Source organism: Marinomonas transparens (assembly GCF_016463975.1).
GTDB classification, from domain to species: domain Bacteria; phylum Pseudomonadota; class Gammaproteobacteria; order Pseudomonadales; family Marinomonadaceae; genus Marinomonas; species Marinomonas transparens.
In genome coordinates this window covers 1-55688 of the sequence record NZ_JAEMNX010000001.1, presented here as the reverse complement: position 1 = coordinate 55688, position 55688 = coordinate 1, and the positions used below count along the sequence as shown (strand labels likewise).

Here is a 55688-nt window from a genome sequence, read left to right as displayed (position 1 = left end):
AGATGTGGCTTGTTTAACCGGAAATGGTGAGTGTAGCAAAGGGCCAAGCCATAGTATGGCACTGGTTGAACCCAGTGATGCAGATCTGGCCCATGCTAAAAACATACTGACCTCCAAAGTCTTACCTGACTGGGCCGACCGTGCTGGTGATAGCTGGGTCAATGAGTGGAATGGTAGCGTAGGCAAGACGGTTGGTCTTCAAGTCTCTGCGACTGGAGGCTAGTCGCCATGATGCGCATTATTGATTACTTAAAGCGTATCAATAATGGAGTGGCGATTGCTGCAGGCCTAGTGTTATTGGCCTGCATTCTCCTCATTCTTGTTGATATCCTGTTGCGAGAATTTGGCATTAGCTTTGGGGGCTCTGAAGAAATTTCAGGTTATGTCATGGCATCTGTCTCTAGTTGGGGGATTTGCTATGCATTAACAGAAAAAGCGCATGTACGTATTGATATTCTAAGAAACAAAAGTAAGGCACCTGGACGCTCAATTGCAGATCTTATTGCGCTCAGTGCTACCTCATTTGTAGCCTTATATGCCGCTTATTATGTTGTTCCTGTTGTTGAAAAAAGCTTTCAGCGTCAGTCACTTGCTAATACTTCATTAGAGACACCACTGATTATTCCTCAATCTATCTGGATGGCTGGTTGGATATGGTTTGCTGTCACTTCATTGGCGTTGCTGGTTTGCGCTGTTTGCTTGGTCGTTCAGCATAAATATGACCAAGTCGATGACATCATTGGAACGGGGACTGAGTCATGATTCCTTTTACGTTTTTTGGTCTATTAGGGCTGCTCTCTTTATCTATCCCTGTTGGTATTGTGTTATTCCTATTGGCGTTTGGCATAGACGAGTTTTTTAGTCCATTTCCTTTAATGCGAGGGTTAGGTCAGGTTCTATGGTCTTTTTCTAATCACTCAACGCTTATTGCAGTGCCTTTGTTTGTGTTGATTGGTGAAATTTTATTGCGCAGTGGGGTTGCTCAGAAAACCTATGGTGCACTGAATGCTTGGGTTTCTTGGTTGCCGGGTGGTTTGATTCACGCCAACATTGCAACAGCGACCATGTTTTCGGCGACGTCGGGTTCTTCTGTTGCAACAGCGGCTACGGTAGCAACCGTTGCAACACCACAAGCGGAAAAACTAGGTTACGACCAACGTTTATTCACTGGCTCTATTGCCGCTGGTGGCACCTTGGGTATTTTAATCCCGCCTTCTATTAACCTGATCGTCTATGGTTTTTTGACTGAAAGTTCTATCCCCAAGCTTTTTCTTGCAGGCATTGCGCCTGGCATAGCTATGGCGCTGATGTTTATGATAGTTACTGTCATCATTTGCTCCCTTTGGCCTAGTTTAGGAGGGCCAAAGCAGCATAGTAGCTGGAAAGAAAAGTTTGTCGCGTTGAAGTCTCTTTTGCCCGTGCTTATTTTGTTGTTCAGCATAGTTGGTTCTATTTATCTTGGTTGGGCCACACCAACTGAGGCCGCTGCCATTGGTGTGTTAATTGCGCTTGTTCTTGCGTTGGCTTATAAGGCATTTTCGAAGCAAATGCTGCTCGACAGCTTATCAGGAACCATCCGTATTACAGCCATGATCATGTTAGTGGTATTAGGGGCTTATGTCCTTAATTTTGCTTTAACAGCGGCGGGTGTAGGTCGGACATTACAGCAAATGTTGGCAGGTCTTGGGCTAAGCGCGATAGCGACTCTATTGATCATTGTCTTAATGTACATAGTGTTGGGGTTCTTCATTGAAACCTTGTCGCTGATGGTGGCGACTATTCCTATTGTGGTTCCAATTATTGTTGAGCTGGGCTATGACAAAATTTGGTTTGGAATTTTAATGATCATTTTAGTTGAGATGGCATTGATTACCCCGCCTGTTGGTTTGAATTTGTACGTTGTGAATTCTGCTCGTAAGAACGGCAAGATTGCAGATGTTGTTATGGGGAGTTTGCCTTATGTTGGCGTGATGATCCTGATGATTATTCTATTGATTGCCTATCCAAGTATTTCTCTTTATTTACCTGATAATTTCTAAGGATTTTTATGTTTTTTAATGTTAATGGATCAACGAAACAGTTTGATATTAAGCATTTAGTGATTGCTGGGTGGACAGCGCGAGACATGGCATTTGTTCAAGAACATATCGACGAGTTAGCTGAAATTGGTGTGGCTCCACCGTCGACCGTGCCTTTGTTTTACCGTGCTTCTAACTTGTTAGTGACGCAGGAGTCGACAGTTGAAGTGTTAAGTGGTGATACGTCTGGGGAAGTTGAGCCATTAATTATTAAAGCGCAAGGAAAACTGTGGTTGGGTGTTGCTTCGGATCATACTGATAGAAAGCTAGAAGCCTATTCTGTTGCCCATTCAAAACAAGTATCGGCAAAGCCTGTTTCTTCCTCACTATGGGATTTTGAAGAAGTGGCTGATCATCTGGATGAATTACTTATCGAATCTTGGGTGGATGAAGGCGAAGGTTGGACACAATATCAAAAAGGTTCGTTGGCAAATATCCGCCCATTGATGGAATTGGTAGAGAAGGGGGAGTTGTCTGAAGGCAGTGCTATGTTGTGTGGAACTTGCCCAGCGATTGGCGGTGTGCGTCGCACAGAAAAATTTCGTATGAGTATTCATGACCCGATATTAAATCGTACTATTTCATGTGAATACATCACCAAAGAATTACCCGTAGTGAGCTAATGTATGACGAACCCAAATGGTCCTATTTTTATTTGGCAAGGTCGAGAACTAGAGTCAAAGTGGCAGAATGCTCTAGAGGTTCTTGATACCAAAGGGAAAGCTGTTTTCACTGAGCTTTTTGATTATGTTAAGCCGCAACAGGGGGCGCTTAACGGAGCGATTGTTTCGATTAAAGACCTGTTCCAAGTAGAAGGTTATAAGACGCGAGCTGGGTCGATTTTTATCGATCAACAGCGGGCTGACCAAGATGCTGCCGCTGTTGCATTATTGAGAAAGGCGGGTGCTAGTTTCTTGTGCCACACCAATATGACAGAGCTGGCGTATTCTGGATTAGGATTGAACCCGCATTATGGTACGCCAGATAACCCTATTAAGCCCGGTCGTATCACTGGAGGATCAACGAGTGGTGGAGCGGCGAGTGTTGCCTTAGGTGCTGCTGATGCTGCACTTGGCACTGATACTGGTGGCTCTTTGCGTATTCCTGCTGCATTTTGTGGTTTAACGGGTTTTAAGCCCTCTCAGGAAACGGTGTCGAGAGAAGGCTGTTTGCCATTGTCGGACTCGCTTGATTCGATAGGCCCTATTACAAAAACAGTCGATGAATGTGAATTACTGTGGCATATATTGTCGGCAACGGATAGCACAAAAACGTCTGCTATAAAGAGCGATACAGAGCTTTCTCAAGTGACGTTAGTTGTACCAAATAACTTCGGTATGAATGACTTAGACGCATTGATTGAAGAGGGTTTCAATCAGGTATTAACACGCCTTGAGAAGGCTGGCGTTGTGATTGAAAGGCGGTTTATTCCTGCATTAGAAACATACAAAACATTACCAGTATGGCAGTTTTCAGCGTATGAAAGTAAGGCTTATTATGGAAAATGTTATGCTATGGATAAAGAAGAAATTGACCCTAGAGTTGCTTCCCGCATAGCGCGTGCAAATACTATTAATGCGGAGGATTTTCTGCAGACTCAATACGCTCGAAATGACTTTATTCAGCAAATGGCACAGGAAGAGCCTAATACTGTTTTTGTGTTACCAACCGTGGCTGTTACGGCGCCTAGGTTGTCTGATTTAGAAAAAGATGCTGAATACGATCGTTTGAATTTGTTGTGCTTACGCAATACATCGTTAGCGAATGTGCTAAATGGCTGTAGTATTTCTTTGCCATTTAGCTTCCAGCAGGAACCCATGGGACTTATGCTAACAGCAAGTAATGGCATGGATCAGCTATTATTGAATTTGGCGAAGCAATTGGAACCTATTGTGATCGCCTCGCAGTCAGTTTGATTTTCTATCAATTTTGGAATGCTTACCTTGTTAAAAGGTGAGCTTTTTATTTAGGTGGCGCCATTGGAGTGTTGTGTTTTGTCGTATTCTTGGGCTGCGCTGCATGCGACATTCGTGGCCACTTCAGCCAATGGGTTAAAAGGCTCATCTGAATAAGAAGCGGTGAATTTGAGATCGTTGGGTGTCCAAACGGATCTGAGTTTACGCAAGTTTCCTGTTTCTAATTCCTTGGAAATCATTATGTTTGGCAGTGTGGCAATGCCAACGGCATCAATGGCTAAACTTCGGCAAGCCGCTAATGAGGTGGAGGCAAAAAAATGGGCAGGCGGGCCTTCTAACTCTCTAAATTTCTGGCTGATTTCTACATAGGGCTTGGTGGCTTTTGCGTAGGTAATAATTGGCCATTTTGTCAGTTCTTCTAAGTATAATAGGCGGTCAGGTAAGTCTAGCTTAGGGCTGGCTACCCAAGAGAGGGGAAACGTACAAAGTTCTCGATTAATGATGTTTGGTTCAGAAATCGGTCCCATTAATAAGCCTAAATCCAAGGAACGATCTTTTATGCCTATGGTGATGTTGGCAGTCACATCCACCGTCATTTCGACATCTAGGTTAGGCATCTCTTTATGTAATCTAGATAAAAAGTCAGGCAACCAAGTGTTTACTATTGTCTCTGATACCCCCAAACGCAGCACACCAGAATAAGCCGTAGAAATGGCTGCCCGTTTTCGTAATTGCTCGGTTTGATAAAGGATTTTTTCAATATAAGGGAGGAGTTCTTTGCCTTTGGAGGTGAGAACGATAGGACTAGAGCCACCTTCACGGGTGAATAACTTAACGCCAAGTTCTTCTTCTAGTCCGGCAATACGTGCTGAAATAGCCGGTTGTGTGGTATGGAGCCGTTCCGCTGCTTTGCGAAAATTGCCTAACGTGGCGACCCAGACAAAGGTTTCTAAGCGCTTGTAATTCAATTGTCACTCCAAGTTTTAAATATACGGTTTATTGATAAGAGAGTATAAGGGCTCTAGCGCATGAGCAATCTTTTTATAACAAGGATTTATGATCACTTGTATGGCGTAAAGCTTGTGTTAGTTTTAGACAAACTAAGAGGATTATGAACAGATGAATAAGCTGTTTTCGTTATTGTTGAAAGGCATTGTGGCGGTGTTGCCCATTGGTCTGACTGTTTATTTGATCTATTGGTTGTTGGCGACAGGTGAAGCCATTGTTAGACCTATTATTCTGTGGCTAATTCCTGATGGTTTTTATTTTATCGGCTTAGGTTGGGTTGCCAGTGTTGGCGCTTTAATTTTGATTGGCTTCCTAGTGAATCTCTACGGCATTCGCTATTTAGTGGCGCTAAGTCACAATGTTTTTGAGCGTATCCCCTTGGTGAAATCCATTTATGGTGCGATCAAGGACATGATGATGGTCTTTAACCTCGCCGAAAAGAAAGAAATGAAAAGCGTGGTATCACTCGAATGGAATGGTGCTCAAGTGATTGGTTTCATTACAGGGGAGCAAACTGGTAAACAGTTATTTGGGGATCAGAATTTAGTCGGAGTCTATGTACCGCTAAGCTATCAGATAGGTGGTATTACTTTGTATATTTCGCGTGATCGTTTAACCGAGCTTGATATAGGAGTAGAGGAAGCCATGCGATTGACGTTAACGGCAGGCGTTCAGAGTAAATCTGAGTCATAAATATGCGTAGCGCGTTTTATCACGGCTTGAATGGGCGAATCTCCTTACAAATTTACTTAGAGTCATTGGTGATAGGAGCAAATTTCTTTATCATGCACTTCTTTTTCCGTGATGTTGGTTGGTATGCAAGAAGTGGCGAAAATGCAAAAAACAGTCATTGTTGTTGGTGCTGGCCCTGCAGGGTTAATGGCGGCAGAAAGTATTTGTGCTGCAGGTCATCAAGTCCATGTTTATGATGCAAAACCTAGTGCTTGTCGTAAGTTCTTATTGGCGGGCGTTGGTGGCATGAACATCACCCATTCTGAAGCCTACCCTGATTTCATTTCTCGCTATTACGACAAAGCTGATTGGCTAGATGACGCCATACGTCAGTTTGATGCGGATGCCTTATGTGACTGGATTCATGGTTTGGACATTGAAACCTTTGTTGGTAGCTCTGGTCGAGTGTTTCCAAAAGACATGAAAGCCGCGCCCTTGTTACGCAACTGGTTAAAACGCCTACGTGAGTCTGGTGTGGAATTCCATATGCGACACAAGATGGTGGCGATGGAGAACAAGCAAATAACCTTTGATCACAATGATGAACAAGTTATTGCAAATGCTGATGCGGTTGTTTTAGCCATGGGCGGTGCAAGTTGGCCCAAGTTAGGGTCAGATGGCGCGTGGCAAGCTGTTTTGTCCCGCTCTGGTATTGCGATAGAGCCACTTCAAAGTGCTAACTGTGGGTTCTATAGTGAGTGGAGCGATCACTTAAAAACCAAGTTTGCTGGTTATCCACTCAAGGGCATTGCTTTCTCTTTTACCCTGAATGATGGAGGTGTTGTGTCAAAGAAGGGCGAGTGCATCCTTACTCAAGATGGCATGGAAGGCAGTTTGATCTATGCTTTTTCTAAGTACATAAGGGATGAAATTAATGAATCAGGCACCGCGTCACTCTTGATCGATTTTTTACCACTACAAAGCACAGAGCAACTTATCAAAAAACTGGGTAAGACCAAGCCGAAGGAATCCTTTAGTAAATACCTCAAGCGTACTCTCGGCATTAGTGGTGTTAAAAACGCCTTGTTGCATGAGACTTTTCAAAAAGAAGACATGCAAACACCCGAAAGCTTAGCTCGTTGTTTGAAAGCCGTCCCCGTTAGCTTTTATAAAACTAAACCGATTGAAGAAGTGATTTCCAGCGCGGGTGGTGTATGTCAAAACAGTGTTAATGATCAACTTATGTTGCAAACGATACCAGGTGTTTTCTGTGCCGGTGAAATGTTGGATTGGGAAGCGCCAACAGGAGGCTATTTGTTAACAGCTTGTTTTGCGACAGGGCGTTTAGCAGGACAGGGGGTGTGTCGTTGGTTAGCGGACACTAACTAACGCTCTATATTAGGGTTTTGTGTTGTACTATCATGACGGAGAGCTTACCTGAGAGGCACTTTTAACAGGTTGAGGCAGAAAGTAAGGTTAGAAATTAGCTAGGAAGGATAAAATTTATAACAGGAAATGTGCGCTTAAAAAGGCCGCAAAATGCTACTCATACCATTGTACGGCCTGCCTATTAGTTGTCTTGGATTAAGGCGCGATGGGCCCCGACTCCCGCCATAACACCAGCAGCAGATGCAAAAGTGGCATTTTGTATGGGATTAACGGTATCTCCTGCGGCGAATAACCCCGTGATATTAGTTTGTTTCATGTCATCGGTTTTGATCACCAGCCCTAACGGGCCTTCTTCAAATTCACAGCCAAGTTGCTCAGCGAATGAATTGGTCATATGGGTTTTAGGTGCCACGAAGATGCCAGCAATCTGAATGGTGCGACCATCAGCAAGGTAGAGGCTGGTTATTTTGGGCGGTCGACCAAGGACTTCAATCACTTCAGTACGTTCTATGGTAACGCCCCGTTTGAGTAAGAGTGTTAACTGCTCCTCATCCGGTTCAAATTTACCTTGGGTGAAATAGGTTGTCGGTCCCCAGTCTGGCAGCATAGCGGCTTGATGAATGGAATGAGGGCTGGTGGCAATGACCCCCAAGGACTGATTTCTTAACTCATAGCCGTGGCAATAAGGGCAATGAACAACGGAGGCTCCCCAACGTTCTCGTAAACCGGGAATATTGGGGATCTCATCTTTTAGACCGGTTGCCAGAATCAACTTCTTGCTGTTTATCGTCTGGTTATTACTTAAGGTGACATGAAATAGGTCATCTACTTTTAAGGCGGCCGTGGCGGTGTCTTCAATCATGGTAACTGTGGGGTATTTTAGCAATTGGCGCTGTGCTTCTTGTTGGATTTGATAAGGCGATATGCCATCCAGTCCAAAAAATCCGTGAGACTGGTGAGCGAAGCGATTACGTGGCTCGCCAGCATCAATGACGGTGACCTTTCTTTGTCCACGAGCCAGCTGCATCGCCGCTGATAAACCCGCAAAACTCCCCCCTATGATAATAACTTCTTCAGGCATATTTTTATCCTCAGTCAATGCAATTTAAGAAACATCATAAGTTACATGAAAGCGCAAAGTCAACACATGAAACTTTTATTGTTTCGTGAAATCTTGAGGTAGAATGCGTTACAGATTTTGTAGACAGAGGTAAGTCATGAGAAAAGACAGCCGTTTATCACGCATGTTGCATGTACTGATTCATATGGATCGTTTGGGAGGCCCTGCGACATCGGAACGCATTGCAAAGATGCTGAGCACGAACCCTGTTGTCGTAAGACGCACCATGGCGGGATTACGACAACAAGGCTATGTCACCTCTGTTAAAGGGCATGGTGGTGGTTGGTCCTTGGCGATGCCATTGAATAAGATTAGCTTGCTGGATATCCACAATGCACTAGGCGAAAGCTCTGTGTTTACTATTGGATTGTCTGATGAGTACACCCACTGTCCAATTGAGCAAGCCGTTAACAAAGCCATTAATGATGTTTTAATTGAGGCGGAGTCTCTGTTATTAGAACGCTTTGGTGAAGTCACGCTGGACGTTTTGGCTGAAGGGATTGCTGACTTTCTTTCCCCTTCTTTTACTAAGGATAAGGGCTGTTAAATGGCCCACTTTTTTGGCCTTACACCTGTATGTAATTGCGACCGTTATCCAGCGTGAGCCAGCTTAACGACTGCTGACATAAACTGACAGTTCTGCTATTTAGCATAAGGAATAACAGGTATAGGCTGTCGTCAATGTCTGTTTGAGTGTGATTTTTACTAAAGGGAATAGTATGGAGCTTTCAAATTTTCCGATTTTTTATGTAGATGATGTACAAGTAAGCGTGGATTTTTATCGTCCACTTTTCGAGCGAGACCCTGTAGATCAGCAAGGCAGTTTTGCGCTTTTTGTCAGTGAGTCAGGTAACAAGTTTGGTTTGTGGGCTTGGCAGGATGTGTTTCCTAAAGCTAATAAAGTGGCTCATGCCAGTATGGAAGTCGCCTTTGAAGTCAGTAATTTAATAACGCTACAAATTCATTATCGCAAATGGTCTGAGCTGGGCGTTGAGATGATTCAAGGCATGAGTGTTACGGACTTTGGCACAAGCTTTATGGCATTAGACCCTGATGGCCACAGATTAAGAGTCTTCTGCTACGAGAAATAACGAATGAAGCAGTCCGCCTAAATGTAGTTTTTTTGTACTTAAATGAAATGTCAGCTAATTTTTCAATTCAATTATTTCGTATTTGGAAATTATGGATTAACTGAACGTATATTGATCAGCTTGGTTCCTAAGCCTAGACTGTGTGCAATTCCATTGGTGCTCAGTAAATCAATTTGAACCAATTAAACTAATTTACGAGGTGTTGCTTATGCTCCCAACTTATTTTATTTCCCATGGTGGTGGCCCTTGGCCTTATGTGGAAGAAATGCGCGCTATGTTGGCGACTCTTGAAGTGGCCTTGGCTGACATGCCCAATCAGATAAAAGAAAAACCAAAAGCTATCTTGATGATTTCTGGTCACTGGGAGCGTAACACCTTTGGTGTTCAATCTAATCCAGCTCCCGGTATGGAATACGACTATTACGGTTTTCCTCCACATACTTACGATGTTAAATACGCGGCACCGGGTTCGCCAGAAGTCGCTTCAAGAGTGGCTGAGTTAATTAAAGGCGCGGGCTTTTCCGTAGAGCTTGATGACAAAAAGGGCTTCGATCATGGTGCTTTTACGCCCATGGAAATCATGTACCCAGAGGCTGATATGCCGCTAGTGCAATTGTCTTTGCAGTCTAACTTAGACCCAGAAGAGCATTTAGCATTAGGTCGAGCGCTTAAGCCATTGCGTGATGAAGGTGTGTTGATTATTGGCAGTGGCTTGAGCTACCACAACTTAAGACAGTTTGGTGTTCAAGGCAAAGTGCCATCCGCAGCATTTGATGCATGGCTTCAAAAAGCCGTGATGGAATCAACGCCAGAACAAAGAACACAAGCGTTAACTGATTGGGAAAAAGACGCGCCTTTTGCACGGGTTTGCCACCCAAGAGAAGATCACTTTATTCCGCTTATGGTAGCGGTTGGGGCTGCAGAAAGCGCCAAAGCGACCTGTGTTTATCATGACGCCAATGTATTTGGAGGCGTGACAGCCTCCAGTTTTCGATTTGATTAACCTTTTAGCGATGTCGCTCTGATCTTATCGTCAGGCCTTTATTGAGTTTCCCTTTTTTCCAGCCCTTGTTATGCAAGGGCTGGTTTTTTTTATAGCGCGCTTGTTGCTTCCCTACCAACTTCGGCTTCATCGATAATTTCTTTTTCCTCTCTTGAGCCTTTTAACCACTCCTGCATTGCTGGGTGAGCCAGCATGGTATTGATATAAGCTTTTGAGGCGTCTGACATTTCTACGCCGTAGGTCGCAAAGCGAAACGCGACTGGGGCGAAGAAAACATCCGCTAAGCTGAATGTGCCGAACAGGTAGTCGCCATTTTGGGTGTTTTCAGAACGTAAGCGAGACCAAGTTTTATCTAAGCTTGCGATTTCTTTTTTGGCTACGCCTGTTAATTCAATACTGCGTTTTGCGCGGCAGTTCATTGGCATTTCATTACGAATTGCAAATAATCCCGAATGCATATCGGCGACGATTGAGCGTGCCACCGCACGTTTGTTTTTGTCCTCAGGCCAACCTTTTCCGTTTAGGTAGTTTTCGTTTAGGTATTCACAAATGGCGAGGGAGTCCCAGACACTCAAGTCGCCATCGACTAATACAGGTACTTTACCAACTGGAGAGTGCTTGGCCAGCTCCGTATAAAACTCGTCGCTAAATAGTGTTAAGTTGATTTCTTCAAAAGGAATATTGAAGGCTTTTAACGCCAACCAACCCCGTAAAGACCAAGATGAATAATTTTTGTTGCCTATGATGAGTTTCATGTGGCTGCCTTCCTTTCTGATACTTGTTGTTAATGAAATATATTGTTGCAGCTTGTTTTCTTAACGACTAACGAATAGTTTTGATAGTTCCTATTTCAAACCTTGATAGATGATTCATTATGGATATTGATTCCCTTCGTAGCTTCATTGCTTTTGTCGATACTGGCAGTTTTACCCGTGCGGCTAAGCAGACTTTTCGTACTCAAAGTGCCATCAGTATGCAGATGAAAAAGCTAGAAGAAGAAACAGGGCATGTATTGTTTGTTAAAGAAGGCCGAAACCTTGGCCTGACGGAGCAAGGGCAGCAATTGGTGAGTTATGCGAGAAGGCTTGTTTCCTTACACGATGAAGCGTTAGGGCACTTTTCATCTCATCTTCAACATCCTCCATTGACGATTGGCTGTCCTGACGATTATGCCGAATCTATTTTGCCTTCTATTGTGGTATTGATTCGTAAATTCTTACCTCAGCAGAGTATACGAGTCGTGTGTGATAGCAGTACGCAGCTACGTTTGATGTTAGACCAAGGTAAGGTGGATTTGGCTATTTTGACCCGTTCACCAGACGCTGAGGAAGGCTATTTGCTAAAACACGATTCAGGCGTCTGGGTGAAAGGAGAGAAGGCTTTTGTGGAAGGCAGAATTGAACACCAAGACCCCTTGCCTTTAGTGTTATATGAGCCAGATTGTAAGTTCCATAGCGCAGCGATTGATGGCTTAGAAAAACAAGAGCGAAATTACCGATTATTGTGTAGCAGCTCCAGTGCAACAGCCATTAAAAGCTTGTTGAGAAAAGGACAAGGGATCAGTGTAATGGCACGATCAAGTGTGTCTTATGGCATAGAAATCATTCAAAGTAACCGTTTGCCAGCGTTGCCTTCCGTCGATATTGTACTGGCCGTCGCACCTGTCCCTCACCCTTTGTTTGCTTCCCATTTAGCGGCGGATATTAGTCAGCGCTTTTTCAAACAGAATGAAGTCATTGCATGACCTTCATTTTATGGGCTCAGATAAAGCATTTTAGAAAGGTTTAATCAAAATTAAGCACCAGCGAAAGCGCTTCCCAAATGCTGGTTGTGGCACGGCTACGGTAGTTTCGTCCCAAGCAGACGAGGTTGATTGGATAGGTATCTGGGTTACTCCAATCTGTTAATACTGGAATAAGTGTTTTTGCTTCGACTTCCTTCTGAACATAAAGTGGGTCGATCATAATAATACCTAAGCCTAAACGGGCCATTTCGACTAAGGCTTGGCCGTTATCTGTGTTGATTTGGCTGGCTACTTTAATACTTTTAGTATCGCCATTAGCTTGTTTAAAGAACCAATGATCTAACGTAATACTATTGTTTTTAAATAGCATGCATTGATGGTCTTTTAATTCATCTGGATGAATTGGCGCATTGCGTTCCTGTAAATAGGTTGGGCTTGCGTACCAACCCCAGCGGTGTTCACCAATTTTTCTTGCGACGAGTGATGAACTCGGTAAATCGCCTATTCTGATGGCGATGTCTACTTGCTCTTCGATCAGGTCGACATACGTATCACTCAAGCTCAATTCCAACGAAATATTAGGGTATTGCTTTCGAAGTTGTTCAAATAAAGGCAATAAGTAGTTTTGACCTATCAGTGATGAGCTACTTATTTTTACCTTTCCCGATGGCGTTAAATCCAAATCTTCCATGACGCGCTGAGAGTCTTCTATCATTTTTTTTAGCGGTTGGCTGGCTTGTAATAGTGACATGCCCGCCTCCGTTAAACTTAATTTACGTGTACTGCGCTGGATGAGTCTTTGTCCTATGTGTTCTTCGAGCTGCTGGATTTTTTTACTGACTGAAGATCGTGGTAAGTCGCATTGGGTGGCGGCCGCTTGGAAGCTTCCTAGGCGGATAACTTCTTGAAATAGATACAGGTGGGAAAGGTGGTTCAGTAGGCTTTTCATGGGTGTACCTTATCAGGCGAAGCGGCAGAGTAAATAGGCAGAATAGTCAAAGTGAACAGGAATAAAAGTTCTAAAATGGAAACTTTAAGTTTCTATATTGGTGTCTAATGAGAAACTAATGTCTCCTATAACATGTCTTTTTCTTATTTAGTTAGGGTAAATAGCATGACTCAAAAAACATTTTTAATCACAGGGGCGACTTCGGGCATTGGTTTCGCATTGGCGCAACATTGTATTGATGCAGGACATAGGGTGATTATCACGGGAAGGGATCAAGTTAAATTGGGCCGAGTCTCTAAAGAGCTTGGTGTCACGGCTTACTTTGTAGACAACGCTAATCTGGAGCAGATTCGTCAATTGGGTGAAAGCTTAGTTGCTGAGGGTGTCATGTTAGATGGTGTCGTACTCAATGCTGGTATTTTTTATCCTGATGCTTTTGTTGAAACCACGCCAGACGCTTTTGATGCCACGATGGCGATTAACACCAAAGGGCCCTTTTTTACACTACAGACATTGTTGCCAAGTCTTAAAAATCCAGCGAGTGTGGTTTTTATTTCTAGTATTGCTGTGACAAAAGGCTTTGAAGGCTGTGCCGTTTATGCGGCAAGCAAAGCCGCGTTTGAAGCGGTAGTGCGTGTGGCGAATATGGAATTGGCTGGTCGAGGCATTCGTATTAACTCTGTGCGACCGGGTGTAACGGCAACAGAAATCCAAGCTAAAGCAGGAATGACGAAAGAGCAGGAAGCATTGTTGTTTGATAGCCTGCGAGAGACCCCATTAGGGCGTGAATTAATGGCAGAAGATCATTTAGAAGCGATTATGTATTTATTAGGTGATGGTTCTAATGCATTACGTAATGCGGTTATTGAGGTAGAAGGCGGTTATCTTCTTTAAGCTGCATTCTTTAAACAAAAAAGCGAAACCATGGCTGGTTTCGCTTTTTATTAATTTCTATTTCTTACTCTTTATTTCTTAAGAACGAGGACTAAGAATTATAGAATTTCAGCAACCTCATCAAATGCTAGGCGAGGTCCACGTGGGTGGAAACCTTCAGGTTTACCATAACCTATATTGATGATGAAGTTTGTTTTGTATTGACCATCAGCAAAGAAGGCTTCATCAACCGCAACAGGGTTGAAGCCACTCATTGCACCAACGCTCAAGCCTAATGCACGAGCCGCTAACATGACGTAAGCGCCTTGTAAGCTGCTGTTACGGAATGCAGTAGAGTCCGTAAGAGCTTGGTTGCTTTCAAACATAGGTTTTGCATCGTATGCTTTGAATTGTGTTGGCAAATGATTGTAGAACTTAGAATCAAACGCAACGATAAGTGTTAGAGGAGCGTTACGAGTTTTATCTGCGTTGCCTGGAGCCATTGCTGGTAAAAGCTTTTCTTTGCTTTCTGGGCTGTTCAAGAAGACAAAGCGCGCTGGCTGAGTGTTCATGGACGTTGGGCCCCATTTGCATAGGTCATAAAGCTCTTTGATCGTCTCTTCACTAATTGGTGTGTCTAGAAACTCGTTGTAGCTTCTTGCTTCCAGAAATAATTGATCCAATGCGTTTTTGTCTAGTGGTGTGCTCATAATATCTCCGTTATTCACTGGTGATGAATATTAAAATTATTAAATCTGCTTGATTGATCACTTTTAATAGAAAGAGTATACAGCTCAAAACCACACTCATTTAGATTAAAATAAGAACATATTTGTTTCAATATCTGAACAATTCAGCGTCGAGAGTATTACTTAAATAGATGTTTTATGTAAGAGATACTGACGGAACTTTAGCGCTAACCAGTCGCCATACTAACCTTTTTGTACGTACTTACGTTTAGTCGGTTCAGTGTTATATTCACTATTATCAATACATATCGGAGATAAATTATGACTGTTGCAATCACCGCCGCAAGTGGACAATTGGGTCGTCTTGCCATTGAAAACCTTAAGACTCGTATCGGAGCGGAGAAGATTGTTGCCTTAGTGCGAAGCCCAGAAAAAGCCGCAGATTTAGGTGTTGAGGTGCGGGCGTTTGATTTTACCAAACCCGAAAATCAAGTATCAAGGTTAGAGGGCATTGAAACGCTTGTGCTGATCTCAATAGGCCCGTCACCTGAGCGTGTGAAGTGGCACACAAATGTGATCCATTCCGCTAAAACAGCCGGGGTGAAACGCATCATTTATACCTCGATGTTAAAATGCGATATTTCCCCGATTTCTATCATGCCGGATCACAAAAATACAGAGGCAGCGATTGTTGCATCTGGCTTGGCTTATACTCTGTTACGTAACCCATGGTACTTTGAAATCTGGACTCGTACTCTGGGGGCGGCCATTGAGGCCGGTGCTCTGATCAGCACCATTGGCGATGGCAAGGTTACTCCCGCTGCTCGCCATGATCTGGCTGAAGCCATAGCCTCGGTGGCGGCTGGCGATGGCCATGAAAATCAGATTTATGAGTTGGGTGGGGATGAGGCGTTTACCTTTGCTGATTTTGCGGCAGAGTTGTCTCGACAGATTGGCAAGGATATCCCTTATAAAAACCTTTCTCAGGCAGCCTATGAAGAGGTACTTAATGCATCTGGAATGCCTGCGCTCCACGCTAAGATCATTGCCGACGCAGAGCATAATGCAGGGCAAGGCTGGTTGTTTGATGGCAGTAAAACCTTGTCGCGCCTGATTGGGCGTCCAACAACATCACTTAAGCAGGCTGTGGCGGCTGCGTTAGCCTAAGGGGGTTAACAGGGTGATTGACTCCCTCGCTCATTTCATACTATGACGAATATGGGCGAGGGATTGGTATTCTTATTCAGATCTTCCTTAACGTAGGCTAATAATTTGCCAGTTTCTTTCTTTCGCCGTTTTTTCCAAAATAGGGTCTGGATCAACGGCAATAGGATAGTGGGCTTTTTCAAGCAGTGGCAAGTCGTTGTGGGAGTCGCTGTAGAAGTAAGTATCTTCCATTGGGAAACCATGTTCTTTAGCCCACTGCTCGGCGCGAATCACTTTTCCCTCTCTAAAGGTCGGTGTGCCGACGAGTTCGCCTGTGATGTGGCCGTCTTTTATTTCTATATCGATGCCAAGGGCATGTTTGACGCCTAAATGATGGGCGATAGGTGCGACAAGGTGTATCCCTGTGGCGGAAATAATCACCACTTCATCACCAGCATCATGATGCTTTTTAAGTAAAGCATTGGCTTTTGGCAGTGTCATATCAACAATCACATCAGATATAAATGTTTTGATAAAGGCATCAAGTTCGTCAGAGTTGAGGTGAAACAGTGGTGATAAGGTATAGCGCATGTATTTGTCTAAATCTAAAACGCCATTATCGTAATCTTCCATGTACGCAAGATTGACCTCAAGGAAGTCATCTGGAGTGGATAACTGGCTTGCTGTCATGTATTCAGAGAATGCTTGTGCAGTATCACCTGCCACTAATGTGTTATCTAGATCAAAAAACGCCAATGCCATGTCGGCTCCTTGTATAAAAAATGTGTGTTATACACGTAAAAATAATTAAGCATCTCTTTTTATGAGGAAGAAATGCTTTATCCGAGTGCGACCGCTATCAATCCAATAAAAGTGATGGAAACACCAATGATTTTTGGAAGTTTTAATGACTCTTTAAAACCAATAACCGCGAATAATACACCCAAAGGGATGCTGAATTGTCGGAAGGCAACCACATAGCTCACGTTATCGACAAACGCCATGCTGAGTATGACAAGCGCATAAGTGCCTAGCATTAGGCCACCTGTGAGTAAGGCGGCTTGCCACTGGTTTTTGATTAAGAGGTTAATTTCTGTGCGTTGTTTTTTCGTAATGATGACAAACCAGAGCATCCAGAAAACCGCAAAAGTACTTTGTAAAGTGACATAGACCAAAGCCACTTCGCTTGCACTGGCAATGGCTTCTCCTGCGTCATTGGTTAAACCTCGCATTAACTGAGTTGCTTGGTTGTCCACTAAGGAATAACCCGCCGTAGCAAAGGCGGCAACGATAGCAAATGCGGTGGTTCGGTTCTGATAGTTTGCAAACTTAAATTCATTAAAGCTTTGTAGGGGAATAAATAAACAGCCAAAGAGAATCAATACAATGCCAACCACTGCCTGAACAGATACATTGTCTTGTTGCCCTAAAAAAAAGCTAGTGATGCAGACAATAATAAGAGGAGATGAACGGGCGATAGGGTAAGCAATCGACATATCTCCAGCTTTATATGCTTCCGCTAATCCCCATAAATAGAACGACTGGAAGAGCCCTGTCATAAACAACAAAATGATGATGTTTTTATCAAAAGCTTGAACCAGCTCCCAATGGATAAACACCATAGGAGAAAAGATCAACGCGCCTGCCACCATGGTTAGGAAGAAAAAACCTAATGTCGGGCTGCTTTTTTTGCCAAAAAAGTTCCAGCCCGCATGCATGAAGGTAGAGATAAGCACCAAAATAATGGCGGTGATCGTCATCTAATGTGAGTTCCTAATGAGAGTGATTTAGCGTTTACGCCAGTGTTGCGTATGCTGCAAAATCACGTTGCCTAATAGCCAGTGAACAAGACGAGCTAGCATACAAGTGAGCATAATCATGACCGCCATGGCGGCCGCTGGGGCAATGTCCCCTGCATCATCCATGTTCAACACAGCAACTGATGCCAAGCTAGTATTATAAGAATATAAGAAGACCACGGCCGAGACAGTGGTCATGGCATTCACAAACAAATAACTGGCAATGTCTAAAACAGCAGGCATACAAACCGGTAAAGAAACGCGCCAAAAGGTGATGATCTGCGGTACTTTTAACGAGGCAGAGACAGATTCAAATTCCGGGTCAATTTGCTTTAGCGCCGTGGTTGCAGTGAGATGGCAGACAGTATAAAAGTGGCTAATAGTACAAACCACTAAAATCGCCATGGTGCCATAAATACCATTTAAGGGATTATTAGGCGCATTGAAAAAGAAAATATAGGCCAAGCCCAATACTAATCCCGGAACCGCTAATGGCAAGATGGCAAACAAATGAAAGAAAAACTTCAGTAATTTAAATCCGGCTAACTTTGCGACCAAATAGGACTGGAAAAAAATAAAGCCTGTGCCAATCAGTGCCGTATAAGCGGCCATTTGAATGGAATTCCAATAGGAATCCCAGCCACCGCCGTCCATCAGATCAAAATTATAATTCTTGAAAGATAAAGAGAGATTATAAGGCCAAAAGGTCACCAAAGAAGCGTACACCGCCATGGCAATGACCCCAAGAATGATCGCAGAAACTAACATCATTAAAGCGAAAAAAGCTTTATCTATCATGTTACGAACGGGTGGTGTCCAAGGCACCGCTTTTGACGTGAGTAAGGCGGACTGACGACGCTGTAGCCAACGATCAGTAATAAACGTCAGGATCGCAGGTAATAATAAAATGACACTAACGGTAGCACCCATTTCAAAGTTTTGTTGACCAATGACCTGCTTATAAATATCCGTGGCTAAGACATTGAATTGACCGCCGATGACTTTAGGTACGCCAAAGTCAGTAATGACCAAGGTAAAGACCACAAACGCCACACTGATGATGCCGTATTTGGCTGCGGGTAGGGTCACGGTAAAAAAGGTTCGCATGGGCGAAGCGCCTAGTACCTCTGCTGACTCGTACAGACGAGCATCGGTATTCGCCAGAGCCGTTAGCATGATCATCAAGGCGTGTGGAAAGGTCCAAAAGCACGATCCTATAACAATACCAATAGGGCCATAAATGCTTTCGCCCATTAGTACTTCTTTTAAAATGCCTTGGTTACCAAATAAATACACCAAGCTGATAGCAGGTAATAAAGAGGGCGCTAAGATCGGCAATACTAGGACAATGCGGAAAAAACCCTTTAGAGGAATACGAGTCCGGCTAATGGCATAAGCCGTTAAAAAGGATAATCCCGTGACAATCACAGTAGAAAGCAAAGCGATAAAGAGAGAGTTACTAATTGAGCTAAATAAACTGGGCGTTTCAATAAATTTGGCAAAGTTCGCTAGGCCAATAAATTGCCCGTCTTTGTTTTCTACACTCTTTGAAAGCAAGGTATAGATGGGCATGACGACGCAAATTAATAGGCCTAATACGCCGACAATTAAAATACCGCCTAACGACCATTCATCCAGACTACGTCGTCCATACCAAGGGCGCTTAGTAATGGTTGGAGCTGGGCGAGTTAGAACTAATTCACTCATGCGGCACCTCCAAATACATGCAAACGATCATGGGGTAGCTGACAGGTAATCGTTTGGCCTTGGGATAAGTTGAGGCGTGACATTTCATTCATGGAAATATCTGCCAAAATGGGGCGTTCATGGTTTTCCAAGTGCAGTAAAGAGCGCACCCGGGAGCCGAGAAATTCAAGGTGTAGAACTTTTGCATTGAGCAGGTTGTCTTTTTCTCCAGCGATATGGAAACGCACGTCTTCTGGTCGAATAGCCAGTTGTGCCGCGTCGCCAAACATCAAGTGGGAAGATTGGTCACAACGTAGAGTCAAACCACCAGATTGCATTTGGCCTGTGCCGCTGACTTTAGCGCTTAGAAAATTCATTTCGCCCACAAATTCAGCCACAAAAGGAGACTGAGGGTGAGCATAGACGTCTTGTGGAGAACCAATTTGCTCAATAACCCCTTGGTTCATCACCACAATTTTATCCGCCATAGTGAGGGCTTCTTCTTGGTCATGGGTAACCATGATGGTGGTCACGCCAAGCTTTTCTTGCAGTTGCTTGATTTCTTGGCGTAAGTGAGCACGAACACGGGCATCAAGAGCAGAAAGTGGCTCGTCTAATAATAGCAAACCGGGAGACGTAGCAAGGGCGCGAGCAAGGGCAACGCGTTGCTGTTGACCACCAGAGAGTTGCGCTGGGTATTTTGCTTCACTGCCTGACATGCCAACGGTAGCAAGTAATTCTGTTACGCGAGCTCGTCGGTCGTTAGCGGAAAACTTTTTTGATACCAGACCGTAGGCAATATTGTCGGCTACACTTAAGTTAGGAAATAAAGCATAAGATTGAAAAACGATGCCAAAATCTCGCTGGCTAATAGGGCTGTGAGTAATATTTTTTTCAGCTTGTAAAATGGCGCCGGAAGTGGGGGTGTCTAGTCCCGCAATAATGCGCAGTAGACTCGTTTTGCCACACCCCGAAGGGCCTAAAAAACAAACAAACTCGCCCTCATCAACATTGAGTGAAACGTCTTTTAATGCTTGGTGTGTGCCAAACATTTGATGGATATTGTGGAGTTCTAAATAGGTTTGCTTGGACATGGGGAGGTCCTCCTTGAATTGGGGCTTTTTTTGTCATGAATACGGTTACGATAATGGTGCTCAGATTGGTATTTATGACAAAAAAAGCCGGGTGGTTTTACTGTGTTTCAAATCGCAACAATGGGAATAAAGCGTTGCTTTATTCCCATTGTTTGGGTGATGTCTTATTTTGATTCGCTTTTGCTGTCGTAGCGCTTTTGCCACTTCGCTAGGATTTCTGTACGGTTTGCCGCTGACCATTCAAAGTCATTATCAATCATTAACGATTCCGCATTTTCTGGGAAGAACTCAACCGGCTTAGCAATACCAGGCATGGCCACTACAGCGTAACCTTCGTTGTACATTTCATTAGCTGTTTTAGAAATTGTCCAATCTACCAGCGTTTTTGCTGCGTCTAATTTCTTAGTGCCCTTAACAATTGAGGTCGCTTCCATGTCCCAACCTAGACCCTCTGTTGGGAATACTATGTCTAATGGTGCGCCAGACTTTTTCGATTTTGCGGCACGGAAGGCGAAGGATATCCCAATTGGAATTTCACCTGCTGCCGCTAATTTACAAGGCTTAGAGCCAGAGTGAGTATAACGGCTGATGTTTTTGTGTAGGCCATCCATATAGTCCCAGCCACCGTCTTCACCAAAGATTTGCAACCAACTACTGACGTCTAAGAAACCTGTACCAGAAGAATTCGGGTTAGGCATAATAATGTGGTCTTTGTAGACTGGATTTGTTAGGTCTGCCCATGATGTTGGTTTTGGTAGGCCAAGCTTTCCTGCTTCGATAGTGTTGTAGCAAATGGCGGCAATCCAAGCATCCATACCAGTCCAAACTGGTTCTTTATATAAGTCTTTGAATTTTGGGGAAAGTGCGTCATAACCTTTAGGCTTATAGCTCTGCAGCATGCCTTCATTTTTTAACAGCATTAGGCTGGTGGCTGCTAGCCCCCATACGACATCCGCTTGAGGGTTGCTTTTCTCCGCAAGTAATTTGGCTGTAACGATACCGGTAGAATCGCGTACCCAGTTAATCTTGATTTCTGGATGTTCTTGGTTAAAACGAGCCGCATACTTTTTCAGGTCTTCTGCTTCAATTGCCGTATAAACAGTCAATTCGGTCTTTGCAGCCTGCGCCGCGATAGATACGGTTGCGATGCCGGCCAAAACAGCCAGACGTTTGATTAGGGTCTTCTGTGTCATCTTTACTTCTCCATGCATCAAGTTGTCAACTGGTATATACCAGATTGTATTATGCAAGATAACAGCCAAACATGACACTTATGTGACGATAAGAGCGCATTCCTGTGGAAATAGAAGGTGCTGAATGTAAAAAATGCGTGGATAAAAAGGTAAAAAAGAGATTTAGGAGGAGGTGTGTTTTTTGTTATTAATCGCGAATAGCTATGTTAATGGTGACGGCATCATGACGCCAAAACTCGTAGTCAATCTCGAGGACTTTTTTATCACTGGTGTAGTTGATCCTTTCTACCTGTAAACCCGCTTGTCCTGTAGAGATACCAAGGTCATTAGCAGCATGGGAAGGCAGAGCTGTGGACTTAAAAGAGAGATCCATATCACGGTATTCACGTTGGTATTTTTGCTGTAATAATTGGCTTAAAGACTGGCTTAAATCTTCATTTTCTAACCCGGGTAATAGGTCGAGGTTAATGTACATTTTTTCAATCAAAATAGGACGTAGATTGATGTAACGACGGCGATGCAAAAAAAGCACGGGAGTGCCTTCCGTTATGCACATTAATTGAGCGATTTTTGCATTGGCTGGTTCAACTTGTTGCGCCAGCTTTTCCGTATGAGGTGTACTGCCCTGCTCGGCCACGTATCGATTAAAGCTTAAATGGCTAGCTGGGTCATAAACGACTGCCGGTGGGGTGACGAACCAACCACGGCGATTTTGACGATAGATTAGTCCTTCTGCTTCTAGGTTTTGTAGTGCTTGGCGTACGGTGACGCGAGTGACTTTAAACGCTTCACCAATTTCTCGCTCAGATGGCAGTTTGGTACCTGATTTTAGCTTGTTGTCCCGGATAAGGTCGCTAAAGTGTCTCTGTAAATAACGATATTGGCTATTAGGCATGTCTATTCCTAATGAAAGTTTAGCTTCAAGGGCGATCTGAAATTGATTGATCCATATTTTACATGGAAGTGTCATTTTACGTTACTAGGGAGTGAGAAAAGTAACCTGTAAAAATGTGTGTTTTCGCTGTATTTGAACATTTATTTTGCTATGGAAGCGTCAGTTGTTTACAAAAAATTGCCGATCTCTCAAAGCGTGTCTGAAAAAATTCAGCTATCGTTAAGAAATGAATGTTCAGGGAGAATCAACATGAAGAAAAAGGAGAATCAAATGCAGCATTTTAGTCAATTGCTTGAAGACTTAGAAAAAATATCGTTAGAAGATATTTCGCAAATACCCCAGCCCCAACAGCATATTTTGGCAGAAAAGATCGAAAGTTTGCAGGACGAACTAAAGACCTTGATAGAAAAGGATAAGAATCAGACTCATTGATCTTGCCCTCTTTGTTTACTGCCGCGCCAGCACTCAAATTACCTTAGTTAACGTACTTTCTTTTTCTGTTCCAGCCAAAAAAAGACCGGCCTAAGCCGGTCAAACGTTCAGCGCAATGATGGTTTTATTCCCAAGAACGAAGTAGCTCATCATAGGAAACAGTAACGCCTTGTGGTTTTTCGTTGGCTAATTTTGCTTTTGGCGAACCCGGTTGAGACAACCAGTAGGCTTCGTCACGAGGTGTATTCAACTTAGGACCGCAGTTATCTTGTACCTTAGCTCGCTCAAGACGGTTCATTACCTTGTCTTGTGCTTCCGCTAGACCATTAAGCGCTTCTTGTGGTGTGGCTTCACCGCTTGCGGCTTGCGAGATGTATTGCCACCAAAGTTGCGCTAGTTTTGGGTAATCCGGTACGTTCGTTCCTGTTGGCGACCATTCTTTACGAGCAGGCCCTTTATAGAATTCAACTAACCCACCCAGTTTAGGTGCTGCAGCTGCCATTTCTGGAGAATCGATATCAGATTCACGAATCGGTGTTAAGCCAACCAGTGTTTTTTTCAAGGAGACGGTTTTCGCCGTAGTGAACTGAGCGTATAACCAAGCGGCTAGACGACGGTCGTCTGGGGTAGAGTTCATGAAGGTCCAAGCGCCAACGTCTTGATAACCTTTTTTCATGCCTTCTTCCCAGTATGGCCCAACCGGAGAAGGTGCCATACGCCATTTTGGTGTGCCGTCTGCATTTACCACAGGAAGACCTTGTTTGGTCATGTCTGCGGTGAAGGCGGTGTACCAGAAGATTTGCTGAGCCACGCCACCTTGAGATGGCACTGGGCCAGATTCAGAGAAGGTCATGCCTTGGGCTTCTGGTGGCGCATACTTACGTAACCAATCGACGTATTTAGTCGTAGCGTAAACGGCAGCTGGGCCGTTGGTGGCGCCACCACGGGATACGCTAGAACCAACAGGGTGGCAATTCTCAACACGAATGCCCCATTCGTCTACTGGTAAACCGTTTGGAATGCCTTTGTCGCCCGCTCCGGCCATGGAGAACCAGGCATCGGTGAAACGCCAGCCTAAAGATGGGTCTTTCTTACCGTAATCCATATGGCCATAAACACGCTCACCATCGACGGTTTTCACTTTGTCCGTGAAGAATTCTGCGATGTCTTCATAGGCAGACCAGTTGACTGGAACCCCTAGATCGTAGCCGTAAATGGATTTGAATTGTGCTTTTAGGTCAGCGCGAGCAAACCAGTCAGCCCGGAACCAATAAAGGTTAGCGAATTGCTGCGTGGGCAGTTGGTAAAGTTTACCGCTTGGACCTGTAGTGAAAGACAAACCGATGAAATCATCAAGATCTAGGGTTGGTGAGGTATAAGCCTTACCATCGCCTTTCATCATGTCAGAGATAGGCACCACTTTACCGTAGCGGAAATGGGTACCGATCAAGTCGGAATCGTTCACGTAAGCATCGTAGATGTTACGGCCAGATTGCATTTGTGTTTGCAGTTTTTCGACCACGTCACCTTCTTGGATCAGGTCATGGTTGACCTTGATGCCAGTGATTTCTTCAAAGGCTTTCGCCAGTACTTGAGACTCGTATTTATGGGTTGTTAGGGTTTCTGACGCGACATTGATTTCCATACCGCGAAACTTTTTTGCGGCTTCGGTGAACCAGTGCATTTCGTCAAGCTGTTGCTGTTTGGTTAGCGTCGAGACGGTGAATTCGTTATTTACCCATTTATCCGCTGCGTCAGAATAGCTGTCAGCCCATAGGCTGACTGAGTGCAGCATAACAGCAAGGGGTAAGGCGGCCAGTGCAATTTTTTTCTTATTGTAGTGCATGTTTTACCTCAACAAAGTTTAGTTTTTGAGTTTCCATACCAGATATTCCATCGTTCCTACTGATAAGGGACGCTGACTAGCCCCAACGCATTAGGATGATCATCCAGACTGCGCAGAGGACGGTTGCCACCGCGATATTCACATCCGTTAAGGCAACGAATGCGAGGTGGATAAAGGCGCTGCTAAGCAGGCCAATAAAGAGCCGATCACCACGGGTGGTCGCCAGTGGCAAAAAGCCACGACGTTCCACACAGGGTGAGATAATTTGCCATGTGGTCATGCCGACCAAGATGGCAGCGATGCCGATAAAGAACAGGGCAGTGGGTAATGTCCAAGACATCCAAGCCATAGGAACTCTCCTTACACTCGACCAAGGGCAAAGCCCTTCGCCACATGGTTACGAACAAAATAAATGACCAGCATTCCCGGAATGATCGTGAGAACCCCCGCTGCCGCGAGTAGTCCCCAATCCATGCCTGAAGCAGAGACCGTTCGGGTCATGATGGCAGCGATGGGTTTGGCTTCGACCGAGGTCAAGGTACGGGCCAGTAATAGCTCTACCCAAGAGAACATAAAGCAGAAAAAAGCCGTTACACCGATACCAGAGCGAATCAAGGGAATGAAGATTCGCACAAAGAATTTCGGAAAGGTGTAACCATCGATATAGGCCGTTTCGTCTATTTCCCGGGGCACACCGCTCATGAAACCTTCCAGTATCCATACCGCTAGGGGGACAGTGAAAATACAGTGGGCTAGCGCCACTGCGATGTGTGTATCGAATAAGCCCACTGAGGAATACAGTTGAAAGAAAGGCAGTAAGAACACAGCAGGTGGGGCCATGCGATTTGACAGTAGCCAGAAGAACATATGCTTGTCGCCAATGAACTTATAGCGGCTAAAAGCATAAGCAGCTGGTAAGGCTACCGATAGGCTAATCACCATGTTCATGGAAACGTAAAAAATTGAGTTCACATAGCCCATGTACCAGGTTGAATCGCTAAAAATCTTGGCGTAGTTTTGCAGGGTGAAATTGTCAGGGAAGAAGGACAATCCACTGAGAATTTCAGTGTTGGTTTTAAACGACATGTTAACGAGCCAATAAATAGGCAGTAACAACAACACGACATACAGCACCAAGCCAAAACGACCACGTAGATTGGCATTACGGGCTTTGCGTTCGGCACGGCTATAAACCGGTGCTTGTGCTTTTGATGATGGCATTTTATCTGCTCCTACTTGTCTTTTTGCATGTTCATGATGGTGGTGTAGAACACCCAACACACCAACAAGATGATTAAGAAGTACACCAAGGAGAACGCCGCCGCTGGGCCAAGATCAAACTGGCCTATGGCTTGCTGTACTAAAGATTGGCTCAAGAAAGTGGTCGAGCTACCTGGGCCTCCACCGGTTAGGACGAAGGGCTCGGTATAGATCATGAAGGAATCCATAAAGCGCAATAACACTCCAATAATCAGTACATTAGTGAGTTTAGGTAGCTGGATATAACGGAATACGGCCCAGCGCGACGCTTGGTCGATGCGCGCGGCTTGATAGTAAACTTCTGGAATGGCGCGTAAGCCTGAATAGCATAATAGAGCGACCAAGGGCGTCCAATGCCAAACGTCCATTAACACCACGGTCAACCAAGCGTCGATTGGATTGGAAGCGTAGTTATATTCGACCCCGATATAACTCATAAAAGCACCGAATAAGCCGATGTCCGCTCGACCAAAAATTTGCCAAATGGTGCCGACCACGTTCCATGGAATGAGCAAAGGAATCGCCACTAGAATCAGTGCCAAAGAAGCACCTCGACCTTTGGTTGGCATCATTAGGGCGACGCAAATACCAAGCGGCACTTCGATGATAAGGATAGTGAATGAATAGATAAACTGACGCAGCAAGGCATCGTGTAGGCGGCTATCGAGTATGACTTGCTTGAACCATTCGGTACCAACGAAGTAGCGAGTATAGGGGTCAAATATATCCTGAACGGAATAGTTTACTACCGTCATCAAAGGAATGATGGCAGAGAAGGCAACGATCAGGAAAACCGGCATGACAAGGAACCATGCCTTGTTGTTTTCGACTTTAGTTTGCATGATCTGTCTCCTTATCAATAGCGCTAACGCTTAAGTCAACGAGATAGTCGTCTACATAGACCTTGGTCCATTGCTCTGGAAAACTCACATACACTTGCCCAGAAGGGATTTGTTGGTCTTCACTGAGGCGAGCTTTCATGACTTGACCATGGAATAGGAAGGACAAGATCTTGTAGGTGCCTAGATCTTCTACGTAATCTACTTCCACTGGGAAAGCGTCGTCGTTTTTACCGTCCCACACATGCACAAACTCAGGACGAATACCCAAGGTCACCTTGCTGGCTCCCATGGCTTTTAAACGGTTTAGCATGGCATCGTTGGTGGCAATCACATGTTCACCAAAAACGATCTGGCCATTTGCGCCATTGTTTAATTCAGTTTGCAGCTTTGCTTCAAAGAAATTCATTCCCGGGCTACCAATAAAGTAGCCAACAAAGGTGTGGGCTGGGTTTTCGAATAACTCTCGTGGTGTGCCGAACTGGACAATTTGTCCGTTGTACATGACCGCAATTTTATCGGCGAAGGTGGACGCTTCTAGTTGATCATGGGTCACATACACCATGGTGATATTGAATTGCTCATGAATCTGCTTGAGCTTACGACGCAGCTTCCATTTCAGTTGTGGGTCAATCACCGTAAGGGGTTCATCAAACAAGATGGCTGATACATTGTCTCGCACTAGGCCGCGCCCCATGGAAACCTTTTGCTTTTGGTCCGCAGACAGGCCTTTGGCTTTGCGTTTTAATTGGTCTGATAACTCTAGAATTTCCGCGACTTCGTGTACTTTTGATTTCACCTTATATTCTGGGACACCAATATTACGTAGCGGAAACGCCAAGTTGTCATATACCGTCATGGTGTCGTATACCACGGGAAATTGAAAAACCTGTGCTATGTTGCGTTCTTCCGGCTTTAATTCGTTTACTCGTTTGCCATCAAACAGCACTTCGCCTTTGGACGGCTCTAATAGGCCTGAGATGATATTGAGCAAGGTTGATTTGCCACACCCGGATGGGCCAAGCAGAGCAAAAGCGCCACCCTGCTCCCAAACATGGGTCATTTCACGAATAGCATAATCTTCTGGTGACGTTGGGTTTTCTGTATAGGTGTGAGCTAGGGCGTTTAACGTAATGGATGCCATGGTTATTGATCCCTCATTCGTGCTGGGGAATGCACCATCTTGCCTTGATCGTCAAAGGCATAAAGCTTGTGCGTTGGAAAGTAGACTTTAATCTCTTCATCCACCTGATAGGCATGTACCCCAGAGAGGTGTAATACCAAATCAAAGTGAGGATTGTGTACATGTAAGAAGGTTTCCGAACCGCTGATTTCGGCGAGATCAACTCGTACTGGCAGTTCTAAGTCATCGTCGGAATGGGGCACTAAACCGATATGGGAAGCACGTACTCCAAATTGATAATCGCCGGGTGTTAAGCGACGCAAGTCACTGTTCAAACGAAAATGTACGGTATCATCGAAGGTGACTTCTTCTTCATTTACTCGACCGGGTACCACATTGATGGGGGGCTCAGAAAACATTTCCGCGGTAATGATGTCTTTGGGCTGATGATAAACCTCAGCGGTTGGCCCCATTTGCAACAGTCTACCTTCGTTCAACACCGCTGTGTTACCACCTAATGCCAGTGCTTCGTTCGGTTCTGTGGTGGCGTAAATAGCAATGCAATTACGGGCTTTAAATAGGGCGCGTAATTCTTGGCGTAATTCTTCTCTTAGCTTGTAATCTAGGTTAACCAGAGGTTCATCAAAGAGGATAATTTGTGAGTCTTTGACCAGTGCTCGGGCCATTGCCGTACGTTGTTGCTGACCACCAGAGAGCTGTAATGGTAGACGCTCAAGGAAAGGGTCAATGCGCAGCATTTCAGCGGTTTCTCGTACGCGACGGTCGACTTCTCTTTCATCCATCTTGGCGAGGCGTAACGGCGAGGCAATGTTTTCGTAGACGGAGAGGTTCGGGTAGTTGATGAATTGTTGGTACACCATGGAAATGTTGCGTTCACGCACGGCTACACCGGTCACGTCCACCCCATTCATGAGGATTTTTCCTTTGGTTGGTCTATCGAGACCCGCCATGAGTCGCATTAGCGTGGTTTTACCAGACAAGGTGCGGCCTAGTAAGACGTTGAAAGAGCCCGGTTCTAGGGTCAGGTTGACCTCATCGATCCAAGTTTCGCCTTCAACAACGCGCGATACATTCTGCAGCGTCAGAGACATTGTAGGTACCCTTTTTGTTGTTATTATTTTTTATGTAGTGTGTTTATTCACAAAAATTACCTAAGCGTAAAAACGAACACACTTTGTTTCCTAGTACACTACAAATGCCATGCCAAAAATATTTTTAGGCTAAAATGTCTATTTATCTTTTTGATAAATAAGAGTTTTATTGTGTTTATTCGATATTGATCATTATTTTCCTTTTCGAAAAGGGACTGTTCACGACTGTTCACGACTGTTCAAAGTGTTTACAGTCCACATAATAATGAACACTTGATGCACAGTTGCGTTCTCTTGCAGTTGCTTATACAGGTGTCGATAAATACTGGTGTATGGATTGACGTTCCTACGCCCCAGTGACTTTGGAGCTGGATATGCAAGACGAAGAACAACAAGAAAGTGCAGCAGACAGCATGGATGAAGGCGCGAGCCTTAAGCAGAGCCATAAGGATCGTATTCAGGCTTCTTGGTACCGTTGTGAGCAATTCGGGTTGGAGCATGGTAGTCGCCCAGATTTTGCTACCTTGCCGGCAGGCACTTTGAATGATCTGGTTGATCAGCATCGCAGCCTATTAGAAACCACCGAAAATGAAGTGCTTCCCTATTACGAAAATATCTTGAGTAATTCTGCCTGCATGATTGTTTTGGCTGATCGCCAAGGCCATGTATTAAATACATGGGGGCAACCGCGTTTTGGCAGTGCGGCTGAGCACGGTTTAGTTGGTGGTAATCAGTGGAGCGAAATGGGCGCAGGAACTAACGCCATTGGTACTGCGCTGATCACAGGGGAAGCCATACAAGTTGGTCGAGACGAGCATTTCTTGCGGGCGAATCGTTTTATGGTGGGCTCGGCTTCACCTATCTATAACACCAAAAATGACTTAGTGGGTGTGTTGGATATTTCATCAGACGCTTACCTGCCGCAGGATCATACCTTTGGTATGGTCAAACTTATGTCCTTGAGTGTGGAGAATCGACTGATTTTTTCCGCCTTTCAACAGGAACATTTCATTCTTAGTTTTAATACCAATGTGGTGAGTTTGGACAGTCATTGGTCGGGCATATTAGTGCTGGATGAAAATGGCACTATTGTGTCAGCCAATCGCCGCGCCGAAGTGGTGTTAGCGCGAGACCTGGCACTACTTAATATTAATCAGGTCTTTGATATTGAGATGCGGGAAATTAAGCATCACCCTTCCAGTTTACCGATGAAATTACTTGCCATGGGACGCTATCAGTTTTATGTAAAAGTGATTCCTCCTGTGCAGCAAATTATGCGCGTACCGGACTTTCGGCAAAGAGCGGGCTATGTGGCGCCATCACAGCTGGAGGACTTTGTTGCTAGTAAAAAAGAGCCCTCTCGTGCTCAGCGCGATGAGTCAGCAAAAGCAATACTTTCATCCATACCTGATAACGTGATTCCGTTGGCGGAATTACAGCATGGAGATGAGCGAGTAGCGCGTTTAGTGCGTCAAGCTCATAAGATCATGGAGAAAGATATTCCTATTTTGATCCATGGAGAAACAGGTGCGGGTAAAGAGATTTTTGTGCGCAGTTTGCACTACCACAGTTCCCGCTCTAAAGAGATGTTGGTGGCGGTAAACTGTGCGGCTATTCCCGCCGAACTGGTTGAATCTGAGCTGTTTGGTTATGAAAAAGGGGCTTTTACTGGGGCGCAAAGCAAAGGCTCAATTGGGCTTATTCGTCGTGCTCATCGTGGTACTTTATTTCTTGATGAAATTGGTGAAATGCCAATGGCGGTTCAGTCCCGTTTACTGCGAGTTTTGCAGGAGAGAGTAGTAACACCTTTGGGTTCAACTGAAGTCTATCCTGTTGATATCAAACTGATTTCAGCGACTAATCGGGCGCTAAAAGCAGAAGTAAAAGAAGGTCGCTTTCGACAAGATTTGTACTATCGAATTTCTGGTTTAAACATCGAGCTTCCTGCCTTGCGAGAGCGCAATGATAAGGCAGCTTTGATCCAATACCTACATAATCGTTTGCGCCAAGAGGAGCCCGGTCCGGCGCTGTCTCAAGCAATGCTTAATTTGTTAATGAAGCACCCTTGGCCCGGTAACATGCGACAGCTCGCCCATGTACTCAAAGTTGGTATGGCGATGGCGGATGAAGAGGTGTTGGAAGACTGGCATTTGCCTGACGATTTTTTTGAAGACCTCGATGCAATGGTGCAATCTACTTTAGAGCAAGCTAACTTAGAAAAATCAGGTTTGTCGTCGGCAGAAGATAACAAGCCAGAGCACGAAGAACCGTTGGATAAACTGATTCCTCGACTACTACAGGAGTCCAAAGGCAACATATCACAAACCGCGAAAGCCGCAGGGGTCAGCCGCAATACGGTTTACAAATACGCTAAATTAAAACTCGAAAGCGAATAAGATGTTGTAAATTGTAATCTTGTTTTTTTGTGATATTTTTATTGTGCTAGCTAGATTTTTCAAAAAAGACTTATATATCAGCTATTTAATTTATTTTCCAAATGCAGCAAGCATTTTTTTGAAGATTCTTTTGTCATTTGCCAGTTTCTATTCACTAAAGTTTACAATTTTTACTTATATCGTGGTTATTTAATTGCTATAGATACATCTCTTCATTAGTAAGAATTATTGGATATTTCATGTCCCCAAAATCAAGGATGCTACTTGCTATCCTTATTAATTTTTCTTTGGTAGTAATTTTAGCTGTTTCTTTATGTCTGCTTGAAAGAACATGGCAACACAGCAGAGACGCGGCGATTAAAGAAAAAATAAGACAAAGCTATGTTTCAAAAGTAGAAAAGCATCTTGATGAAGTCACCTCTTTTATTGCCTCTATAGCAAAAGAATATTCAGGAAGTTGTGACCGGCAGCTGGTATTGCATATGCGTAAACAGCTGTTCAATATTCCCGGTGCAATCGAACTTGGAGTGATTGAAAAAGAAGGTGACCATGGTGTTGTTGTATGCAACTCATGGGGTGAAAATGAAAGGGTCGAGGTTAGGCAACCGATTCCTCATAAGGGCTTCTTAATCACTGGCCCCCATACGATCAATTCATTAGAAAAGCCTATTTTTGTTATCAAGCAGACAACCGGTAATTTTGAATACAATATTATTATTAAAAAAAGCAGTGTTGATGCTTTCGTAGAGAATCGTGCGGATATTGTTGTTTCCACCCAAAGTCAGCAGGCAGGCACAAAGTACCGTGACTCACAGGTCATAGAAAACCTTTCTTATATGATTTCTCCCTCCGCTTATACCAACAAAGTGTATAACCTTTATTTTATTCCCACTACCATATTGTTATTCATTGTCTGCTTTTTTCTGGTGACGCCAAAATGGGTTAGGGGAATCGAAAAAAATACGTTGAGACGGAAGATCAGAGGTCATTATTATTACAATGAGTATCAGCCCATTATTGATACGAGAAAGCAAAAATTGTTTTCTATCGAAGTATTTTTGAGAAGCAAAGATGGCGTTAATGCCAAGGACAGTATTGATAAAATAAAAAGCCTAGATCTGTGTGTCGAGCATACCATGCTACAAATCCAGCAGATTGAAATGAGTTTCGACCGAGACTTCATAGAGCAAAATAGCTTCCAAGTGAATATCTTGAGTTTGCATCTGGAAAGTGATTCTTTTGTCGAGAAAATGCTCGGCCTAGATGGCTTAATCCGCAATAGCTTGATATTTGAAGTGGTTGAAGATGAAGACCTGATGTTACAGAAAAACATTATAAAACAGCATATGAACATACTGAAGAATAACGGCTACCGCTTTGCGATTGACGATTTCGGCATAGAGTATTCTGGTTTATCTTATATCTCTGAATTTGACTTTGATATTGTCAAAGCGGATAAGATTTTTATTGTGGATACGGGTAAGAATACCACCATCCTAAAATCTATTATCGCGTTAACTAATGAGCTTGGTATCGACTGTATTGCTGAAGGGGTTGAAACCGCCTTTGATAACGAAAAAATCAGTAGTCTAGGGATCCATCTTCAGCAAGGCTGGTATCACGGCCGCCCTATGAGTGCCGAACAAATTGCCGTCTATCAAGTGAAAATCCCTCTATAGTAGGGTGAGTCCTTAAAGGGAAAACTGTATACCGACCAAGCCTTGCCTGATCGGTATTTCCGAAACTAGTCGCTTAAGTCGGCCAGTTCATTGATGGTGAGAGGCTTGATGGGCATGCGAATATGATAATAGCCGACCTGCTCTTGAGAGACTTGGTTGGTCTGAGCAATAAGGTTACTGACCGTAAGGCCACATAAACGGCCTTGGCAAGGTCCCATTCCAGCTCGGCAGAAAGCTTTGGCTTGGTTCGGGCCTTTGCAGCCTTGCTTGGCTATTTGCCTAATTTCACCAGCACTGACTTCTTCACAACGACACACTATGGTGTCGTCTGGTGGTGTTAAGAAGGTTTGGGCGGGCTGGTAAAGCTGATCTAAAAAAGGTCGTATGGCCTGTTGTTTATTAAGGGACTTGTTGGCCTGCTTGACTTCACTTTCTACTTCACCGTCGCCGAGGTTTTTGACTTGCTGAGCGATTTTTAAGGCACTGAGTTTACCTTGCCACTTGGCGGCGATAGCCCCTGCTATACCGCTGCCGTCACCGGCGATAAAGATGTCTTTTCTTGAGCTTTCTCCCCATGCATCGACAACTGGCTTCCAGCACACTTGTAAGTTATTCCATTTATGGTCAAGGCCTAATGCTCGGCTTAATTGCACATTAGGCACAACACCTTGATGAACAAGCAGGCTTTGGCAGTCAAGCTGAACCATGGCATTTTTAGTGGAAGCGATAACTCCTGTTAGCTGTCCATCAATGCCTTCGATGGCTTTCAGTTCTTTTACATGTTTGATGAAACGGATACCGGATTTTTTTAGTGTCCAAAGCAGTCCCATACCTTTATATAAAAGAGGGAGGTTTTTTAAAGCATTCGCAAAGTGTGGTAACGCTCGCCATAGTTGACCTTTTGGTGTGGTGTCTAAAATAGCTGAAATAGTCACGCCTGCTTTCATTAGTTGTACTGCTATTAGCAGCATTAGAGGGCCACTACCAGCCAGTACTAATGGAGTCTTGGGCGTCAAACCACTGGTTTTTAAAAGTATTTGTGCCGCACCGCAGGTCATCACTCCAGGTAAGGTCCAGCCAGGAAAAGGAACAGGGCGCTCTATGGCGCCACTGGCGATGAGGATTTTTTTAGCCCTAAAAAGTTGGCTTTTACCATGGTAGCTGAAAGCAACCTGATTTTTTTCGTCAATTGACCACACTACACTGTTAGAAAAGTAAGACACTTGGCTCTTTTCGAATGGCTGGAGTAGGTCTTTGCCAGTATAGTAATCTTTGCCTAATATTTTGGGGTTGTTTAGCGGTGAGTATTTTATCGCTCGATAAATTTGCCCACCAGGAGACGTTTGTTCGTCCAATATAGCAACAGATAAACCTTTTGTTGCGGCTGTTGTGGCGGCACTCATTCCCGCAGGGCCAGCACCTATGATGATAAGGTCGTAGCTCTTTTCTTTGATATTTTGTGGTGTCATTTTATTGCCTGCCTTGTTCCATCTTGTGTTTGGATGTCCATATTGGCTTCGACTTTTACCATACAGCCTTGAATGTTTTCTTCACCATTGACTCGTACAAGGCAATCAAAGCAAACCCCCATCATGCAATAGGGTGCGCGCTTTTTACCGCTGACAGGTGTCTTTCTATTGACATCGACACCCGATAATAGAATGGCCGCGGCAACACTGTCATTGGGCTGAACCATGACCTTTTTTCCATTGATGGAGACTTGGATGGCCTCAGACTCACGTATGGGTTGTCGATTAAAGCGAGAATCGGTTGGCATGAAACACCTCCCAAGCAGGGTTAAATTTGTCGTTAGAAATCCAATCTGCCAAGGGCCCTTCATGGAAGGCACCTAGGGTGACACCGCTGTGACAGGTCACAAGGTAAGCACCCGGGTGAGATTCAGATTGCTCGTAAATAGGATAGCCATCAGGTGTCATTATTCTCAGTGCTCCCCATGCTCTGATGAGTTGAACATCTTTAAGAATAGGAAACATTTTACGAGCTCTTGAAGCAATCTGAGCCATCACTTCTAGGGTAGTGCCCTGATTAAAGCCTACGTCTTCTTTTGAGTCACCTATCTGAACGCTGCCTTCACCGGTTTGACGTACATGCCCTGTTGGATAATTAATAAAGTGCTTTACCCGTTCACTGACCAAAACTTGTCCGCGGTTAGGCTGTACTGGGGCATTTAGACCTACCATAGGGGCTAATGTTTTATTACCAAGCCCAGCTGTAAGTACAACTTTTTCGCAATGGAATGTGGTGTTTTTTTCTGTTGTTAGTATGAAGTCTGTAGATTGTTTCGTTATGTTTACTACACGACCTTGGTGAGCCAGTTTACCGCCGCGCTTCAGAAACAATTCAGTCATAGAGCGTAAGTAGAGAAGAGGGTTTAAGTGTCCATCTTCTGGGCACCAAGTCGCTCCAACAACCTCTGGACCTGCTTCGGGGAAAAACTCTCTGACTTGTTGTAAATCTAAGGTTGAGAATGGGTAGTCATGGTTCGCAGCCTGTTTCATTTTTGTCAGCATAGTCTGGCGTGCTTGAAGTTCTTGTTCACTCAGGCATAAATAAAGTCCACCCTTTTGTTCTAGTTGAATATCAATGCCCGTTTCTTCTTGGAGAAGGCTTGCAAAAGGTTTCCATAAGCTGGCAGATTGACGTGTAATACTGGCGTATTGAGGTTGTGTGTCACCTTTTCCCTGTACCCAAACGAGACCGAAATTGCCACGGGAAGCTCGAAAGGCATCATCACTTTCGTCTAGCAAGGTAACTTTGTGACCATGCCGCAATAGACCGAGAGAAATTGCTAACCCAACAATGCCACCGCCGATGACGCAGATATTCGAGCTTTGTTGGTTCTCAGAAAGATACATAAATGGAGTTGTCCTTAGGTAGGAAGGTGGTTCGATAAAGATTGAACCACCTAATGTAATGGCTCTCAGTTAGTGGGCACCGATAGCTTTGTCTAAAACAGAGTTAGCCCAGTCTGTACCTATGTCTTTAATGACTACAGGCCATACTTTTTCACGTACAATCTTGGCTGTTTCTTCTATTTCTTGATCTGTCACAGGTTCAATGGTCGCACCTGCTTTCACCAGTAACTGCTCGTTTCGTTTCTGATCTGTCTCTGCTGTTTTCCATCGAGCTGCCTCAAATGTTGCAGCAGCTGTCATTAAAGCGTCTTGCTCTTTTTTGTTTAGGTCAGCAAAGATTTCTTTGTTGATAATCAAATACCACATCTCAAAATGGGTGTTGATAGGAAGATAAGATTTGGTTACGTCTCTGAATGATGCGTAATAACCCTCAGCACCTGACCCCATTACGCCATCAACAACACCAGTTTGAACGGCGGTGAAAGCTTCAGAAAAAGGTAAAGGAGAGCCAATAAAACCAATATTATCAGCGGTGAGCTGGAATGCTTTTACTGGTGGAACACGTAATTTAGCGCCTTTTTTAATGGTAGGGTCTGCTGCATTATTAATATGTTTGTTTAATGATATGCCACCGAAATAAACAGGCCACCCGGCCAATACTTTAATATCTTGTTTTCCGTAAAGGTCACTTACTGTATTACGAAGCGATGAATTAGGAGCGAATACTTTTTTTGCATCGGTCCAGTTTTTTACGAGGTAAGGCATATAAACGACTTGGAAGCGTTTATCAGCAGCAGAGGCTGGCGGTTGAACGGCCATATCAACAGCACCTAATCCCACGCGTTCTTGTACTAGGGTGTAATCTCCTAGAGCACTAGCAGGGTATATACGAACTTTTATTTTCTCGTTCGTTGCTTTTGCAACGTCGTCCGCAAAGTGTCTAACGTCCACATCTATGGTCGCGCCTTCAGGACGGACGTGCGATAGCTTCAGTGTTGTAGCATACAAGGGGGCTGAAATGGCGAGGCAAACCGAAGTGAGCAGAGACCATTTTTTTAATACATTTTTGTTCATTTTCATTTCTCCAATTGTGATTGTGGTTGTGAGTGTTTCTCACGTTGTTTTTATTTCTTGTTTTATTGCTTTTTTCTTAGTAACCAAAGGCGCTTGGTATGTATTCTGATAAATCAGGCCAAACAGAGACTAGGATCACCACCGGAACATAACCAAAAAGCAACAGTGTCATGGCGGGCCTAACCACCTCAGTGAATTTCACCTTGCCGATACGAGCGCCTAAATACAGAATGCTTGCGTAGGGAGGTGTTACCCCCCCCATGGCTGTGTTTACGCCCATGATGGCGGCAAACTGTATTGGGCTGATCTCCAAAGCAGTCATCAGAGGGAGCAGCAAAGGGGCGGTTAAAATAATGGCAGTGATATCATTGACCACCATGCCTATGAGGAATAGGAACAGGTTGATGAGGATCAACAGAACGATCTTGTTGTCGGTAATTTGAAAAATAGAATCAACAATGGCTTGTGGGATATTTTCGATCACAAAAATCTGACTGAGCATGAGACTGAAAAGAATCATGATTAAAATACTACCAACAGCTGTTGCCGATTCTTTACCTGCGTCAAAAAAGCTTTTTAGGGTGAGACCTTTATAGATAAAGAAGCCAACCGGAAGCGCATAAATAACAGCAATGGCGGCCGCTTCGGTTGGTGTCATGATGCCACCATAGATGCCGCCAAGGATAATAACGGGCATCAATAACGCAGGGCCCGCATGGACTGATCGCTTAGTGGCTAATTTGAACATTTCCGAGGTATTTAATGGCTCATCCATGACTAAGGGGAACTTGCGTACCATCACCAAGTTGACAATGGCGAAGTTCAGCATGATGAGCAGACCAGGCCCGAGTGTTGCCAAAAAACTTGCTAGAATAGACGTGTCCGTGACCCAGCCATATACAATCATGGTGACACTCGGCGGGATCAGCAACCCCAGAATCGAAGAGTTGGCGATTAAAGCGGTTGCATAAGCTCTTGGGTAACCTTTTCTTTCCATTTCAGGAATTAACAGAGGGCCAATGGCCGCTATACCTGTTAAGCCACTGCCGGAAATTGCCCCTATGATGGCGCAACAAACGGTCGCGACGACGCCGAGACCACCGCGAATCCTACCGACAAAAATATTCACGAAATTCAGCAAGCTGCCAGCGATTCCACTGACACTCATAATGGTACCAGCAAAGACAAATAGAGGGATGGCTAACAGGATAGGGTTGGTCAGCTGACTAAAGCCCCATAACATCATCCCGCGCATGGTTGATTCACCTATGAGGGTCATCACCATTAAACCAGCGCCAAAACAGTAAGGAAGTGGTACACCAAGAGACAATAAAATGACCAATACCGCAAAGGACAACAAGGCTATTTCAATCATTTTATTGTCCTTTTTTAGTTGCAGTTGAGGTGAGTGTTTCACTAGTCAGTACGTCATTGTCTTGTTTTGGATGATTTTTTATTAGCGTCATGAAGTTTCTATAAAGGTGGTTTATGGTAAATAAGGTCATTAGCGCTAAACCGATAAAGAGCGCTGATTCATAGACAAAAGTTGGCAGATAGAGGGTTGAGGTTTCTTTCCAAACGCGCATTGAATAGGCGAAGTAGCGCCAAGCCCACCAAGTTAACCAAGATGAAATAACGATACTTATGAGGTCGGAAATAAGGTGAAGAACTAACTTTGCTTTATCTGTTGAAAGAAAGATTTCAAGCACATTGGCGCGGATTTGTGTGTCTTCTCTTGAGGCGTTAACACTACCTAAAATATAGAGCCAAATAGTGGGGATAAGAGCCATTTCCTCTAAGCCCATGACGGGGGTTTGAAACACATAGCGGGTAATGACTTGTATGAATTGACTCACCGCGACAAGGCTAATCAGCGCGGTAAGTGTGTATTTAAAAACTCGTTCCATTGTGACCTCTTGATTATCATATTTTTTTAATGAGGTTGTTATCAATTTGTTACCTACCCATAATGCGCACTTGAATTGATAGCATCAAATCGTTTATAAGCATGACTTGATTATATTATGTTATGAACTGGAGAAAGTGTTGGCCCGTCTTACTTATCGTCAAATAGAAGCGTTTCGTGCTGTCATGTTAAATGGAACCACCAGTGGTGCGGCGGAGATGATGTGTATTAGCCAACCAGCGGTAAGCCGATTATTGAGTGATTTCGAGACAGAACTCGGCGTTACCATGTTTGAACGCTATAAAAAAAGATTGGTTGCGACACCTGAAGCCCATGTGTTTTATGCTGAAGTCGAGCGCTCTTTTGTTTCATTAGAGCGTCTGGCCAGAGCGGCTGACGATTTGAAAGAATGCCATTTGGGCTTTCTACGTATTGCTTGTATGCCCAGTGTCTCTATTGAATTTGTTCCGAAAGTTATTCACCTTTTTAATAACGCGCATCAGGGCGTTTCTCTTTCACTACAGGTTAGGAGTACTCAACAGGTCGCTGATTTAGTGGCCAGTCAGCAATACGATGTGGGTATTGTATCGGCCATTCCAGTTGCCGATGGCGCGATTGAATCCGAGTTATTAGCTAAGGTACGAATGGTCTGTATCCTTCCTCCCAATCATGCACTTGTCGATAAAGCGGTTATTTACCCAGAAGATCTAGCTGGGGAATCCTTTATTTCCCTTGGTCTAGAGCAAAGTATCCGTTCTAAAATAGACAGTGTGTTTGAAAGTGCCAATGTTCATGTCAAAAAAACCATGGACACCCAGCTTGTACACAGTGCTTGCGCCATGGTTCTTCAAGGTGCTGGAGTGTCGATTGTGGAGCCTATTGCAGCTCTTCACTATCAAAAGTTGGGTTTGGTATTAAAGCGTTTCGAACGACCAATAGAATATCGTTATAATTTGATTTACCCCGCCCACAAAGGTCGATCTAGTTTGACGCAAAACTTTGTCTTATTGCTTCGTCAAGAATTGATAACATTGCAAAAAAACAGTCATGGAGTCTTGGAGTTTGTGCCTTGAATTGATAAAGAGGCGCTTTTCATATGAAGATCGGTTTATTTATTAACATTGCGTCTATAGGTTTACTGCTAATATATAGCAAGAACATTTGTTTTAATGGGCTTTGGAGATTTCATGTTAGGTCGACTTTTTTTGGCTTTAGTCGCGGTGGTGTTATTGGCTTCTTGTGCTAATTACTCGACTCAAGACATTCAAGTTCAAGAAAGGCAGGTGAGCTTGCCCTTGCTGCGTGGTTGGCATAATGGTGAGGAAGTACGTTATATCACCACAGACGTGTCAGATAGGAAAATGGCGCAGTCGATGGGGGCAAATTACGCACCGCGCTTACGAGACGCGATTCCTCGTTATCCAAAACCGCCGCAGGTTAAAACCATACTTGAGCGAGTGTATGCCTTTCCTAATGGTGAGCAAGCCAGCAATGTATTTGCCTCCGTCCCCTCGCCGCTCGGTTATTTAAGTGAAGATAGGCGCTACTCGCCTGTTTGGTTGATGTATCAGGTGACTTGGAAAGATTCTAATAAAGCGTCTTCTCTGACTTCAGAAGAAGCGGTTTTAGAGGCGGAGGATGAAGGGCTGGTTATTATTAAGCGTACTAATATTGTGGTGAATTGCCCTGTTATTCCTTTTGACCCTTCACTTAACCGTAAATAGCTTAAAATGCAGATTCGCTACTAAAGCCTAGTCGAAAACAACTTGGTTTCGTCCTTGGTCTTTGGCCTTGTATAGATTGGCATCCGCAAGACTAATGTCATGTTGTACATCCATCAGTGGGTGTACTCTGGATATGCCAATACTGATGGTGACTTTTCTTTCAGGGTCGAGGCTTATCATAGACGTGGATTCGATAGTGCTGCGAATAGCTTCTGCTTTTTCTAAGACTGACGGTTTGTCAAACTTATCGTCTGTTAGCAGAATGCAAAACTCCTCTCCACCATAACGAAAAACGTTATCTGATCCTGCGATGTCAGACATAATGGTGACGATTTGTTTGAGTACATAGTCACCCATTTCATGGTCGTATTGGTCATTGACCTTTTTAAAATGATCAACATCGAGAAGCATGAAGAAGGCGGTTAATTTTTTTTCCGCTAAAGATTCAATAGTATTGTTGAATGCTCGACGATTCAAAGCGCCAGTCAGGTTGTCGATATGAGCCAGTTTATATAAGGCGTTCTCATTACTCTGCTTGTTTGATTCATAGGCGTGCGAGATAACACTTAGCGTTATATAGCCACAGACAAAGTTTAATAATTGATTGAGGTAAATCTTGTTGTAAAGGTCAATGTCTGCTCCTGATGCATTGATATAAAAGGCCGCGATGATGGTAAACAGGCTGAAGCATGTCAGGATAATGCCATATCTTAGGCCAAGTATTAGGTAATAAATGGTTGGCAGACAGAATGCCCAGAAAAAGACCCCATAGTTAAGGGGCATTGTTAATGTGGCGTACATTATGCTGAAGAATATTAAGCCGATATAGCCTCGCTTATGCCAACCTTGAAAGGGGTGTTTGCCTGTGTAGCGATATAAAAAAAAGGAAGAGGCAGCGAAGAAAAGCTCAATGATAGCTAACAAATAAATGTGGTTAACGAAGGTATTGAAGGCCGCAAAAATGATGGCAAGTATGCTTAGAACGAGACACAGTCCTCTAAGCACTTTAGTGGGTAGATGGTTTGCTGAATAGCTAGGTATTATCATTCGGCGGTTAGACTCTAATATAATATTAATCACAACATCATTATAGTGTCTTTGGAATAGTCCTTAATGGGACTATTTGTAGCGGATTTGTCGTGATTATGTACGCTAAAATAAAGCCATCTGATCGCCTTCTTTAGGTGGAACCTTGAAATGGCGGCAGTCGAGTGAGCTCAGACGGTTGTTGTCCAGACCATGCTTTCTTCTTGCGCTATGAAAGCGTTGCTTAATTAGGTCAGCAAAGACTCCTTCTCCTGTCATGCGTTTACCAAAGCGGCTGTCGTAGAGTTTGCCACCGCGCATGTCCATAATGCGTTTTAGTACATGCTCTGCTCGCTCTGTATAATGCTGTTTTAGCCAGTCTTCAAACAGGGGAGCGACCTCGTGGGGTAGACGTAACATGATGTAGTTAACGGATTGAGCGCCTACTTTAGCACAGGCTGCGACGATACTTTCGAGCTCGTTATCATTGATAAAAGGAATGATAGGGGCGATGAGTACCGTGACAGGAATACCGGCTTTGCGAAGTTTTTTAATGACTTGTAAACGTGTTTTTCCAGATGCGGTTCTTGGTTCTAGAATGCGCTTTAAGTCGTTGTCTAAGGTGGTCACGCTGATGGCCACATGAATGAGCCTTTTTGCTGCCATTTGAATGAGTATATCCAAATCACGCAAGATCAAAGTACTTTTAGTGATTAGAGAGATAGGCTGGTGGTGAGCCAAGGCGATTTCTAGTAGCTGGCGAGTAATGGCTAGCTGTTTTTCTATTGGTTGGTAAGCATCGGTATTGATGCCTAGCGCAATCGGCTCGCAGCGATAATTGGGCTTGGCGAGTTCTTCCTGAAACAAAAGAGCAGCATTCGTTTTGGCAACTAATTTTGTTTCGAAATCCAAGCCAGGTGATAAATCTAAATAGGCATGGCTAGGTCGTGCAAAGCAATAGATGCAACCATGTTCACAGCCTTTATAAGGATTTATCGACTGACGGAAAGGGACATCAGGAGATTGATTACGGCTGATAAGCGTTTTCGCTCTTTCATGGCGAACCTCTGTTTTGGGCGAAGAGGTTTCTAGTAATGCGATAGCGTCATCATTCTCATCTATTTCAACCAGTGTAATCGCAAAACGTCCCGCCAAATTGTTGCCTGTACCGCGGCCTTTTAGAGGCTTGTTGAGTGAGCTTTTTCTTGAGGAAGACGACATAAAACTAACCATTATACTGTTTATTTATACAGTATATTGGGCGTTTAAGTGGGAGAATGCAATCTTGTTTGTGTTTATTGTTATGAGGGTAACGGGGCCTGCTTGCTCATAGGGATATTTAGCAGGAAGCTTAATGCGGTTGCGAGTATGAATGCTTTAGAAACGATTAAATTCAATTTCTTATATTGATTTTTAGGTGTGGAAAGGAACGTGGAGGTGATCAGCGTTCCCTGTATAGAGATGACTTTTAGTTCATTTTAAGTGCGGATGTCAGTGTTTTAAGGTTATTTTTGAATGGTCTTTGCTAGGTTCTGTACGATTTTTTCACTCATAAGTTCAATATCTGAAGATTCGTTGTTTTGATCCCTTTGCAGGGCCATGATTTCAATATTGACGAGGGCTGAATTGTCTAGATAAGCGTATTTGGCAGTATACCCTGTTGCTTTAAGCTCTAGCAGTTCTTGGTTGGTTTTCAGCTTTCTTATTTGGTTAGGTGTGTTTACTTGATTTAAAGCGCTGTCTTCCCAGCTTAACCTGCGTTCATAGTTTACTTTAATATCGACTTCGGCTGCATTTGCTGTTGCGTCGGTAGAGTAAATGCCTCTTTTTTTTAAGTGCTTTTCTAGTGCGTCTTTAAATTCTGTTTGTAACGTGCTCTGTGAGGTAAAGCTTGTATCATCTGGAATGACACCGCTACCTAATGTTAGGGCGATACTGATGCTGTTTAAATGAAATGAAGTGATGTCTTTGTCGATTGATGTTATTTGTGCTTTTTTTGAGCAGCCTGTCATTATTAAAATTATGATTAAAAAGGAAAACTTCATACTCATGATCAACATCCCTATGGTTTATTAACATTGTATTCCTTAACCGATTGTAACGAAGTGTTAATATTCTGTCGATTTTAATATTTATGAGCACCTCTAACGCTATGCATTAGTTTATTTCAACTTTTTAAGTAGGCCTCTAAATTGATCATAGGTGAGCTTTAGGGACTGTGCAGCAAGTCGTTGGTTGTGCTGGTTGTCATTAAGCGCTTGTTGGATCAAATGTTGCTGGAGTTGTTGGGTTTGTTCTTTTAGTCCTAGCAGTGAATTAGGCGCAAAGCTTGAGAGCTTGGGTTCTTCCTGCGATCTAAAGGATGCCTTGTTGTGTGTTACCTCATCGTTTTGGTCGCTGTTCCTACTTGAAGTAGACGTAAAGGGGTTTATGACGATCTGATTGACAGGTGCTTCTTGAAACCCACTGCGATAAACGGAACGTTCAATGACATTTTTTAGTTCGCGGATATTTCCCGGCCAATCATGACTTTGCAGTTTTTGTAGGGCGTGTTTACTGAAGCCTTGAAAGTATTCCCAGCCCAGTTCTGTACTGAGCTTCATGGCAAAAAAATTTGCCAGTTCTTCAATGTCTTCTTTTCTGTCTCGTAAGGGCGGTACTTGAATGACATCAAAGGCGAGTCGATCCAGAAGGTCTGCACGGAATTCACCTTGTTGGCTGAGAGCCGGTAAATCTGCGTTGGTGGCCGCAACAATTCGCACGTCTACTCGCTGGGCTTTCGTGCTACCGAGACGCTCGAACTCACCGTATTCAATGAGTCTCAATAGCTTTTCCTGTACTCGTAATGACATGGTGCCGAGTTCGTCGAGAAATAAGGTGCCGCCATCTGCGCGTTCGAATCGGCCTTGATAGCCTTTGGTAGCACCAGTAAAAGCCCCTGCGTCGTAGCCAAACAGTTCACTTTCCATCAGGCTGTCACTAATGGCTGCGCAATTGAGACTGATAAAGGGTTGGTCCCAACGGGGCGACAAATAATGCAGCCGTTCGGCGATCAGTTCTTTACCGCTGCCGCGCTCGCCACATATTAAGACGGGGCGATTGATTTCTGCCAGAATTGAAGCATGATCAAGGGCGTCTGCGAGAGCTTGTGAACTCCCTATTACTCTTTGATTATTTTTCATGGGGTTATCAATTATTTGTAATTAAATGGTCAAAAAAACTATTTTATGCTGGTAGAAAATACCTCTCATTGGTCAAAAAAACCACTTTATGTTTTGTTTAAAGTGCATCGAATTAAATAAGTTCAATCTAATCAACGTGTTATGTTTTATGGCACAAAACCTGTAATAAGAGGGAAAGTAATTCATTAACTTGACTGAGTAAGGGAGATAAAACATGGGTATTTTTTCAAGAATGACGGACATTATTAACAGTAACTTAACCTCATTGCTGGACAAGGCTGAAGATCCTAAAAAGATGATCCGCATGATGATTCAAGAAATGGAAGAAACCTTAGTGGAGGTTCGTTCCAGTTCGGCCCGAGTGATTGCTGATCGTAAAACTACAGGTCGTCGTTTAGAACGTATGCGTACCGAAGCGACTGAGTGGGAAAATAAAGCGATGTTGGCGATTGGAAAAGGGCGCGAAGATTTAGCGCGTGCCGCCCTATCTGAAAAACAGCAGATCGAAAAAGAGATAGATGTCGTTGACCAAGAGTTGCTTGTTTTAGATGAGCATCTTGAGCACTTGAATGAAGAAGTCGGTCAGTTACAAACGAAATTAAATGATGCCAAGGCAAAGCAAAAAGCCATGTTGTTACGTCAATCTAGCGTTGAAAGCCGTATTCGTGTTAAACGTCAGAACCATAAGGCAGCGTTGGATGACGCCTTTGAAAAATTTGAGCGCTTTGAACGTCGAGTAGACAATTTAGAAGGTCAGCTTGAATCCATGGACGTTGGCATGGAAACAAAAGAAGACCTGAAATCCCAAATTGACGCCCTAGCGGATGATGATTCGATCAATGATGAATTGAGTCGTTTGAAAGAAAAAATGACCAAGACAAACTAAGCTGAATTAATAGTTGCTTGAGACCTTCGGTTCTCAGTAATTAAAGAAGACAAGGATTTGCATTATGAGTATGGCCGTATTTTTGTTTGTACCTACCATTATATTTATGTCAGTGGTTGCGCCAATTTGGCTGCTATTGCATTACCGCAGTAAAAATCGTGCGGTGAAAGGTTTGGATGAAGGGGATAAGCATGAGCTGGAATCTTTACTAATGCAGGCAGATAAATTGACAGATCGAGTGCAGGCACTGGAAAGAATTCTAGATGTGGAAAGCCCAGATTGGCGTAGCCGTGATGACGAATATCGCCGCTCTTCATCAGATCATTAAGTCGATCACCAGACTGACAAGAGAAAGAGGGTTGGAACAATGAAGTATAAATGCAAAGGCAATATCAAAGATAAAAAGTCCCATGGTTGGCACTTGAACTTGTACCGTAATAAGGACAAAGGTTATGTGGGGGGCGTGTGTGCAGGCCTTGCAGATCATTTTGATGTGGATGCTTGGGTGGTACGACTTTTTACTTTTGGCGGTTTTTTATTTCTTGGTAGCCTTGTAGTGATGGCTTATATCGCCCTATGGTGGTTTTTGGATATTCGTCCGCAAGGTAAAGATGGTTACGAATATGAGTACGATGAGCGTCAGCAAAGCTATCGTCCTAAGAAAATGTTTAAGTATTCTGACAGTGCGAATTCAAGGTTACGCCGTGCGAAAGAAAAGCTCGATGAGGCCACCAGACGAGTCACCGAAATGGAGCGTCATGTCACGTCGAGAAAATTCGACTTGGATCGTGAATTCTCAAAAATCCGCGACTAGTTTTTAATACATGGATTAATAAAAAGAGCTGTTGTCATTGGTAACGAATGGATTCGTTCGACGACCGCTTTTAACAAGGAGGATAAGGTTATGCAGATGAACTCTTCTCTTTTCCTATTGATATTAGGGAATAGCTTTCTATACATGGATGCAATATTAGCTTTGATTTTAGCCATCAGCAGTGACAGTTTTTTGGTTTTGCTATTCAATGTTCCTATCGTTGTGAGCTTGTATTGGTTACTTCGATTGGTCTCAAAGCGCTTATCATCTCTTTAATATTTCTATGTCGTTAGGAGGGGGCGTGAAGGTTAGATGCTGCCACCTTTTGGTTCTGCCGAGAATCCTGTGAGTCGGGCTAGGTCAACGATTTTTGCAATCGTTTAGAGGGTACACCACACCATTTAGATAGCATGTGAAAAAGACAAAGGCCAACATGCTTATAAGGTGTTGGCCTTTGTTAAGATAGAAAAGTCAGGTATGAAAAATATTATTTAGACAGATTCATCGCTGATGCTGGGAAGTTAAATTTACCATTGACATTCATTTGCTTGTCTTTAGATGGAATGGTTTTTAGTACATCCCAATGCTCAACTGCTTTGCCGTTTGCTACGCGAAATAGATCATAAAAAGCCGTAGGTTCACCGTTTATTTCACCACCACTGATGACTAAAACAAAATTGCCTTCCCCTAAGATTGCGTGGATTTTCTCGTACCTAACGGTTTGTCCCTGTGCCGCCATACCTGCGAACGCATCAGTTAACCCTTTTAGCCCATCTGCAATCGAAGGGTTATGTTGAGTGTATGTTTCTTGGCTGATGTACTGGGTGATTTTGTTGAACTGGCCTTCTAAAAAAACATCTTGGATTAAGTTTTTTATCAGAATTTTGTTTTGCTGGGTTTTGTCTAAGTCGGTTATTTGAGTCGCACCGTCAGTCATTGTGTGGCCACTAGGGTTCGGCTTGTTAGCAGGTTTTTGGTTATTATCCCAATGTTCAACAATCAAACCATCCTCAAAGCGGAAAACATCAAAAACCGCTGAGTTAAACGCTTTTACATAAGAATGCGTAACCACGTAGTCACCATCTTGAAAGGCGCGAACGACAGTGCCGTCTTCATCTTTTGCTATGGTTGGGAACTTATCTAAAAAGCCGTATAAACCTGCTTTACCAGAAGCGACGCCTAGGTTGTGCTGGATATAGGTTTTATCGCTTATGTAATCTAAAGAGGAGCGATCAGCTGTGCCTAGGTTGTTCATTACTTCAATGGCTTTTTCTTTATTGCTGAGTTGCGGTGTGCCAGTTGTGGCGCACCCAGAAAGAGCAACTCCAATGACTACGGCGGCAGAGATTAGGTGGTGTTTCATAATAAGTTTCCCTGATTAAATGATGCTACATAGAATAGACGATTAATTTTCCTAATGCAGTTTATTTGAGCTGAATCACATGGGAAAGCCCATAACAAAGTGCCCATAATGCAGCACTACGTAATCGCCATCTTGCAGGGCGCGAATCATATCGTCTGTGTTCTTTGTATGGTTGGAAACGGCTCTAGATAGGCGACTAAACCTGTTTTTGTTGAAGTGATGCCTGGATTGCGCCGTATGTAAGTGCATCACTTATGTGATCTAGATAGGGTCGATCCGCTGTACTTGTGTTCTTTAGTATGGTGTTAGTCATTGGTTTTAAGTGAGTCCAAAAAACTCACTTTTTGTTGCGCTGACAATGGTGAAAATAAAAAGCCAACTGGGTCTAGAGGTTGGCTTTTATTGTTTTGTTTGTCCCGTCCTGAAATAGGTTTATACCGTAAAGCGTTTTACTTGTCCGGCGAGTTCGTTGGTATTTGATAAGGTTTCGTTAACCGAAGAGCGAACATTTTGAGAAATCTCAAAAACCTCTTTTGACATGTTTGAAAGGTTTGATAGGTTCTCATTAATTTCATCAGTTACTTTACTTTGTTGCTCCGTTGCACTTGCCGTTTGGGTGGTAAAGTCGTAAATGTGTCCGGCTGATTGTTTGACTTGATTAATGGATTCCATTGTTTCCTGTGCTAAGGAAACACTGGTCTCTGTCATAGTCACACTTTTCGTAATGGCCGAGACAGCATGACTAACGCCAGATTGTAGGTCGTTAATCATGGTTTTAATGTCTTCGGTAGAGGCTTGTGTTTTGCTTGCAAGATTACGTACCTCATCGGCAACAACGGCAAAGCCACGCCCTTGTTCACCTGCGCGAGCGGCTTCAATTGCCGCATTAAGCGCGAGTAAATTGGTTTGCTCGGAAATACCAAGAATAACGTCCAATACAGAGGCAATGTTATCGGATCGGTCGGTGAGTTGATTGATCACCAGTGCTGCGTTTTTAATCTGTTCTGATAAGTTAGTTAGCTGGGTTATGGCCTTGTCTAACTGTTTTACACCATCATCTGCTGTTATATTTAGCGTCGTTACTTCGTTCACTGTGTGTAACGAGTTTTGCGCAATATCACGATTAGCACCACCCATCTCTTCCACTGCGGTGACGACAAATTCAAGGGCTTGATGTTGCTGACCACTTAACTCGGCGGACTGAGCTACGGATGGGTCTAGCTGATGCATTTCTTGGCGGATATGTTCACATCCATTGCGTACTTCACCAATTAAACGCCCTAATCGAGCGACAAACTGATCTAGTTCGCGGCTTAAATCGCCCGTTTCATCTTTATTGTCACTGTTAATTCGACGGGTTAAATCGCCATCGCCACTGCTAATTTCATGAACGCCATGGGTAACGCGTTTTATGGCTTGGGATATGTTTCGTGGCGCGAACCAAGCAAGAGAAGCGCTGAGTATAAAAGTGATGGCGCCGAGAATGGTAATGGCCAGTTGAAAGCGATGTGTATTCTTGTCTATGGTGGCTTTTTCTAGGGCGGCATGTTTGGTAATCATTTGATTAGATAGGTCATAAAGATCACGTAATGAAGAGAAAAGCACGTCATTACTGCCAATAAATAAGATAGTGGCTTTACCTCTTTTGCCTGTTTTGATTAGATCTATAATGGTTTGCGTTTGAGTACTCCAGTCTGCATAACGCTGTTCGAAGTTAGCCAGCATATTGGTGATCTCGGGAATTTCTTTGCTCAGTTCTTGGAAGCTTTTCATGCGCTCATAAGCCTGTCGAGCGTTGGATAATGCTGTTTCTTCATTCGCTTCAGCGGCCATTTTACCATTTCTATTAAACGCTAAGTTAGCTAAGGCCAAACGCGACTGATAAAGGTCTCTATCGGCGTTTTGTATGAGATAACTGCCGTTGGCATATTTGCCTAAATTGTTTTGCAGATAGCCGATTAATAATTGCGTTGAGATAACTGCACATAAAAGGATTAATGCGAGAAAGCCAAACGCCAGTGTGTAGCGTCCACGTATAGTATTAAGAGAGTTCATTAAATATCCTTAGCTTTAATTGGGTTAATTTTATGAGTGCTGTCAAAAGAGTTGATCGGTTTTGTAAGATTTTTATCGTTTATAAAATTTTGTGTATTTTAGTTATTTTTTGTAATCTTTTGAAAGTTTTTTTACTCGGTCAGAGGAATACTTTTAAGCGCTACTATGCCTATTGCGATAATTTGTAGCGGTTTTGATCTTAATTTGCTGTATTGAGTATCTAGGTGGCCTAGGGAGGTGCGAGCAAGTTCTCTTGTCTTGATTTGAGTACAGATTGAAATGGAAAAGCGCTAGAGTGAGTTGGGTGAAATAAAACTGGATAGAGGGGGTTATTATGTCGGAATACTTTGCCACGGTGGTATGGACACGAGGCGAGCAGGATTTCTTAAATAAACGCTACAGTCGTGTCCATGAATGGCAGTTTGAAGGGGGCGTGACTGTGCCTGCATCGTCGTCACCTCATATTGTGCCACTCCCCATGTCGGTTGCAGAAAACGTTGACCCTGAAGAAGCGTTTGTTGCCTCTATATCGAGCTGTCATATGTTGTTTTTTTTGGATTTTGCGTCACGGAAAAAGTGGATTGTTGAGCAATACACAGACAAGGCGGTTGGCACCTTGGCGAAGGGAAAGAGCGGTAAGTTAATGATGACCGAAGTGGTGCTAAGACCTGAGGTGACCTTTGTCGGCGAAAGGCCCAGTGCAGAGGCACTGACAGAATTGCACCATCAGTCCCATGACGCCTGTTTTATTGCCAACTCCGTGCTCACGAATGTTAGGGTAGACGAGGCTTTTTTAGCGTAAGTCGTCATAGGAAAAAAACTCAATATTCTGTGTGATATTGCATCAAGTTAGGTGTTCATTTCCGGTTATCTTATAAAATCGTTCAACATTTTTTGTTACCTCGCCCCAATGGGAAGCCGTAACTCGGGCTTGATGTTGCTCGAAGGCGGATTTGTCGGTGAATGCTTCGTACACATCAAATCTATGGGGATTCTCTGTATCTTGGGCCACAGTGAAAACTATACAGCCAGCTTCTTGACGAGTCAGAGTGATATGGTTTGGCAGTTCAGCCAGTACCGCTTCTATATCTTCCGACGGTACTTCTATATGTCCACTTAGTGTGACTTTTGACATGTTATTCCCCTTTATGAGACCCCGTGCTTATTTCTTTAATCATTAAGTTTATACGTCATGTAGGTGACATCAAAAGGCAGATGTTCGAAGCCTTTGGTGTCGCCTGTTATGAAGCCGATTTTCTCGTACCAGTCTTGCAATTGTGTATGTTGAGCTATGATACCAATGCTGATTAAGTCGAGCTGATCAGACAGAGCCTGTTGAATAACATGTTCTACCAGTTTTGAGCCTGTGCCTTTATTTTGCTGATCTGGCAGAACCGATAAGCGGTTCAAGTAGGCTTTTTTAATCGCATTTTCTCGTACAGGCACTTCATAGGCGACACAGGCGATTGGCTGACTATTTTCAGTCAGCAGGAAATAGCGCTCCCCTCTGTCAAAATCTGCTTGTATCCATTCGCTTTTACAAAAGGAGGGGTGTTTTGGGCAATTATCTTGATTGATCTTGAAGCGGGTCGCAACAGGTCGATTGGCTTGTCGAATTAAATGGGCGAGTACTTCTGCCTGATCTGCGAAAACTTCTTTTATCTGCTTCACGGCTTTTTCCCTATTGTGCTTTTTTAGCGACGCTGAATGCTAGCGACCAGTTAAACTTCACCGCGCAGACGGCGAGTAAAACGAGTGCCACACCAATGCCTTGAAAAAGACTTATTTGTGTCGAAAAAGCGAAATAGTCGACGAATAGAGCGGTAACGGGATAGATAAACGACAGTAGGGCAATCAAGCTGGTAGGCAGCTTTTGGAAGCTGTCGTACATGATGATGTACATAAAGCCGGTGAGCACAGCACCGAGAATTAATAGGTCTACCCATTGGCTGGTCTGCGTTGGCAAGCTGTCAAAGTCAGCAAAAGGCAAGAGCATAAAGATGCCAACAATCACCTGTATCAAGGCCACAAAGGTCGAGGGAACTTGGCTGACTTTTTTCGTTACAAGCGTGGTCGCGGTATAAAGCAGGGCAGCGCCCAATGCGAGTAGTAAGCCAATAAGGGCAGAAGGCTCGTCGTTGTTATGTGATTGCTGGTCAGAAAAAAGTGCAGCAATCTCATGTATATCCAATTCGACAATTAAGAATAATCCGGCAAAGGCCAATGCCAGCCACAGCATCAAAGAGGTAGATAGCTTTTCTCTTGTTAAAAAGGCACCGGCTAATACTAAAAATAGTGGCTGCATGTGGTAGGCCACGGTGGCGATGGAAAACGGAATGTAGTTGAACGAGCCGAATAATAGAATCCAGTTGGCCACCAAGGTGATGCCGCCTAAGACGATCATCATTAAAGTACTGGATTGGAAAAACTCGCGTCGTATGAGACCTGCATAGTAAGCATAGGCTCCCAACGTTATAGCGCCGATCATGCAGCGAAAGAACACCACATTCCATAGGGACTGTTCTGAACTAATAACAAAATAACCAATGGTGCCAGACAGTATCATGGCAAGGGTGAGTTCTAGGCTACCTATTGTGCTGTTTGAATGTTTCATCATCGACTCCTGACTCAACCTTGTTTTCACTCAAAATGAGTTTGCTTTGTAAGGTGAGTGCTCTATGGTGAATAGAATAAAGCCGAAAACGTGATTTTGGCAGGCACAGAAAAAGACAAATAAAGCCAATGACTGTATCTATTGGAGGTAAAAATGCGAAATAACCTTAAAAAAGAAGAAAGCCAGTTAGATGGCATTGATGCAAGGCTAATTGAACTACTTTATGACAACGCACGGACTCCAGTGACCGAACTGGCTCGTGCTGTTGGCATGACAGCCCCGAGCGTTAATGAACGCCTAAAACGGTTGGAAGAGAGTGGCGTGATATCCGGTTATCGAGTAGAGGTGAACCCGCTGGTGCTTGGTTACAGCTTAATGGCGATCGTTCGTATGCGTCAGTTACCGGGCAAAATGAAAGCCCTAGAAGCGCAAATTGATTCGATTGCAGAGATAGTAGAGTGCGATAAGGTAACGGGCGATGACTGCTACATTGCGCGTTTGTATTTAAAAGATATTAGTCAACTAGACCCTATTTTAGACAGCATCTCTGAGTTGGCCGATACCAATACAGCGATAGTGAAATCGACGCCAGTAACACGAAGGCTGCTGATTTAATCGCGAGAGGAAACAATCATTCGTGTACAATGGTTAACTATTATTGCTCTAACTGTTTGTGTCAGACATTGAGAACCTATGAAATCAAATAATCCTTTATTACTAGATAATCAGCTGTGTTTTGCCTTGTATTCGACTTCGTTGGCGATGACGCAATTTTATAAAGCGCCGCTGTCTGCCATTGGCCTGACGTATCCTCAATACACTGTGATGTTGATTTTATGGCAACAAGATGGCGTTAGTCTGAAGTATATTGGTGATTCCCTTGGGCAAAAATCAGGGGCATTAACGCCGGTTATTAAGCGTATGGAGGCCGATGGTTTGGTGCAGCGTTTACGCGGTGTAGAAGATGATCGAAGCTTAAGCATTGCATTGACCGACAAGGGACGACAGTTACGAGAAAAAGGGCTAGAGGTGAACCGTTGTGTGGCCGAAGCCTGTGGGATGGATATGGAAGAAGTGAGGGCCTTGCGGGAGCAACTAATGACGTTGAGAGCAAAACTAATCAAATAATGATTGCTCGATAATAGTTATTGCGATAGCATAGATTCATTAGCTCAGGTAACTGAGCTTTTATTTGACTATATTGTTATCGCAATAACTATTATTTGAGTAACTTAATTCAAACATATCATTCGAGGATAAATATTATGCAAGCCGTTTATAGTGCAACAGCAACATCTACTGGTGGCCGTGATGGTCGTTCTGTTTCATCTGATAACAAACTAGACCTTGCCCTAAGTACGCCAACAGAATTGGGTGGCGCGGGTGGTGAAGGTACGAATCCAGAGCAACTTTTTGCCGCAGGCTATTCTGCTTGTTTCATCGGAGCATTGAAGCTGGTTGCTTCGCAGCAGAAAATAAAAGTGCCTAATGACGTTAACGTTACAGCCACTATTGGCATTGGTGAAAACACAAAAGGGGAAGGTTTTAATATTTGTGCGGATTTGGAAGTGAGTGTGCCAAATGTAGAGGTGAGTGTCGTAGAAAAGTTGGTGGAAGCAGCGCATCAGGTTTGCCCATATTCTAACGCTACCCGCGGCAATATTGAGGTGAACTTTACCATTAAGTAAACAGACCTTTATTTGCTATATGGTGTTTTAAACCCTTCGGTACATTAGGTATCTAAGGGTTTTTATTTAATGTGAATTAGAGTGCTAACCGACTACACTTCTTCGTATGCTGTTTTAATTCGAAAGAGGTAAATATGATGCTTCAAAAGCTCGATCAAGCTGCGATAACTGTTGCACTAAGACAGCTCAATGCCGGTTTGGAAAAAGACTGGGTTGTTGAGGATCAAAAACTCACTAAAACCTTCAAGTTTAAAGACTTTCAGTATGCATTTGGTTTTATGGCCATGTGTGCCTTATACGCCGAAAGACAAAACCATCATCCGGAGTGGTTCAATGTGTACAGCACAGTGAAAGTCCAGCTGATGACTCACGATGTGTCTGGCATTTCCCATAAGGACTTTGACTTTGCTGCTAAAATGGAGGCTTATGCATCGATATAGGTGGCCACAACAGACCCTTATATCGATGCATAAGGTTTTATTTTTTATTGGGCTCTTCTTAATTGAGCTCTCTTTAATTGAGAAGTATGGCTGACAGCACCTGGCTGGATGTCGGAACGAGTCCCACTTTCAACCCAAAGGGTTTAAATACCTTGTTAATGATTTCTGGCGTGTAGTTGCCTTTGTCGTTTTCAATTTCAGATAAGGTTTTACGGGAGACACCGACTAGCGCCGAGTATGCGTCTTGCCTTAGGCCTAGAACACGAACTCTGAGCTCACGTAACGCCACGCCCTGTGTTATTTCCTCCATCATTAAACGCTTGGTCAGGATATTGATTGCTGTAGTTTGCTCGCCTGTGGTTAGCGGTTGTACATGTTTAGACACCCGTTGTCTCATCAAATCAGACGGCTTTGTTTGTGGTGAGGTATGAAGGGTGATAGGAACAACCTTTGCCGGTTCGATTGGTTTAGTTGGGGTAATGGCCTTTTTGGCAGGAGCCTCTGCCTTTACGGCAGGCTTGATTGTCTTTTTGACCGGTGTAGAAGGCTTTTCTTTAGCGGCTTTTTTGTCTACCTGCTTATCTTGTTTCTTCTTTTTTAATTCAACCTTCTTTGATTTTTGCTTTTGCTTCTTTTTCGGCGATTTCATTGGTTGAATGCTGTCTAATTGTCCTTTCATTTTCATGGTGAATACCTCATCTACGGCTTAGATATGATGATCAAAAATTGCACAGGAATTGATGTTAATTAATTAACATGACAAATAAGTAACAGTAGAGAGGTTTATGAGTTTATTTTCCACCTTTGTTAGTTGTCATCCTCTTTTTGCTTATTCGCAAATCTTGATGCGATATTGATTAGTCCTTTTCTGCCAGCTTAAAAGACTATCGATAAAGTAAGGTCACGCACAAGGCACAAGTATTGGTTACTCTTCCATGACTGTTTATTCATCTAGAAACCTTTGCATGATTGCTGCGCGCACCAATACATTGTTAAAAACAGACTCAA

The 55688-nt window shown here is 43.7% G+C and carries 60 protein-coding genes (1 of these 60 running past the window's edge); 27 read left to right on the top strand and 33 right to left on the bottom strand.

The annotated features are described in order from the left end of the window. The 5 genes in view from I8J31_RS00300 to I8J31_RS00280 are tightly spaced (at most 8 nt apart) and all read left to right on the top strand, a layout consistent with a single transcriptional unit that may run on beyond the window. Window positions 1-223: the end of a TRAP transporter substrate-binding protein gene (locus I8J31_RS00300; protein WP_199466193.1), read on the top strand. 842 nt of this gene lie to the left of the window's left edge; 223 of the gene's 1065 nt are visible here — the last part of the coding sequence; its start codon lies beyond the left edge, outside the window; the stop codon is at window positions 221-223. A 5-nt stretch (window positions 224-228) separates the two neighbouring features. Next, window positions 229-762 carry a TRAP transporter small permease subunit gene (locus I8J31_RS00295; protein WP_199466192.1) on the top strand — a complete coding sequence of 178 codons (534 nt, stop codon included), beginning with the start codon at window positions 229-231 and terminating at the stop codon, window positions 760-762. Continuing rightward, the gene (locus tag I8J31_RS00290; RefSeq protein WP_199466191.1) at window positions 759-2039 is read left to right on the top strand and encodes a TRAP transporter large permease; all 1281 of its coding nucleotides are present in this window, start codon (window positions 759-761) and stop codon (window positions 2037-2039) included. The genes I8J31_RS00295 and I8J31_RS00290 overlap by 4 nt, the downstream gene beginning before the upstream one ends. A gap of 8 nt (window positions 2040-2047) precedes the next feature. After that, window positions 2048-2701: a DUF2848 domain-containing protein gene (locus I8J31_RS00285; protein WP_199466190.1), complete on the top strand. Its 654-nt coding sequence runs from the start codon at window positions 2048-2050 to the stop codon at window positions 2699-2701. 3 nt (window positions 2702-2704) lie between these two features. Then, window positions 2705-3994, top strand: coding sequence for an amidase family protein (locus I8J31_RS00280; RefSeq protein WP_199466189.1), 1290 nt, complete (start codon window positions 2705-2707; stop codon window positions 3992-3994). A gap of 50 nt (window positions 3995-4044) precedes the next feature. On the opposite strand, the gene I8J31_RS00275 is transcribed toward I8J31_RS00280, so the two are convergent. Beyond that, a complete protein-coding gene (locus tag I8J31_RS00275; RefSeq protein WP_199466188.1) occupies window positions 4045-4962 on the bottom strand; it encodes a LysR family transcriptional regulator in 918 nt (305 codons plus the stop codon). Window positions 4963-5113: 151 nt separating this feature from the next. Between I8J31_RS00275 and I8J31_RS00270 the strand changes: the two genes are divergently transcribed. Beyond that, a complete protein-coding gene (locus tag I8J31_RS00270; protein ID WP_199466187.1) occupies window positions 5114-5695 on the top strand; it encodes a DUF502 domain-containing protein in 582 nt (193 codons plus the stop codon). 141 nt (window positions 5696-5836) lie between these two features. Further along, window positions 5837-7063 carry a TIGR03862 family flavoprotein gene (locus I8J31_RS00265; RefSeq protein WP_233402516.1) on the top strand — a complete coding sequence of 409 codons (1227 nt, stop codon included), beginning with the start codon at window positions 5837-5839 and terminating at the stop codon, window positions 7061-7063. Between the two features lie 181 nt (window positions 7064-7244). Here the strand turns inward: I8J31_RS00265 and I8J31_RS00260 are convergent, their stop codons facing one another. Beyond that, window positions 7245-8144: an NAD(P)/FAD-dependent oxidoreductase gene (locus tag I8J31_RS00260; RefSeq protein WP_199466185.1), complete on the bottom strand. Its 900-nt coding sequence runs from the start codon at window positions 8142-8144 to the stop codon at window positions 7245-7247. Window positions 8145-8280: 136 nt separating this feature from the next. On the opposite strand from I8J31_RS00260, the gene I8J31_RS00255 reads away from it, so the two are divergent. The 3 genes from I8J31_RS00255 to I8J31_RS00245 all read left to right on the top strand — a co-directional run bounded on the left by I8J31_RS00255 (window position 8281) and on the right by I8J31_RS00245 (window position 10277). Beyond that, complete coding sequence (locus tag I8J31_RS00255; RefSeq protein WP_199466184.1) at window positions 8281-8730, top strand: Rrf2 family transcriptional regulator; 450 nt, start codon at window positions 8281-8283, stop codon at window positions 8728-8730. Between the two features lie 172 nt (window positions 8731-8902). Then, window positions 8903-9274, top strand: a complete 372-nt coding sequence (locus I8J31_RS00250) for a VOC family protein (RefSeq protein WP_199466183.1) — start codon at window positions 8903-8905, stop codon at window positions 9272-9274. 208 nt (window positions 9275-9482) lie between these two features. Next, the gene (locus I8J31_RS00245) at window positions 9483-10277 is read left to right on the top strand and encodes a DODA-type extradiol aromatic ring-opening family dioxygenase (RefSeq protein WP_199466182.1); all 795 of its coding nucleotides are present in this window, start codon (window positions 9483-9485) and stop codon (window positions 10275-10277) included. 89 nt (window positions 10278-10366) lie between these two features. Here the strand turns inward: I8J31_RS00245 and I8J31_RS00240 are convergent, their stop codons facing one another. Next, window positions 10367-11032, bottom strand: coding sequence for a glutathione S-transferase family protein (locus I8J31_RS00240; protein WP_199466181.1), 666 nt, complete (start codon window positions 11030-11032; stop codon window positions 10367-10369). A 119-nt stretch (window positions 11033-11151) separates the two neighbouring features. On the opposite strand from I8J31_RS00240, the gene I8J31_RS00235 reads away from it, so the two are divergent. Beyond that, window positions 11152-12021: a LysR family transcriptional regulator gene (locus I8J31_RS00235; RefSeq protein WP_199466180.1), complete on the top strand. Its 870-nt coding sequence runs from the start codon at window positions 11152-11154 to the stop codon at window positions 12019-12021. Between the two features lie 40 nt (window positions 12022-12061). Here the strand turns inward: I8J31_RS00235 and I8J31_RS00230 are convergent, their stop codons facing one another. After that, complete coding sequence (locus tag I8J31_RS00230) at window positions 12062-12970, bottom strand: LysR family transcriptional regulator (protein ID WP_199466179.1); 909 nt, start codon at window positions 12968-12970, stop codon at window positions 12062-12064. Between the two features lie 165 nt (window positions 12971-13135). Between I8J31_RS00230 and I8J31_RS00225 the strand changes: the two genes are divergently transcribed. Beyond that, entirely contained in the window at window positions 13136-13864 is a 729-nt protein-coding gene (locus I8J31_RS00225) for an SDR family NAD(P)-dependent oxidoreductase (protein ID WP_199466178.1), read from the top strand. Between the two features lie 98 nt (window positions 13865-13962). Here the strand turns inward: I8J31_RS00225 and I8J31_RS00220 are convergent, their stop codons facing one another. Further along, window positions 13963-14553, bottom strand: a complete 591-nt coding sequence (locus I8J31_RS00220) for a malonic semialdehyde reductase (RefSeq protein WP_199466177.1) — start codon at window positions 14551-14553, stop codon at window positions 13963-13965. 300 nt (window positions 14554-14853) lie between these two features. On the opposite strand from I8J31_RS00220, the gene I8J31_RS00215 reads away from it, so the two are divergent. Continuing rightward, window positions 14854-15699 (top strand): SDR family oxidoreductase, encoded by an 846-nt coding sequence (locus I8J31_RS00215; RefSeq protein WP_199466176.1) that lies wholly within the window; start codon window positions 14854-14856, stop codon window positions 15697-15699. Between the two features lie 87 nt (window positions 15700-15786). On the opposite strand, the gene I8J31_RS00210 is transcribed toward I8J31_RS00215, so the two are convergent. The 6 genes from I8J31_RS00210 to I8J31_RS00185 all read right to left on the bottom strand — a co-directional run bounded on the left by I8J31_RS00210 (window position 15787) and on the right by I8J31_RS00185 (window position 22345). Continuing rightward, on the bottom strand, window positions 15787-16440 hold the full coding sequence (locus tag I8J31_RS00210; protein ID WP_199466175.1) for an HAD family hydrolase: 654 nt from the start codon (window positions 16438-16440) through the stop codon (window positions 15787-15789). A 77-nt stretch (window positions 16441-16517) separates the two neighbouring features. Next, window positions 16518-17438, bottom strand: coding sequence for an EamA family transporter (locus tag I8J31_RS00205; RefSeq protein ID WP_199466174.1), 921 nt, complete (start codon window positions 17436-17438; stop codon window positions 16518-16520). Between the two features lie 27 nt (window positions 17439-17465). Beyond that, window positions 17466-19184, bottom strand: coding sequence for a putative 2-aminoethylphosphonate ABC transporter permease subunit (locus I8J31_RS00200; RefSeq protein ID WP_199466173.1), 1719 nt, complete (start codon window positions 19182-19184; stop codon window positions 17466-17468). Continuing rightward, window positions 19181-20257: a putative 2-aminoethylphosphonate ABC transporter ATP-binding protein gene (locus tag I8J31_RS00195; protein ID WP_199466172.1), complete on the bottom strand. Its 1077-nt coding sequence runs from the start codon at window positions 20255-20257 to the stop codon at window positions 19181-19183. The genes I8J31_RS00200 and I8J31_RS00195 overlap by 4 nt, the downstream gene beginning before the upstream one ends. A 164-nt stretch (window positions 20258-20421) precedes the next feature. Continuing rightward, on the bottom strand, window positions 20422-21450 hold the full coding sequence (locus tag I8J31_RS00190; RefSeq protein ID WP_199466171.1) for a putative 2-aminoethylphosphonate ABC transporter substrate-binding protein: 1029 nt from the start codon (window positions 21448-21450) through the stop codon (window positions 20422-20424). A 187-nt stretch (window positions 21451-21637) separates the two neighbouring features. Further along, window positions 21638-22345, bottom strand: a complete 708-nt coding sequence (locus tag I8J31_RS00185) for a UTRA domain-containing protein (protein ID WP_199466170.1) — start codon at window positions 22343-22345, stop codon at window positions 21638-21640. A gap of 249 nt (window positions 22346-22594) precedes the next feature. Between I8J31_RS00185 and I8J31_RS00180 the strand changes: the two genes are divergently transcribed. Next, on the top strand, window positions 22595-22777 hold the full coding sequence (locus tag I8J31_RS00180) for a hypothetical protein (RefSeq protein WP_199466684.1): 183 nt from the start codon (window positions 22595-22597) through the stop codon (window positions 22775-22777). A gap of 124 nt (window positions 22778-22901) precedes the next feature. Here I8J31_RS00180 and I8J31_RS00175 read toward each other — a convergent pair whose 3' ends face one another. The 6 genes from I8J31_RS00175 to I8J31_RS00150 form a co-directional block, all read right to left on the bottom strand. Then, entirely contained in the window at window positions 22902-24623 is a 1722-nt protein-coding gene (locus I8J31_RS00175) for an ABC transporter substrate-binding protein (protein ID WP_199466169.1), read from the bottom strand. 76 nt (window positions 24624-24699) lie between these two features. After that, window positions 24700-24972 carry a DUF2160 domain-containing protein gene (locus I8J31_RS00170; protein WP_199466168.1) on the bottom strand — a complete coding sequence of 91 codons (273 nt, stop codon included), beginning with the start codon at window positions 24970-24972 and terminating at the stop codon, window positions 24700-24702. Between the two features lie 11 nt (window positions 24973-24983). Continuing rightward, window positions 24984-25844, bottom strand: a complete 861-nt coding sequence (locus I8J31_RS00165) for a carbohydrate ABC transporter permease (RefSeq protein WP_233402515.1) — start codon at window positions 25842-25844, stop codon at window positions 24984-24986. 11 nt (window positions 25845-25855) lie between these two features. Then, window positions 25856-26725 (bottom strand): carbohydrate ABC transporter permease, encoded by an 870-nt coding sequence (locus tag I8J31_RS00160; protein ID WP_199466167.1) that lies wholly within the window; start codon window positions 26723-26725, stop codon window positions 25856-25858. Then, window positions 26715-27866, bottom strand: coding sequence for an ABC transporter ATP-binding protein (locus I8J31_RS00155; RefSeq protein WP_199466166.1), 1152 nt, complete (start codon window positions 27864-27866; stop codon window positions 26715-26717). The genes I8J31_RS00160 and I8J31_RS00155 overlap by 11 nt, the downstream gene beginning before the upstream one ends. A 2-nt stretch (window positions 27867-27868) precedes the next feature. Then, window positions 27869-28957: an ABC transporter ATP-binding protein gene (locus I8J31_RS00150; RefSeq protein ID WP_199466165.1), complete on the bottom strand. Its 1089-nt coding sequence runs from the start codon at window positions 28955-28957 to the stop codon at window positions 27869-27871. A gap of 374 nt (window positions 28958-29331) precedes the next feature. On the opposite strand from I8J31_RS00150, the gene I8J31_RS00145 reads away from it, so the two are divergent. Next, window positions 29332-31353 carry a sigma-54-dependent Fis family transcriptional regulator gene (locus I8J31_RS00145; protein WP_199466164.1) on the top strand — a complete coding sequence of 674 codons (2022 nt, stop codon included), beginning with the start codon at window positions 29332-29334 and terminating at the stop codon, window positions 31351-31353. Between the two features lie 239 nt (window positions 31354-31592). Continuing rightward, window positions 31593-33032, top strand: coding sequence for an EAL domain-containing protein (locus I8J31_RS00140; protein ID WP_199466163.1), 1440 nt, complete (start codon window positions 31593-31595; stop codon window positions 33030-33032). Between the two features lie 65 nt (window positions 33033-33097). On the opposite strand, the gene I8J31_RS00135 is transcribed toward I8J31_RS00140, so the two are convergent. The 6 genes from I8J31_RS00135 to I8J31_RS00110 form a co-directional block, all read right to left on the bottom strand. Then, complete coding sequence (locus I8J31_RS00135) at window positions 33098-34501, bottom strand: NAD(P)/FAD-dependent oxidoreductase (RefSeq protein ID WP_199466162.1); 1404 nt, start codon at window positions 34499-34501, stop codon at window positions 33098-33100. Next, a complete protein-coding gene (locus I8J31_RS00130) occupies window positions 34498-34809 on the bottom strand; it encodes a (2Fe-2S)-binding protein (RefSeq protein WP_199466161.1) in 312 nt (103 codons plus the stop codon). Before I8J31_RS00130 ends, I8J31_RS00135 begins: the two co-directional genes overlap by 4 nt. Continuing rightward, window positions 34787-35908, bottom strand: a complete 1122-nt coding sequence (locus tag I8J31_RS00125; RefSeq protein ID WP_199466160.1) for an NAD(P)/FAD-dependent oxidoreductase — start codon at window positions 35906-35908, stop codon at window positions 34787-34789. Before I8J31_RS00125 ends, I8J31_RS00130 begins: the two co-directional genes overlap by 23 nt. Before the next feature lie 69 nt (window positions 35909-35977). Beyond that, window positions 35978-36982: a TRAP transporter substrate-binding protein DctP gene (gene dctP / locus I8J31_RS00120; protein WP_199466159.1), complete on the bottom strand. Its 1005-nt coding sequence runs from the start codon at window positions 36980-36982 to the stop codon at window positions 35978-35980. 76 nt (window positions 36983-37058) lie between these two features. Continuing rightward, window positions 37059-38357 (bottom strand): TRAP transporter large permease, encoded by a 1299-nt coding sequence (locus I8J31_RS00115; protein ID WP_199466158.1) that lies wholly within the window; start codon window positions 38355-38357, stop codon window positions 37059-37061. A 1-nt stretch (window position 38358) separates the two neighbouring features. Further along, window positions 38359-38889: a TRAP transporter small permease gene (locus tag I8J31_RS00110; RefSeq protein ID WP_199466157.1), complete on the bottom strand. Its 531-nt coding sequence runs from the start codon at window positions 38887-38889 to the stop codon at window positions 38359-38361. Between the two features lie 139 nt (window positions 38890-39028). On the opposite strand from I8J31_RS00110, the gene I8J31_RS00105 reads away from it, so the two are divergent. Further along, window positions 39029-39961 (top strand): LysR substrate-binding domain-containing protein, encoded by a 933-nt coding sequence (locus I8J31_RS00105; protein WP_199466156.1) that lies wholly within the window; start codon window positions 39029-39031, stop codon window positions 39959-39961. Window positions 39962-40075: 114 nt separating this feature from the next. Next, window positions 40076-40612 (top strand): DUF7482 domain-containing protein, encoded by a 537-nt coding sequence (locus tag I8J31_RS00100; RefSeq protein ID WP_199466155.1) that lies wholly within the window; start codon window positions 40076-40078, stop codon window positions 40610-40612. A gap of 27 nt (window positions 40613-40639) precedes the next feature. Here the strand turns inward: I8J31_RS00100 and I8J31_RS00095 are convergent, their stop codons facing one another. The 4 genes from I8J31_RS00095 to pspF form a co-directional block, all read right to left on the bottom strand. Beyond that, window positions 40640-41659, bottom strand: a complete 1020-nt coding sequence (locus tag I8J31_RS00095; protein ID WP_199466154.1) for a GGDEF domain-containing protein — start codon at window positions 41657-41659, stop codon at window positions 40640-40642. A 105-nt stretch (window positions 41660-41764) separates the two neighbouring features. Then, a complete protein-coding gene (locus I8J31_RS00090) occupies window positions 41765-42859 on the bottom strand; it encodes a PA0069 family radical SAM protein (protein WP_233402514.1) in 1095 nt (364 codons plus the stop codon). 284 nt (window positions 42860-43143) lie between these two features. Next, complete coding sequence (locus tag I8J31_RS00085; protein WP_199466152.1) at window positions 43144-43689, bottom strand: hypothetical protein; 546 nt, start codon at window positions 43687-43689, stop codon at window positions 43144-43146. 111 nt (window positions 43690-43800) lie between these two features. Next, window positions 43801-44820 carry a phage shock protein operon transcriptional activator gene (gene pspF, locus I8J31_RS00080; RefSeq protein ID WP_199466151.1) on the bottom strand — a complete coding sequence of 340 codons (1020 nt, stop codon included), beginning with the start codon at window positions 44818-44820 and terminating at the stop codon, window positions 43801-43803. Between the two features lie 214 nt (window positions 44821-45034). Here pspF and pspA point away from each other — a divergent pair, with 214 nt between their 5' ends. From pspA to I8J31_RS00060, 4 genes are all read left to right on the top strand, one after another. Continuing rightward, window positions 45035-45706: a phage shock protein PspA gene (gene pspA / locus I8J31_RS00075; RefSeq protein WP_199466150.1), complete on the top strand. Its 672-nt coding sequence runs from the start codon at window positions 45035-45037 to the stop codon at window positions 45704-45706. A gap of 64 nt (window positions 45707-45770) precedes the next feature. Then, window positions 45771-46034 (top strand): envelope stress response membrane protein PspB, encoded by a 264-nt coding sequence (gene pspB / locus I8J31_RS00070; protein WP_199466149.1) that lies wholly within the window; start codon window positions 45771-45773, stop codon window positions 46032-46034. A 39-nt stretch (window positions 46035-46073) separates the two neighbouring features. Further along, a complete protein-coding gene (locus I8J31_RS00065; protein WP_199466148.1) occupies window positions 46074-46520 on the top strand; it encodes a PspC domain-containing protein in 447 nt (148 codons plus the stop codon). A gap of 90 nt (window positions 46521-46610) precedes the next feature. Continuing rightward, window positions 46611-46796 carry a hypothetical protein gene (locus I8J31_RS00060; protein WP_199466147.1) on the top strand — a complete coding sequence of 62 codons (186 nt, stop codon included), beginning with the start codon at window positions 46611-46613 and terminating at the stop codon, window positions 46794-46796. Between the two features lie 211 nt (window positions 46797-47007). Here the strand turns inward: I8J31_RS00060 and I8J31_RS00055 are convergent, their stop codons facing one another. Both I8J31_RS00055 and I8J31_RS00050 read right to left on the bottom strand, forming a co-directional pair. Beyond that, a complete protein-coding gene (locus I8J31_RS00055) occupies window positions 47008-47883 on the bottom strand; it encodes a nuclear transport factor 2 family protein (RefSeq protein WP_199466146.1) in 876 nt (291 codons plus the stop codon). A gap of 432 nt (window positions 47884-48315) precedes the next feature. Further along, window positions 48316-49938, bottom strand: a complete 1623-nt coding sequence (locus tag I8J31_RS00050; protein WP_199466145.1) for a methyl-accepting chemotaxis protein — start codon at window positions 49936-49938, stop codon at window positions 48316-48318. A 334-nt stretch (window positions 49939-50272) separates the two neighbouring features. Here I8J31_RS00050 and I8J31_RS00045 point away from each other — a divergent pair, with 334 nt between their 5' ends. After that, window positions 50273-50740, top strand: a complete 468-nt coding sequence (locus I8J31_RS00045) for an OsmC family protein (protein WP_199466144.1) — start codon at window positions 50273-50275, stop codon at window positions 50738-50740. A 42-nt stretch (window positions 50741-50782) separates the two neighbouring features. On the opposite strand, the gene I8J31_RS00040 is transcribed toward I8J31_RS00045, so the two are convergent. The 3 genes from I8J31_RS00040 to I8J31_RS00030 are packed head-to-tail and all read right to left on the bottom strand — an operon-like array spanning window position 50783 to window position 52552. Then, window positions 50783-51073 carry a putative quinol monooxygenase gene (locus I8J31_RS00040; protein ID WP_199466143.1) on the bottom strand — a complete coding sequence of 97 codons (291 nt, stop codon included), beginning with the start codon at window positions 51071-51073 and terminating at the stop codon, window positions 50783-50785. Window positions 51074-51108: 35 nt separating this feature from the next. After that, a complete protein-coding gene (locus I8J31_RS20810) occupies window positions 51109-51609 on the bottom strand; it encodes a GNAT family N-acetyltransferase (protein WP_199466142.1) in 501 nt (166 codons plus the stop codon). A 10-nt stretch (window positions 51610-51619) separates the two neighbouring features. Next, a complete protein-coding gene (locus I8J31_RS00030) occupies window positions 51620-52552 on the bottom strand; it encodes a DMT family transporter (RefSeq protein ID WP_199466141.1) in 933 nt (310 codons plus the stop codon). A gap of 153 nt (window positions 52553-52705) precedes the next feature. Here I8J31_RS00030 and I8J31_RS00025 point away from each other — a divergent pair, with 153 nt between their 5' ends. The 4 genes from I8J31_RS00025 (at window position 52706) to I8J31_RS00010 (ending at window position 54680) form a co-directional block, all read left to right on the top strand. Beyond that, on the top strand, window positions 52706-53167 hold the full coding sequence (locus I8J31_RS00025; protein WP_199466140.1) for an Lrp/AsnC family transcriptional regulator: 462 nt from the start codon (window positions 52706-52708) through the stop codon (window positions 53165-53167). A 78-nt stretch (window positions 53168-53245) separates the two neighbouring features. After that, window positions 53246-53680: a MarR family winged helix-turn-helix transcriptional regulator gene (locus tag I8J31_RS00020; protein WP_199466139.1), complete on the top strand. Its 435-nt coding sequence runs from the start codon at window positions 53246-53248 to the stop codon at window positions 53678-53680. Between the two features lie 137 nt (window positions 53681-53817). Beyond that, entirely contained in the window at window positions 53818-54240 is a 423-nt protein-coding gene (locus I8J31_RS00015; protein ID WP_199466138.1) for an organic hydroperoxide resistance protein, read from the top strand. A gap of 134 nt (window positions 54241-54374) precedes the next feature. Continuing rightward, entirely contained in the window at window positions 54375-54680 is a 306-nt protein-coding gene (locus I8J31_RS00010; RefSeq protein ID WP_199466137.1) for a 4a-hydroxytetrahydrobiopterin dehydratase, read from the top strand. 73 nt (window positions 54681-54753) lie between these two features. On the opposite strand, the gene I8J31_RS20805 is transcribed toward I8J31_RS00010, so the two are convergent. After that, window positions 54754-55365, bottom strand: a complete 612-nt coding sequence (locus I8J31_RS20805) for a helix-turn-helix transcriptional regulator (protein WP_233402513.1) — start codon at window positions 55363-55365, stop codon at window positions 54754-54756. Window positions 55366-55688 lie beyond the last annotated feature (323 nt).

What these genes read in the sequence shown, in the direction of transcription:
- I8J31_RS00295 (WP_199466192.1), top strand. Translation starts at nt 229, where the DNA reads ATGATGCGCATTATTGATTACTTAAAGCGTATCAATAATGGAGTGGCG.
- I8J31_RS00290 (WP_199466191.1), top strand. Translation starts at nt 759, where the DNA reads ATGATTCCTTTTACGTTTTTTGGTCTATTAGGGCTGCTCTCTTTATCT.
- I8J31_RS00285 (WP_199466190.1), top strand. Translation starts at nt 2,048, where the DNA reads ATGTTTTTTAATGTTAATGGATCAACGAAACAGTTTGATATTAAGCAT.
- I8J31_RS00280 (WP_199466189.1), top strand. Translation starts at nt 2,705, where the DNA reads ATGACGAACCCAAATGGTCCTATTTTTATTTGGCAAGGTCGAGAACTA.
- I8J31_RS00270 (WP_199466187.1), top strand. Translation starts at nt 5,114, where the DNA reads ATGAATAAGCTGTTTTCGTTATTGTTGAAAGGCATTGTGGCGGTGTTG.
- I8J31_RS00265 (WP_233402516.1), top strand. Translation starts at nt 5,837, where the DNA reads ATGCAAAAAACAGTCATTGTTGTTGGTGCTGGCCCTGCAGGGTTAATG.
- I8J31_RS00260 (WP_199466185.1), bottom strand. Translation starts at nt 8,144, where the DNA reads ATGCCTGAAGAAGTTATTATCATAGGGGGGAGTTTTGCGGGTTTATCA.
- I8J31_RS00255 (WP_199466184.1), top strand. Translation starts at nt 8,281, where the DNA reads ATGAGAAAAGACAGCCGTTTATCACGCATGTTGCATGTACTGATTCAT.
- I8J31_RS00250 (WP_199466183.1), top strand. Translation starts at nt 8,903, where the DNA reads ATGGAGCTTTCAAATTTTCCGATTTTTTATGTAGATGATGTACAAGTA.
- I8J31_RS00245 (WP_199466182.1), top strand. Translation starts at nt 9,483, where the DNA reads ATGCTCCCAACTTATTTTATTTCCCATGGTGGTGGCCCTTGGCCTTAT.
- I8J31_RS00240 (WP_199466181.1), bottom strand. Translation starts at nt 11,032, where the DNA reads ATGAAACTCATCATAGGCAACAAAAATTATTCATCTTGGTCTTTACGG.
- I8J31_RS00235 (WP_199466180.1), top strand. Translation starts at nt 11,152, where the DNA reads ATGGATATTGATTCCCTTCGTAGCTTCATTGCTTTTGTCGATACTGGC.
- I8J31_RS00230 (WP_199466179.1), bottom strand. Translation starts at nt 12,970, where the DNA reads ATGAAAAGCCTACTGAACCACCTTTCCCACCTGTATCTATTTCAAGAA.
- I8J31_RS00225 (WP_199466178.1), top strand. Translation starts at nt 13,136, where the DNA reads ATGACTCAAAAAACATTTTTAATCACAGGGGCGACTTCGGGCATTGGT.
- I8J31_RS00220 (WP_199466177.1), bottom strand. Translation starts at nt 14,553, where the DNA reads ATGAGCACACCACTAGACAAAAACGCATTGGATCAATTATTTCTGGAA.
- I8J31_RS00215 (WP_199466176.1), top strand. Translation starts at nt 14,854, where the DNA reads ATGACTGTTGCAATCACCGCCGCAAGTGGACAATTGGGTCGTCTTGCC.
- I8J31_RS00210 (WP_199466175.1), bottom strand. Translation starts at nt 16,440, where the DNA reads ATGGCATTGGCGTTTTTTGATCTAGATAACACATTAGTGGCAGGTGAT.
- I8J31_RS00205 (WP_199466174.1), bottom strand. Translation starts at nt 17,438, where the DNA reads ATGACGATCACCGCCATTATTTTGGTGCTTATCTCTACCTTCATGCAT.
- I8J31_RS00200 (WP_199466173.1), bottom strand. Translation starts at nt 19,184, where the DNA reads ATGAGTGAATTAGTTCTAACTCGCCCAGCTCCAACCATTACTAAGCGC.
- I8J31_RS00195 (WP_199466172.1), bottom strand. Translation starts at nt 20,257, where the DNA reads ATGTCCAAGCAAACCTATTTAGAACTCCACAATATCCATCAAATGTTT.
- I8J31_RS00190 (WP_199466171.1), bottom strand. Translation starts at nt 21,450, where the DNA reads ATGACACAGAAGACCCTAATCAAACGTCTGGCTGTTTTGGCCGGCATC.
- I8J31_RS00185 (WP_199466170.1), bottom strand. Translation starts at nt 22,345, where the DNA reads ATGCCTAATAGCCAATATCGTTATTTACAGAGACACTTTAGCGACCTT.
- I8J31_RS00180 (WP_199466684.1), top strand. Translation starts at nt 22,595, where the DNA reads ATGAAGAAAAAGGAGAATCAAATGCAGCATTTTAGTCAATTGCTTGAA.
- I8J31_RS00175 (WP_199466169.1), bottom strand. Translation starts at nt 24,623, where the DNA reads ATGCACTACAATAAGAAAAAAATTGCACTGGCCGCCTTACCCCTTGCT.
- I8J31_RS00170 (WP_199466168.1), bottom strand. Translation starts at nt 24,972, where the DNA reads ATGGCTTGGATGTCTTGGACATTACCCACTGCCCTGTTCTTTATCGGC.
- I8J31_RS00165 (WP_233402515.1), bottom strand. Translation starts at nt 25,844, where the DNA reads ATGCCATCATCAAAAGCACAAGCACCGGTTTATAGCCGTGCCGAACGC.
- I8J31_RS00160 (WP_199466167.1), bottom strand. Translation starts at nt 26,725, where the DNA reads ATGCAAACTAAAGTCGAAAACAACAAGGCATGGTTCCTTGTCATGCCG.
- I8J31_RS00155 (WP_199466166.1), bottom strand. Translation starts at nt 27,866, where the DNA reads ATGGCATCCATTACGTTAAACGCCCTAGCTCACACCTATACAGAAAAC.
- I8J31_RS00150 (WP_199466165.1), bottom strand. Translation starts at nt 28,957, where the DNA reads ATGTCTCTGACGCTGCAGAATGTATCGCGCGTTGTTGAAGGCGAAACT.
- I8J31_RS00145 (WP_199466164.1), top strand. Translation starts at nt 29,332, where the DNA reads ATGCAAGACGAAGAACAACAAGAAAGTGCAGCAGACAGCATGGATGAA.
- I8J31_RS00140 (WP_199466163.1), top strand. Translation starts at nt 31,593, where the DNA reads ATGTCCCCAAAATCAAGGATGCTACTTGCTATCCTTATTAATTTTTCT.
- I8J31_RS00135 (WP_199466162.1), bottom strand. Translation starts at nt 34,501, where the DNA reads ATGACACCACAAAATATCAAAGAAAAGAGCTACGACCTTATCATCATA.
- I8J31_RS00130 (WP_199466161.1), bottom strand. Translation starts at nt 34,809, where the DNA reads ATGCCAACCGATTCTCGCTTTAATCGACAACCCATACGTGAGTCTGAG.
- I8J31_RS00125 (WP_199466160.1), bottom strand. Translation starts at nt 35,908, where the DNA reads ATGTATCTTTCTGAGAACCAACAAAGCTCGAATATCTGCGTCATCGGC.
- dctP (WP_199466159.1), bottom strand. Translation starts at nt 36,982, where the DNA reads ATGAACAAAAATGTATTAAAAAAATGGTCTCTGCTCACTTCGGTTTGC.
- I8J31_RS00115 (WP_199466158.1), bottom strand. Translation starts at nt 38,357, where the DNA reads ATGATTGAAATAGCCTTGTTGTCCTTTGCGGTATTGGTCATTTTATTG.
- I8J31_RS00110 (WP_199466157.1), bottom strand. Translation starts at nt 38,889, where the DNA reads ATGGAACGAGTTTTTAAATACACACTTACCGCGCTGATTAGCCTTGTC.
- I8J31_RS00100 (WP_199466155.1), top strand. Translation starts at nt 40,076, where the DNA reads ATGTTAGGTCGACTTTTTTTGGCTTTAGTCGCGGTGGTGTTATTGGCT.
- I8J31_RS00095 (WP_199466154.1), bottom strand. Translation starts at nt 41,659, where the DNA reads ATGATAATACCTAGCTATTCAGCAAACCATCTACCCACTAAAGTGCTT.
- I8J31_RS00090 (WP_233402514.1), bottom strand. Translation starts at nt 42,859, where the DNA reads ATGTCGTCTTCCTCAAGAAAAAGCTCACTCAACAAGCCTCTAAAAGGC.
- I8J31_RS00085 (WP_199466152.1), bottom strand. Translation starts at nt 43,689, where the DNA reads ATGAGTATGAAGTTTTCCTTTTTAATCATAATTTTAATAATGACAGGC.
- pspF (WP_199466151.1), bottom strand. Translation starts at nt 44,820, where the DNA reads ATGAAAAATAATCAAAGAGTAATAGGGAGTTCACAAGCTCTCGCAGAC.
- pspA (WP_199466150.1), top strand. Translation starts at nt 45,035, where the DNA reads ATGGGTATTTTTTCAAGAATGACGGACATTATTAACAGTAACTTAACC.
- pspB (WP_199466149.1), top strand. Translation starts at nt 45,771, where the DNA reads ATGAGTATGGCCGTATTTTTGTTTGTACCTACCATTATATTTATGTCA.
- I8J31_RS00065 (WP_199466148.1), top strand. Translation starts at nt 46,074, where the DNA reads ATGAAGTATAAATGCAAAGGCAATATCAAAGATAAAAAGTCCCATGGT.
- I8J31_RS00060 (WP_199466147.1), top strand. Translation starts at nt 46,611, where the DNA reads ATGCAGATGAACTCTTCTCTTTTCCTATTGATATTAGGGAATAGCTTT.
- I8J31_RS00055 (WP_199466146.1), bottom strand. Translation starts at nt 47,883, where the DNA reads ATGAAACACCACCTAATCTCTGCCGCCGTAGTCATTGGAGTTGCTCTT.
- I8J31_RS00050 (WP_199466145.1), bottom strand. Translation starts at nt 49,938, where the DNA reads ATGAACTCTCTTAATACTATACGTGGACGCTACACACTGGCGTTTGGC.
- I8J31_RS00045 (WP_199466144.1), top strand. Translation starts at nt 50,273, where the DNA reads ATGTCGGAATACTTTGCCACGGTGGTATGGACACGAGGCGAGCAGGAT.
- I8J31_RS00040 (WP_199466143.1), bottom strand. Translation starts at nt 51,073, where the DNA reads ATGTCAAAAGTCACACTAAGTGGACATATAGAAGTACCGTCGGAAGAT.
- I8J31_RS00030 (WP_199466141.1), bottom strand. Translation starts at nt 52,552, where the DNA reads ATGAAACATTCAAACAGCACAATAGGTAGCCTAGAACTCACCCTTGCC.
- I8J31_RS00025 (WP_199466140.1), top strand. Translation starts at nt 52,706, where the DNA reads ATGCGAAATAACCTTAAAAAAGAAGAAAGCCAGTTAGATGGCATTGAT.
- I8J31_RS00020 (WP_199466139.1), top strand. Translation starts at nt 53,246, where the DNA reads ATGAAATCAAATAATCCTTTATTACTAGATAATCAGCTGTGTTTTGCC.
- I8J31_RS00015 (WP_199466138.1), top strand. Translation starts at nt 53,818, where the DNA reads ATGCAAGCCGTTTATAGTGCAACAGCAACATCTACTGGTGGCCGTGAT.
- I8J31_RS00010 (WP_199466137.1), top strand. Translation starts at nt 54,375, where the DNA reads ATGATGCTTCAAAAGCTCGATCAAGCTGCGATAACTGTTGCACTAAGA.
- I8J31_RS20805 (WP_233402513.1), bottom strand. Translation starts at nt 55,365, where the DNA reads ATGAAAATGAAAGGACAATTAGACAGCATTCAACCAATGAAATCGCCG.